Consider the following 56,235-nt stretch of genomic DNA (forward strand, 5'->3'; position numbering starts at 1 on the left):
TCTGATCTGGGGACCAAGGGTGGTCTCAAGACCGACGACCATGCGCGCGTCGTCCGGCCGGACGGCTCGGTGATCGCGGGCCTGTATGCATCAGGAAACACGATGGCTCCGGTTACCGGGCGAATCTACCCCGGTGCCGGTGGTCCGATCGGTTCGTCGATGGCATTCGCGTACATCGCCGCGCTCGACATAGCTCAAAAAGGCTGACAGAAATACTGCGGGCACCACCCGCGCGAACCGCCGAGCGTGCCGATCCAACCGTCGACCGTGCCGAAATCACCACCGACCGTGCCGAAAATCCTGGTGCGCAATCACTTTCGGCACGCTCAACGGCAACGACGGCACGCTCGGCGGTGGTGCTGTGACTGTGCCGTCACCTGATCAGCGGGGACCGTGACGCCTCTCAACCGTGCACGGATGTTTCGGGTCGATGGGTGACGACGGGGATTGATAGCGCGACAGTGAAACGCAACACCAGCCAAAAGCGCGAGCCGCGCAGCTGATTGAGATCTGCTGCGCGGCTCGAGGGTAGGGCTGTGTCTTATTTGAGCGTGCTGCCGCCGTCTACGGCGAGCGTGGTACCCGTGATGTACCGGGCTTCGTCGGATGCCAGGAACAGCACTGCGTTGCTGATGTCTTCGGCCTCGACCCAACCGATCGGCAGCACATGCATCGTTTGTGCGACGACCTTGAGGTCGTCGATTCCGGGGTTCTCGAGATCTGGCCGGAACCACTTCATTGTGTAGTCGTTCATGAACATCGGTGTGTTCACGTTGGTCGGATGAACTGAGTTGACGCGGATCGAGTATTCCCCGAGTTCGACGGCGAAGGCGCGCATGAGGCCGACGACACCGTGTTTGGATGCGATGTAGTGCCCGGTGTTCGCGTAGGCCTTGAGTCCGCCGACTGAGCTCGTCAAGATGATTGATCCACCCCGTCCGCCCGATTTCAGGTGTGGTACACCGGCTTTCACAGTCTTCCACACGCCCGACAAGTTCACGCCGATGATGTCGTCCCAGTCGCTCTCGCTGACGTTCTCCAGCGTTACGCCGCCCGTGCCGAAGCCGGCATTGGCCACGATCACGTCGAGCCGCCCCAGTTGCTCGACGCCACTGTCGACGGCCGATTTGAGGGCGGCATAGTCCCGCACATCGACCTCGGCTGTGACGATTCGGCGGTTCAGGCCTTTGACCAGGTCGGCGGTTTCGAGGAGATCCTCGGGTGTCGAATACGGCGTCGGGCTGTCGGCGATTACCGGCCCGCAGATGTCGACCGCAATGATGTCGGCACCTTCCTGCGCCATTCGCACTGCGTGGCTGCGTCCTTGTCCGCGTGCAGCTCCGGTGATGAAGGCAACTTTGCCGGCCATTCGTCCAGTCATCATTCACCTAAACCTTTCATTTCCAATTGTCCAGTGATGGGAGAGGTGATCGAGATGCTGCGGAGATGCTCAGTCCGTCAGCCCATGTCATTCGGTCGGGTGGGCCAGCGCTCCATGTCGGGGTAGTCGGCAGTGATGGTGTCCGGGAAGTTCGGGGCGCGCTTCTCCAGGAAGGACTCCACGCCCTCTCGCCCGTCAGCGCTCGCACCGAGATGACGCATCGCCCGCGAGTCGGCCCGATGCCCTGCCCACGGGGAGTCCTCACCGAGCATCGACCACAGCATCTGTTTGGCCACCCCGACAGAGACGGCCGAGGTGTTGTCCGCGATCTCGCGCGCAAGCGAATATGCGTGGGGGAGTAGGTCCTCTGGCGGAAGGATTTTCGAAATCAGGCGGCCGGCGAGGGCTTCTTCCGCGCCGAAGATTCTGCCCGTCGCCACCCACTCCATGGCCTGCGAGATTCCGACGATCCGCGGCAGGAACCAACTCGAAGCCGCCTCCGGGACCAGGCCCCGGCGAGCGAACACAAATCCGAACTTGGCTGATTCTGACGCCAGCCGGATATCCATCGGCAAAGTCATCGTGACGCCCACACCAATGGCAGGGCCGTTGATGGCCGCGATCACCGGTTTTCGGCAAGCAGCAGAGGTCAGAGCGGCCACCCCGCCACCGTCCCGCGGCGCGCCACCGATCGTTCCGATGCTCGCTCGCTCCACCGCTTTTGCGTTCGGGCCGAACACATTGGCCCCCGCGCTCAGGTCCGCCCCGGCACAGAAGGCCCGATCGCGGCCCGTCACGACAACCACACGCACATCGTCGTCGAGGTCGGCGGCCACGTAGGCGGAGGCCAGTTCGTGCATCATCGTTGTGGTGAACGCGTTCAACCGGTCAGGCCTGTCCAGGGTCACGGTCGCGACCCTGTCCACCACCTCATAGGAGATTTCGGTGAAGTTCATCGGACGTGGGTTCGGTGAGCGTAGTGGTCCGGTGCTGCCATCGTTGAAACATAGGCGAATTGGGTGGCATGCAGCAGTACCTCGTTCCGCTGAGTGAAATCGATCGGCACCCTACCGCGGGCGGCCATGGATGAGCCCATTCCGCTCTATAAGACGAGTCGTGGACGTCGCGTCAGGACGGGCTTAGGCTCCGAACGGAAACGATCGTGCAGGTCGCGGCGTCGTGCCTGAAATGTATTGAGGGATAGCCGATTATGGCCGGGTCGCACGACACCACTGGGTGAGTCACGATGCCGCGGTTGCGATGTGGGCGATTGAACCATCTGTCTTGTCGGGTAGCGGAACTATTTCCGAGAAAGAAGTCGAGAATGACCACATTGCTCAATGGACGGCGGGTGCTCGTCACCGGAGCGGCCACGGGAATCGGTGCGGCAACGGTCGACGTACTGACCCAAGCAGGCGCCCACGTCGCAGCGACTTTTCACAACACGAAACCGGCGGACACTGCGTCGGCATCGTGGGTTCACTGTGATGTGACCGACCCGGCGTCGGTCGATTCGGCGTTCGGTGAGGTCGTCGGCACGTTGGGAGGTCTCGATGTCCTGATCCATGCTGCTGGGTTGTGGGCACCGGGTGTACCCGGACACATCGACACCGCGAACATTCACAAGATGATCGACATCAACTTCACGTCGACTGTGCTGACCAACCAGGCCGCACACGCGGTCATGCGTGAAACCGGTGGCCAGATAATCAATTTCGGCTCGAGTGAAGGCGTATCGGGAAGCCCGATATCGGCTACGTACGCGGCATCAAAGGCGGCGGTCCACTCCTGGTCACGCTCAGTGGCCAAAGCTTGGGCTGCCGACAACGTCACCGTCAATACGATCGCACCTGCTGTCGAGACTCCGGGCGCCAACCGGTTGCGCGAATTCTTGGGCCCGGAAGCCGCCGCGCAGTTGACACAGCAGTTGAAGGCGGCGATACCGCTCGGTGGTGAACTCGGTGATCCGGCCACTGATGTGGGTCCCATGCTCGTGTTCCTGTCGGGCGAAGGCGCGAAGTTCATCACCGGCCAGTTCCTCGCTGTCAACGGTGGCCTGCTGATGGTCGGCGGATAGCCCGCCGGACGCAAGCGGGCCAGGCCTTACCGCATCGAACAAACAATCACGGATCCTCGAACACCCAGATCGCAAACAACAAGGAGAACTGTTTCATGACAACAGATTTGGCCAACAAGTATGGACCCTGGGGCATCGTGGCAGGTGGCTCTGATGGAGTCGGCGCGGCGTTCGCCGATACGATGGCCGCGCGCGGCATGAACGTCGTTCTTGTGGCGCGGCGAACGTCAGTGCTCGAGGAGGCCGCCGCCGATATTCGGGACCGCCACGGCGTGGAGGTGAGGACCATTGCGCTGGACCTCAGCGACACCTCTGCGATCGCGGACCTCGAGAAGGCAACGTCCGATCTGGAGATCGGCGTGTTTGTGTTCAACGCCGGCGGCGGCAACCACAGTGCCTCGTTCCTCGAGCAGAGCCTCGATACACACCTGGAGCTGGTCCAGCGCAACTGCGTCAGCGTTCTGGAGGCTGCCCATCGGTTCGGGGCACCGATGGTCGCCCGTGGTCGTGGTGCAATGGTTCTGTTGAGCTCGACGTCAGCATGGATCGGTGGCGCCAGTTACGCCTCGTACAGCGCGACCAAGGCATTCGATCTCATTCTGGCAGAGGGCTTGTGGGCGGAATGGCGCGACACCGGTGTCGATGTGCTGGCGCCGGTACTGGGGCTCACCGACACTCCCTCGATGCGTCGGGTGGTCGATGCCGCGACGTTGGAGCACGTGGAGGCTGCCGATCCGAACGAGGTCGCGGTGGAGATACTTGATCATCTCGCAGACGGCCCCACATGGATTCTCGGCAGCGACGATCCGCTCGGTGGATCGCCGTTCGGGGCGATGAGCCGACGCGACGGCGTGCTCACCATGCTTCGTATGGTGTCCGCCGGGGCCGATAGCTGACAGAGATTTCGGCAAACGAATCCGGCTGTGAAAGAGCTGGTTTCATGATGATCCACTTTTGAAATGACGAAGTCCCTGCCCTCGCTGAGGGCAGGGACTTCGCGTCGTCGTGAAGGGTGGAATCACTGCATCCCAATGAAACAACCCGCCCGCGCAACCTCTGGGGATGCACGTGCGGGTTGATCGATGAACTGGACCTGCTATTCGGCGAATGCCGAATGCAACTGTGGGCAGGCGATTGTCACCTGGCCGTTTCGATGTCTGCGGTTGTGTGGTGGGGTTCGTTGGTGCCGAGGTACGCATCTTCGATGAGATGGGGTGTCGCGGCGAGTTGTTGGGCGTTGCCTTGTAGGACGTTGGTGCCGTGGCGTAGGACCAGGGCGGTGTCGGCGACGGTGAGGGCGAGTTGGACGTGTTGTTCGACGAGGATGACGGCGGCGTTGGTGGTGTCGGCGACGGTGCGGACGATGGGCAGGAGTCGTTCGACGATGACGGGTGCCAGGCCCATGGATAGTTCGTCGATGAGCAGGACAGTGGGGTGCTGCACGAGCGCGCGGCCGATGGCGAGCATTTGTTGTTCGCCGCCGGACAGGGCGCCGGCGGGGATTTTGAGGCGTTCGGCGAGGCGGGGGAAGAGATCGAGGATGCGATCTTTTTCGGTGGGCCAGTCTTTTCGGTTGGTGACGGCGAGGCGGAGGTTCTCTTCGACGGTGAGGGTGGTGAACAGGGCGCGGTCGTCGGGGACCAGGACCAGACCGGCTTGGGAGGCGTGGCGGGCGTGGCCGGGTTTGACGGTGTGGCCGGCGATGTCGATGGTGCCGCCGAGGCTGGGTAGGAGGCCGGCAAGGGTCATCAGGACGGTGGTTTTGCCGGCGCCGTTGGGGCCGAGGAGGGCGAGGACTTCGCCGGCTTTGAGCTCGAGGTTGAAGTCGCGGACGCAGGGTCGTCCGGTGGAGTAGCCGGCGTCGAGGTTGGTGCAGTGCAGGACGGTGGCTTTGTCGGTGAGTGTGGTGGTCATGCGTTGAGCTCCTGTCCGGTCGGGGCGGTGTGGTGCGCGGCGGAGTCAGCCGGCATGGTGGGTTCGGCCGGCGCGGTGGGGTCGGGTGTGGCGGGGGTGCCGGTGGTGCCGAGGTAGGCGGTGGTGACGGTGGGGTCGTTGCGGATCTGATCGGGGGTTCCGATGGCGATCACTTTGCCGAGGTCCAGGACGACTATGCGGTCGCAGATTTCCAGGACGAGTTCCATGTCGTGGTCGACCATGACGATGGTGGTGCCGGAGTCGCGGATGGCGCGTAGGCGGTGGCCGAGCCACATGCTTTCGGTGCTGTCGAGTCCGGCGGCGGGTTCGTCGAGCAAGACCACGTCGGGTCGGCCGGCCAAAGCGCGTGCGACGGAGACGAGTTGGCGTTGTCCCTGGGAGAGTTCCTTGACGGGACGGTCCACGACCTTGCTCAGGTGCAGCAGCTCGAAAAGGTTGTCGAGTCCGGCGGCGTCCAGCGGTGGGTGGTCGGGACCGTGGTGGTGAGCGGCGGTGGTGCCGACCGAGACGTTTTCGTGGACGGAGAGGTCGTCGTAGAGTTCGATGCCCTGGAAGGTGCGGCCCAGTCCGTTGCGGCTGCGTCGGTAGGGTTTTTGGCCGTCGAGGACGGTGCCGTTGACAGTGACGGTGCCGGTGGCGGTGGCGAAGCCGCTGATGGCGTCGATGAAGGTGGTTTTGCCGGCGCCATTGGGGCCGATCAGGCCGATGATTTCGCCGTCGCGGACGTCGAAGGAGACGTCGTCGAGCGCGGTGACGCCGCCGTAGCGAACGCCGATTCCGTTGGCGGAGAGCACAACATCGCCGAGGGGCCGAGCGGCGCCGGGGTAGGTGGTGTTGTCGTCGCCGGTGACGTCGAGGTCGATGATGTCGTCGACCGGGGCGGTGCGGTGGAGTTTGGTGCGGGCCCAGGCGATGTTCTTGTGGATTTCGGAGATGATGCCTTCGGGGTTGGTGATGACCGTGATGACGAGCAGGACGCCGGTGATGACTGCGTAGTAGTCACCGATGTTGGCGACGCGGTCGAGGAAGATGAACATGATGCCGCCCGCGCCCATGATGCCGGCGAGGATGGCGCCGGATACGCAGGTGACGCCGGCGAGGTAGACCACGGCGAACATCGCGATTCCGCCGATGGCGGTGAAGGATTCGGGGACGGCCATGGTCTGTTGGTAAGCCATCAGGGTGCCGCCGATGCCGGCGATGAAGGCGCCGATGGCGAAGGCGATGAGTTTGGTGCGTGAGACGTTGATGCCGGAGGCGGCGGCCGAGCGTTCATTGGCGCGCACGGCGAGCATGGAGGCGCCCAGGCGGCTGGTGCGTAGTTTCGCGGTGGCCAGAGCGGCGGCGATCAGCACGATCAGGCACAGGACGCCGAAGGCGATGGTGGGGTAGGAGTCGCCGGAGCCGATGCCCAGGTTGATGCCGAACAGGGACGGGTCGTCGACTTTGGCGCCGTTGATGCCGCCGTTGAACTTGTTGTTGCGGAACCAGAACATTTCCAGGAATACCGCCAGGCTCAGGGTGACCACGGCCACCGGTAAGCCGCGGATCCGCAGTGCGGGGAGTCCGAAGACCACGCCGACGACGGTGGCGACGAGGGCGGCCAGGATCGGTGCGACGGGGAAGGGGACGTTCCAGACGGTGGTCAGGCGGGAGAGCATGAACGCCGCGACACCGGCAAGTGTTAACTGCGCCAGCGAGATTTGGCCGGCGAAGCCGGTGACGACGACCTGGGACAGGGCGATGATGGCCAGCGTGAAGGTGACGATGACCGCGCCGCGGTAGCTGCCGTCGGTCAACACCAGCGCGCCCAGGGCGACCAAGGTGCCGATGATGGTGGGGAGCAACAGGTTTTTGGGCCTGGGGGCGGCGCCCAACGTGTTGGCGATGAGGGCGCCACGGGACGGCAGTGGTTTGCCACGGAAGACCAGGAAGATCAGGATCAGGACCAGGGGGATGAGTTCGGCCATGCCGGCTTGGGGCATCCAGCTGACGGTGGATTGCAGGTGGGTCATTTCTGACTGCAGGACACCGATGCTCAGGCCGGCGGCCACGGCGGGGCCGATGGCACTGAAGTTGCCGACCAGGGCGGCGGCCAGGGCCGGGACGATGAACAGGGTGTAGGAGACCGGGATCAGCGGGACGATGGGGGCGATCAGGATGCCGGAGAGACCGGCGATCATCGTTGACAGGGCCCAGTTGGCGTAGGCGATGCGTTCGGGGGACAGGCCGGTGACGATGGCCCCTTTTTCGGTTTCGGCGGCGGCGCGGGTGGCCAAACCGAAGCGGGTCAGGCGGAACGCCAGGATCAGCAAGATGGTCAGCACGATGATGACGACGGCGAACCAGAGTCGGTCGGCGGGAATGCGGATCTCACCGATGGTGATGACGTTGGTCGGCAAGATGGCATCGACAGAGACCGGGGTGGTGCCGACGCGGGCGGCGAGCAGAGCCTGCACGGCGAGCATCAACGCGATGGACGCGACGGCTTTGGCTGTGGCCGGTGCGGTCCTGAGCAATCTGAAGACGGCGAAGTACATCAGGAGGCCCAGCCCCGCGGCGATCAGCAGTGCGATGGCCATGGCCGGTGCCAACGCCATCGGCCCACCGAGATCCACCGTTTTCGGTAGCCCGGGGATCGGGATCAGCAGTTCACCATCGCGCAGGTAGGCGTACGTGTAGGCCACGTACAGGGCGATGGCACCGGTGGCGAAGTTCACCACGCCCGAACTCCGGTACGTCATGACCAGGGCCAAGGCCAATGCCGCATACACCGCACCGTTGCCCAGCCCCAGGAACAAGAACTGCAGATCTTGAGTCATCACACTGTCTTTCGGTCGTAAAGAGGTTTGCCAACGCAGCAGTCATGGATTACTTAGATAACTAAGTCTGCGAACTACTATGGCACATACACATGATCTAAGTCACTTATCTGGCCAAATGTGTTCCACTGTTCCGCTGGGTGGAAGTGGTTCTGCGCGACGCGCCATGGCGGGGCAGGGGCACGGAGCAGGAGACGTCTGGCCGCATCGTGAGAACGGCATGATTCAGCCGGCGTAGAGCACGGAATCAAGCGGTCGAGATCCGTGCGGCGTCGCAAGGGGTGGAAAGTATTCGGCCACTTCGTGACGCGTCACGTTGTCCGGCCAAACGACTGCATTCAGTCGAGGATGTCGCGCACCTTGACGTCCAGATGGCTGGCCATGGCTGTCGAGCGCGCCACTGCCATGTGCTTCTGCCAGTGTGCCGTGGCACCCGCGCTGTCTCGAGCACGTAGGAGCTTGATCAACCGGCGCTGCGATCGCACGGACAGCTTGTAGGTGGCCTCCGAGACGGCAACGTCTCCGCGACCCACCTCGCGCGACACCGAGACCGTATGGCGTTCGAAGATCTCGTTCAGCATGCCTGCCACAAGGGCGAGAGTTGCATTGCCCGACAGTTGGACCATGAGGAGGTGAAAGCGCGCAGAGGCGTGCCCGAAGTCACCGGCCGCGTATGCCGCCGGTATGTCTTCGTCGACGAATCTTTCCAGTTCGTCGAATGCTTCTTCTGTTCCTTCTGCCGCGAGAATGCCGGCCGCTGCGGGCTCGAGGGATTCGCTGGCAACAAGGACGTCAGCGACTGTGGCACCGGATAATTCGAGTAGGAGCGATGCCGGGCGGGCGACTATTTCCGGTCCGGGCACGCAGATTCGCGCGCCGGTGCGGGAACCTCGACGGACCTCGACAAGTCGTTCGGCCTCGAGCACTCGCACGGCTTCGCGAAGAGTCGGCCGGCTGACGGAAAAGTGCTCCATGAGTTCGGCTTCGTGTGGGAGGTGATCACCGTCGACGAGTTGACCGTCGACGATCATCCGTCGCAATTTGCGTGCGACCAGCTCGGCAGTCTTCGGAGTGCGGAGCGGGCGTCCGGTGGTGTCAGTCAGACCGAAGGTCGGCGTACCAGCTACTTCGGCCACTGCTCTGCCTGCCTTCCGTCAAGGGCAACGTCGATTACGTCGATTACACAGTATTGCATCTGCCGATGTCGCATAACCTTGCAAAGCCCGACATAGGCAACTATGTTAGCTATGTGCGGGTTCAGTCGGTGTCCGAACTGACGATCTCTAGAACTACAAGCCGTCCCGCCCGGCGGACGCCAAGGAGTTTGCATGTTGAAGACTCGTTTTACTGAAGAGTTCGGTGTCGAGCACCCGGTTGTGCAGGGCGGGATGATGTTTGTCGGTCGCGCGGAGCTCGCAGCGGCGGTGTCCAATGGTGGTGGTCTCGGGATCATCACTGCGTTGACGCAGCCGACGCCGGATGACCTCGCAGCCGAGATCGAACGGTGTAAGGCGTTGACCGACAAGCCGTTCGGTGTCAACGTGACCCTGACGCTGTCGATCAATCCGCCGCCGTTCGCGGAGATCCGGCAGGTGATCATCGATTCCGGGGTGAAGATCGTCGAGACGGCGGGTTCGGATCCGACGGTGCATATCGAGCATTTCAAGGAGAACGGCCTCAAGGTCATCCACAAGTGCACCAGCGTCGCCCATGCGCTCAAGGCCGAGCGGATCGGTGCTGATGCGGTGAGCATCGACGGATTCGAATGTGCCGGGCACCCAGGCGAAGACGACGTCCCGGGTCTGGTCCTGATCCCGGCGGCGGCCGATGCCCTGACGATTCCCTTCATCGCTTCAGGCGGTTTCGCGGACGGACGCGGTCTGGCCGCCGCCCTCGCTCTGGGAGCCGACGGGATCAATATGGGTACCCGTTTCATGTGCACGCAGGAAAGCCCGATCCATCAGAACATCAAGGAGCAGATTGTCGGGGCGTCCTCGTTGGACACCCAGCTGATCATGCGCCAGTTGCGTAACAGCATGCGGGTGTCGAAGAACTCCGTCAGCGAAGAGGTCATCGACATCTTGAACAAGGGTGGCCGGTTCCGGGACATCAAGGATCTTGTCGCGGGTGTTCGTGGCCGAACGGTGTACGAGTTCGGTGATCCCGAACTCGGCATCTGGACCGTCGGACAGTCGCAGGGGCTGATCAACGACATCCCGGCCGCCGGTGATCTGGTGCAGCGGATCGCGGCCGACGCCGAAGAGACGTTGATGCGCCTGTCCCGCAGTGTTGTTGCCGACACTCGTGCGGCGGTCTGAGCCCGCCATGACCGAAAAGACCTCCGGATCCGGCTCTCCCGCGAACGATGAACTGCCACTGGTTGTCACGCGCGACGGTCATGTAGCGGTGTTCACACTCAACCGGCCCGATACCCGCAATGCGATCAACCGTGCGATGCGAAAGGCCCTGAAGAGGGAATTGTGGCGTGCCGACAACGACGAGGATGTGCGGGTCGTGGTCATCACCGGTGCGGGTACGGCGTTCTCGTCGGGTGTGGATCTGCCTGAAGCGCTGGCCGGTCCGGCGCCGTCGACCGAGGGACCGACACCTACGCAGGTGATGCGTGGCATTTCCAAGCCGGTTATAGCGGCGGTGAACGGCCCTTGTTACACAGGTGGTTTCGAGCTTGCGGTGAACTGCTCGTTCATCATTGCGTCGGATCGTGCGCGGTTCGCTGATACCCACGCTCAGATCGGCTTGCTCAATGGCTGGGGTGGTAGCGCATTGTTGCCGCGCACCGTCGGTTTGGCGGCGGCGATCCAGATCATCCTCAGTGGTGAGCCGGTGGATGCCGAGACCGCTGCGCGGATCGGTCTGGCCAATGAGGTTGTGCCGCATGATCAGTTGCTCGAACGGACGATGCAGGTTGCTCAGGCGATCGCCGCCGGCCATCCGGGCGCGATCCAGCGGATGTTGAGGCTGCTCAAGGAGGGAGCCGGTACGTCGGTGACCCATGCGCTCGGACTCGAGGCCGAGGCCGGGGCCACGTTCCGCCGCAACGGCGCCGATGTCGGAGCGCGGTTCGGTCGTCAGCGCGCGGCGACAACCGACTGATACATCAACTCTGAAGACAGGGAAGTCCAGTGCAAGAGAACTTCACCGTGGTGCTCGATGCTGCGCTCGATGCAGCAGGCGAGGACTGGCGACTCCGGTTGTCGGCTCTGCTCGACGACTACCGCAGGCGTCCGCGCCCGGGGACGTCGCAACAGCGTTTTGAAGCGGCAATCGCTTGGCAGTCCGAACTCGTCGATGCCGGTCTGGCCGCGCCCGGCTGGCCAAAGGTGGCGGGCGGGATGGAACTCGGGCTCGAGGATCAGTTGGACTACTACCGGCTGACCTCTGCAGCCGGTGCCCCAAAGCATCCGTGCAACCTGTCGTTCATCGTGGCGCCGACGTTGATCGTCCACGGCACCGAGGAACAGAAGTCGCGATTCCTCGAGCCGCTGCTGCGGGCTGATGAGTTTTGGTGCCAGGGCTTTTCGGAGCCGGGCGCCGGCAGTGATCTCGCATCATTGTCCACCCGCGCTGTGCGCGAGGGCGACGTCTATCGGATCACGGGGCAGAAGATCTGGACGTCGATGGCTGACAAGGCCGACTGGATTTTCGCACTGGTCCGTACCGGGCCGGTGGGCCGGGGAACCTCCGGGATCACCTATCTGCTGATCCCGATGAACTCGCCCGGCATCGAGGTCCGCCGGTTGCGGGATGCAGCCGGGGGCCACCGCTTCGCTGAGGTGTTCTTCGACGATGTCGAGGTACCCGTGGCGAATCGGGTCGGGGAGGAGGGGCAGGGATGGTCGATCATGCGTACATCGCTCGGCCATGAGCGGGCCACCGCTTTTCTCGCCGACGAATTCCGGTACCGCGCAACGGTCGACAAGGTCTTCCGGCTCGCGCTCGACCAGGGATATGAACACGACGCCCTCGTCCGACAGCAACTCGCCGGCATCGAAACCGATGTCCGGGTTATCGCCACGAACAGTGCCCGCGCACTCGATGCTGTTCTCCGTAACGAGGATCCGGGCGGCGTCGCGTCGGTCAACCGGCTCGTCAAGTCCGAATTCGAGCAGCGTCTGCACCGGCTGGCGTTGCGACTGACCGGCACCGGAGCGGTGCTGGGCAACCGGTCGGAAGGGGCGGTGGACAAGGGCCGCTGGAGTTATGGATACCTGATGTCGAAGGCCGCGACCATCGGTGCGGGTACCTCGGAGATCCAGCGGAACACCATCGCGGAGTCGGTACTGGGCCTGCCCTCGCATCGTGGTGAGGGCCGGCGAGCCGCGGCCGTTGCACCGGGACGGCCGCTGGCCGCCCCGGAATCCGATGAAGCCGCACTGCGTGAGGTCCTGGGATCGGCTGTGGCGTCGCACGTGGACACCGCATCGCTTCTGGCCCGTGCCGGTGAGCCCGTGCAGCTGGACTCCGCTCTGTGGCGCGAACTCGTGCAGTTCGGCCTGCCGGGCCTGGCCGCGCCCGAATCACTCGGTGGTGGTGGGGCACCGCTCCGACTGCTCTGCGCGGCCATTGAGGAAGCCGCCTACCATTTGGCCCCGGTCCCGTTGGTGCCCACGGTGATTGCGCTTGAACTGCAGCTTGCCGCCGGTGCGTTCGACACCGCCCGGGCCGTGATCGACGGTGCCACGGCCGCGGTTGCCATACCGATCGGTGACGGTGGCTGGACCACTGACCACGGCCTTCCGATTCTCGAGGCAGGTGCGCTCACCGGGTCGGTCGAGCGGGTGGCAGGCGCGCCCGTCGCCGAGATGTTCGTCGCGGCCGCCACCGATGCCCAGACCGGCGAGATCGTTCTCCTCACCGTCGATGCAACGTCCGCGACAGTGGTGGCCGGCGAGTCGATCGATCTCACCGCAACAGTGGGAACGGTGTCGTTCACCGGTGCTCCGGTCCGGGTGATTGCCACCGGTTCCGACGCCCGGGACATCCTTGTCAAGGTTCGTCGTGTCGCGCAACTGATGGTCGCGGCGGATGCGGTCGGAGTGGCGAACCGGGCACTGGCGTTGGCGGTGGAATGGGCCTGCATGCGTGAGCAGTTCGGTGTTGCCGTCGGTTCGTTCCAGGCCGTCTCGCATCGCCTCGCGAACATGCTCGTCGATGCCGAAGGTGCTCGTAATCAGGTGCTTTCGGCCGCCGACCGCGAAGCGGACGATCCTGATTCCGCGGTTGCCTCCGATCTCGCGACAGCGGCGGCTCTGGATGCTGCTGTCCGTGTGGCCGAGGGCTGCGTCCAGGTTCACGGTGGCATCGGCTTCACCTGGGAACATCCGGCGCACCTGCTGTTGCGTCGGGCCACCGCCGACGAGGCATGGATCGGCCGTCCGGAAGTTCTTCGCGACCGCGCCGTCAGCAACGTATTCGCGCGATTGTCGTGACAGTGGTCGTCACGACAGTACTGACACCACAAGCGTTCTTTATCGAAATGAAAGTCGAAGGAGTACAAGGATGAACATCGAGGGCAGTGTTGCACTGGTGGTCGGCGGCGGCGGCGGTTTCGGCGGGGCCACGGCCCGCCGTCTGGCCAAGGCCGGAGCGAAGATCGCAGTGCTGGATCTGGACGAGACCAAGGGTGCCGCCTCGGCAGCCGAGATCGGAAACGGGGCCATCTTCGTCAAGACCGACGTTACCGACGAGGACAGCATCCTCGAGGCGATCGCTCGTGCCGAAGAGCTTGGCCCGCTGCGTATTGCGGTTGTGGCACATGGCGGTGGCGGTGGTGACGGACGCGTTGTCCACCGTGATGGTCTGGCGCACAGCTACGAGGCGTTTCGCCGGGTCGTCGACGTGTTCCTCAATGCGACGTTCAACGTCACGCGGCTCGCTGCGGCGGCGATCGCCAAAACCGAACCGCTCGAAAGTGGTGAGCGCGGGGTCATCATCAACACCGCATCCATCGCAGCGTTCGACGGCAGCATCGGGCAGGCCGCGTACGCCGCAGCGAAGGCCGGCATCGTCGGCATGACGCTGCCGATCGCGCGTGATCTCGGACCACTGGGCATTCGCGTCATGACCATCGCGCCCGGTGTGTTCCTCACCGGCGCATATGGAGCCGCCGCTCCGGAGGACCTGCAGGCGCACTGGGGCCCGGCAGTTCCGTTCCCGGGCCGGATGGGTGAGCCCGACGAGTACGCGATGCTCGCGCAGCAAATCTGCGAAAACCCCTATCTCAACGGTGAAGTGGTGCGTCTCGACGGCGGGATCCGTTTCACCAAAAAGGGCGTCTGAGCGCCCACCTCTAACGAGCCACGACACAAAGGCGAGCCACCTGCAGGTGGCTCGCCTTTTGTCTTGGGCTCGGATGAGGAAGTGCTACATGGCGTTCTGGGTCATCGATGCATCCCGGAAACGTCGTGCGTCGTGGTCGGCGCGGACCGGCCGCGCATAGGGGGCGCCCGCCGATCGGAACAGCGGCGTCGGCGCAGTGTGTGGGGTTGCCGTCGCCATGAGCCGGCGGGAGATCTCGGCGGCGGTCCACATCGCGCGTTGTTTGAGCTCGGGCACATTGAGTCGCTGCTGCGGTCCGCAGACAGAGATGGCGGCCACCGCGCCACCGAACTCGAGGATGGGTGCGCCCACACATCCGACTCCGCGTAGTGCTTCGCCGGACTCGGTCGAATAGCCAACGTTGCGGATCTGGAGAATCGCGGCTTCGAGTGCCTCGGGCGACATGATGCTGGCACTGGTCTGGCGCCGCAGACCGCTCTCGAGGTACTCGTCGATGACGGCGCGGGAAGAGTAGGCAAGGAGGACCTTGCCGACCGCTGTGCAGTGTGCGGGAAGACGCCCACCGACTCGTGACGGCAAGCTGCTGGCGAACGCTCCGCCGACTTTCTCCAGGTAAACGACGTCTTGCTCGTCCAGGAGGGCGAGATGCACCACATGGCCGGTCGCCGCGCACAATTCCTGCATGAAGGGCCGGGCGACGTCGCTGATCCGCGTGCGCTGAACAACCTGGCTGCCGATCTCGAACATCCGAAGACCCAGCGTGTATTCACTGTCGTTGCGCTGCAACCACCGGGCGTTGACGAGCTGCTGCAGGATCCGGTGGACCGATGAGCGGGGCAGTTTGCTTCTCGAACTGATCTGGCCCAGCGTCAGCGTGCCCGACGACCGTTCGAAGACACTCAAGATGAGCACAACCCGATCGACCATGCTCGCCGGTGCATCAGACATTGGGGACCTCCTTGACGCCGGGGCGCCGAACCAGTGGAACTGTATTACTTGTTTCAACAAGCCTACCTCTTAGAGTATGACTCAGGACACGTGCCTGGTGGAAATGGGACGCCTTTTGAACTCTCGAAGGCGTGCGCATTGGGGCCTTAGGTCCTCAGCTGGATTGCCGTCTCACTCAGCGGAAGGACGACGCGGAACGGGCCGTCGCGACAGTCACACTTGACCTGCCCGGCCGAAGAGAGCTGGGTCACTAGCCCCTGGGATGATGGGCCACATCACCGCCGGTTTGCGTGAGGAGAGATTCTGTGGGCAATCAGCTGAGCCGGATCGGCGCGTGTGTGGTGCGGCAATGAGTGGTACCAACACCGTCGTCGAGACGCCGGTCGTGGCGTCCGAGCCCAAGAGACTTCCCGGCGAACCCGGGCTCTGGGTGTTCCTGTTCGGCGACATGGTTGTCTTCGGGATATTCTTCGTCTATTTCCTGGTCGAGCGGGGTAAAGCACCGGAAGTTTTCGAATCATCGCGCGAAGGCCTTGATCTGACGATCGGCCTGACGAACACGATGATCTTGCTCACCAGTTCGCTGCTGGTGGTCATCGGTCTGCAGGGTGTCCGCACCGGCCGGTTCACGAATGCGTCGAAGATGTTCGCCCTCGCGATGGGGTGTGGCGTCCTGTTCGCGATCTTCAAGGCCATCGAATACACCCACATGGTCACCAGCGACCACGGTCCCGGCGTCAATCCGTATTATCAGTGGTTCTTCATCCTCACCGGCACACATCTGTTCCACGTGTTCATCGGTATCGGGGCCTTGTCCCTGGTGCTCAAGAGGGCGCGTCGGAAGGTTGAGCCGACAGGTTCGGACCGGATGTTCTACGAGGGTTGTACCTGCTATTGGCACCTTGTGGATCTGCTCTGGATGGTGTTGTTCCCACTCGTGTATCTGGTGGCGTGATCATGACGCTCAAGGAAGTTCTCAGCGCTCGCTTCTTTCGGACCTGGGTTGTGCTGGTGGTTCTCGCGGTCATCGCGCCGATCGTCAGTCTTGAAGGTCATAACGGCACCGCGGCCGCAGTGGTGGTCTTTGCCCTCGCCTCGTGGAAGGTGCGACTCGTCGGGCTCGACTTCATGGAGTTGCGGCACGCGCCGTGGGCGGCTCGGGCGGCCTTCGAGGTGTACTGTGTCGCGCTCTTCGCTGTCCTCGCCGGTGGCTATGCATGGTTGTAAAGCCAAGCCGCACAACAGTTTTCTCAACTCCGACGGACCGCAACTGGTCTTTCGTGCGAATCGTGAATCAAATCTAGGAGGTAGTGATGACCACAAACGAAGAAACTTTTGACGTCATAGTCGTCGGGTCCGGCGGCGGACTGGTCGGTGCCTATGTGGCAGCGTCGCGCGGGCTGCGGACTCTCGTCATCGAGAAGACCGGACTGGTCGGCGGTACCACCGCCTATTCTGGTGCGGGACTGTGGTTCCCGGGAAGTGCTCCGCTGAAACGGGCCGGCATCGACGACGGCGATCTCGAAGAGGCCCGCACGTACCTGCGCGATCTCGTCGGGGACAGCTCACGCGAGGACCTGCAGAACGCCTACCTGAACGCCGGCGTCGCACTCATCGACGAACTCGAACAAAACCGGTGGTTCCAGTCGTTCGTGCACGGCCCGGTGCCCGACTACTACCCTTCGCAGCCCGGTGCCACCCTGCATGGGCGCACCATCTTCCCGCCGTCGGTGTTGGCCGCCGAACTCGGGGACAATGCACCGCTGATCCGCACCTCGATCCCGTCCGAACGCTTCGGCTATGACGAGGGGCCGGAAATCAACGGAGGGCGCGCTCTGATCGGTCGCGCGCTGATGGCCTTCCTGGAGACCGGAAACGGAGTGCTCCGACTGAACACGGCTCTGGAGAGTCTGGTAGTCGAAGACGGCAAAGTGGTCGGCGTCGATGCCGTCTCCGCGGGTCAGAACATCCGGCTCCGCGCGACGGGTGGCGTCATCCTGGCCGCAGGCGGCTATGAACGAAACGGTGAGCTCCGTACGAAGTTCAGCGCGGTCCCGATCACCGGTGAATACTCGAACGGAGTTGTGTCCAACACCGGCGATGCGCTCTCGGCCGGCATCACCATCGGTGCCGACACCGGCCTGCTCGACGAGGCCTGGTTCATTCCGGGTCTCATTCAGCCGGACGGCCTTCCGGTATTCCATACCGGCACGCGCGGTGGAATCTTCGTCAACGCGGCAGGCGAGCGCTTTGTGAACGAGACACAGCCCTACGATCAGACCGGTCACGCAATCTACAACGCGGAGGCCACAACTGGGGTATCTCATTCCCCCGGCACACTGGCTGTTCGATCAGATGCAGTTCGAGCGTGACGGAATCGGCCGCGATCCCGCTGCGGGGGTGGATCCGGAGTGGTTCACCTCGGGTGCGCTGAAGAAGGCCGACACCCTCGAAGAGTTGGCGCAGATCATCGGCGTGCCGTTCGAGGCCCTGAGCCGGTCGATCGAGGAGTTCAACGGATACGCCGAGTCAGGCGTCGACGAGAAGTTCCATCGAGGTGAGACTCCCTGGGATCAGATGTTCCACCACATGGTCGGTTTTGCTGCGCATCCGGAGCAGAACTACATTGTGCCGATCGAGACCGATTTGCCGAACCCGCTGGTTGTCCCGATCGGTGAGGGTCCGTACTACGCGGCGACAATTGTCTTGTCGGACATCGGCACCAAGGGTGGATTGAAGACCGATGCGCGGGCGCGGGTGTTGGGTCAGGACGGCTGGCCGATCGCCGGGCTGTACGCGTCCGGCAACACCATGGCCGCGATGTCGGGCAGTGTGTACCCGGGTGCCGGAACTCCGATCGGTTCAAGCCTTGCATTCTCATACCTTGCGGCGCTTGACATCGCCGGTGAAGGACAGGCCGGCGAGTAACGGCCACAAGCCGAGTCGGAATCGACAATCAACAATCGTGCCTCCCTGAGGCCTCAGCAATGGGTCGGGTCGCCAACAGGCGACGCCGACCCATCGTTGGATGAGTGGAAAGCAGTTCTGTTGTGACACAACGCATGGAAGGCAAAGTCGCCTTCATCACCGGCGCAGCGCGAGGCCAGGGGCGCGCACACGCCGTACGCCTGGCCGAGGAGGGCGCGGACATCATCGCGGTCGACATCTGCGCACAGATCGAATCGGCAACCTATCCGATGGCAACCGAGGCCGACCTCGCCGAGACCGCTCGGCTCGTGGAGGCGCTCGACCGCCGAGTGGTCACGCGAGTTGCCGATGTTCGCGAACGTTCGCAGCTGGTTGCCGCAATCGAGGCCGGGATTGCAGAGCTGGGGCATCTCGATGTCGTGGTGGCCAACGCGGCGATCTGCCCGATCGGTCCGGACGTGGCGCCCCTCGGGTTCTTCGATGCACTCTCGGTGGATCTGGTGGGTGTCATCAACACCGTGGAAGCAGCCTTCCCGCACCTGAAATCGGGTGCATCGATCGTCTGCACCGGCTCGATGGCTTCGATGCTGACCGGTCTGGTCGACAATCCGGCCGCCGGACCCGGCGCTGCCGGCTACGGACATGCCAAGCGGGCCGTTGCACGATTCGTCCACGAGGCCGCACTTCAGTTGGCGCACCTCAACATTCGGGTCAATGCGGTACATCCGGGAAATATCGACACCGACATGTTGCAGAACGAGCCCATGTTCCGGTTGTTCCGGCCCGATCTGGAGAACCCCACAAAAGAGGATGCGCAGCCGGCTTTCGGTAGTTCGCACCGGCTACCTGTGGTCACCATTCCGCCGCGCGACGTCAGCGAGGCGATCTTGTTCCTGGCCTCGGACGCGTCGCGCTACATCACCGGGCAGCAGCTGAAGGTCGACGCCGGAGCCCTGTTGCCCTCCACCACTTCCGGCGCTGCAAACGCCTGAGGATCGTGGACGAAAAAGCTCCCCGTGTCGCACGCGACACGGGGAGCTTCTTCATGAATTGCCAAGCGCGATCACGCCATGGACGGATCAACCTTTGTGACGTTCTCTTCGGACTCTTCGAACTCGCTCTTTGCGGCCTTGAGCAGCAGCAGCGGGGTCGAGATTTTCCAGACGAGGTAGGCGATCGACGGCAGCCAGAACGCGAACAGTCCGTTCCATGCCAGGGGGCCGTCCTTGACGAGGAAGATGAGGCAACCGGGTGCGAGAACAACTCCGAGCAGGAAGTTGATGTATGCGAACCATCGCGGGAAGACGGGATTTTCGCGCTTGTCCAGGAGTACTGCCCAGCCGATCACAAAGACCTGCAGGACGAAGACCAGAGCAAAGCCCACGTACATGAAGAAGAACAGATCCACGAGTACCGAGAGAATCTCCGGCGAGCGTTCCTCGGGCCGGTATGCGGCCGTGGCCAGAACGAATAGTGGGTACATGAACCCGATGGGGGCGACGACACCGGTCAGCACCTGGATCATCGACAGCGGACCCCAACCACCCTCGATCCGGCGCATCTGCCAGCTCGTGGTCACCACGAACAGGTACTCGAGTGGGACCACCAACGAGATGAGAACGATCGACCACATGATGCCGGTCTTGTTGTCGATCAGGAAATCTTTGATCCACTCAGGCGACTCGGTCGGCGACAGCGGTGGCTGGACCTTCGCGAACGAGAAAAAGCAGATCCCGACCACAATCATCACCAGGAAGCCGGAGTATGCCGACCATCGCTGGAAGGTATAGAGGGTCTTTCTGTCCATCACGGATCTCCTTTGATCAGTCTTTTGGCGTCGGCGAAGTAGTCGCCCGCTTGTGAAGTTGCCTCAGTGTGGCAACCCGCACACACGGCCTCATCCGGAGATTCCGGTGACCGGAACACATTTCGGTCATCGGAGGTGACTGACCGTCAGGTGAGCACTGTGTACGAGAGGTCAGTGGTGTCGCGGTGGCCCTGCGGCATCATGTCCGGGCCCGGGCCTGCCGGATTCTGGGCTTCGAGAATCATGTCGCCGACATAGGTCCGATGATCGATCGCCCAGACACCGTCGCGGAGGGACCACCGGTCGGCGTAGCGTCCACGGTGGAACTGGTCTCTCGCGATGCCGTCGGACGGGGCGGTCCGCAGCCAGACGGCCACATAGGTCTCGCTTGATGCGGTCCCGGCCTCGAGATCCACCCGGATGAGGATGTTGCTCACCATGTGTGAATGATTTGCGAATCCGGCGTGGTACTCCCAGACGAAGTCGAGGAAGCCCGAACCACTGCCCCGATATCCGGGACCGTAGTCCGCGGTACCGTCCTGATGCCATACGCTCTCGGCGAGAGTCCGCTCCATCCGGTCAAGGCCCCGGCAGTACGAATGAAGGGCCTCGGTGATCGCCTGCTTGGCAACCAATTCGGCGATGGCATCGGTTTCGGCAGTTGGCATGATAAACCTCCCGGGTCGGTGGCAATCACCGTAGAGTTGTGTGATCAGCTGCGGGCGTTGAGATTCCATACAGCGGAACGGTGTCCGGTGACCGGTCGTCGGTGTGGAACGCAGATCTGAGATCGGTTGTACTGTCGGTCGGCGACCACTGTGCCGGTCCACCGATCAGCGCCGGCGAAAGGATTCCTGTTCTCATGGACGACATCTCAGCGATCAAACAGGTCAAGTACCGCTATCTACGTGCCATCGACACCAAGGATTGGGATCTGCTGGCGAGCACCCTGACCGAGGACATCATCGGCAACTACGGTGAAGACGGTCACCAGGGCGGCAATCTCGTTCTCACCGGTCGGGACAACCTACTCGGGTTCATGCGAGATTCGCTGGGACCGAACATCATCACCGAACATCGCGTGGATCATCCGGAGATCACCGTCGCCGGCGATGAGGCCACCGGCAGCTGGTACATGCAGGACCGGGTGGTCATGATCGACCACGAGATGATGTTGACCGGAGCGGCGTTCTACACCGACCGATATCGGCGCACCGCAGATGGTTGGAAGGTGTGTGAGACGGGGTACGACCGCACGTATGAGCTCACGATCTCGCTCCACGACCTGCCCAGTTTCAACCTCAAAACCGGTGCATCACTGAATCTCTGACGACGGAATTCGTATCTGGTTTCAGTGAGCGGGACACCGGGGAGAGGGCGTCGAGGTTGCGGCGTAGCGTCCGCCGGTATGACTGAAAAACTGGATAATCTCGAGGACCTGTCGGCATTTAAACTTACGGCCGACGAGCGCGAAAAGCTGTTCGAACTCCAGGACGAATGCACTGTGTCGTGGACCAACAAAGACGGTTGGCCGGTATCGATGCCACATTCTTTTGTGCGCTCGGAGGGCAAGTTCTGGGTGCACACCGCATCGAACAGGAAACGGGTGCAGGCACTTCGGGCCCGCCCGCAGAGCTGCATCACCGTGTCGAGTCTCGGGACGGAGATGATCGGGGCGATGATCACCACCAAGACCTTGGCCACCGTCCACGACGGTGATCGAGACCTGGTGCGGTGGCTGCTCCCGTTGTTCTTGAAGCGCGTCGGGATGGCTGCAGACGATGAGGCCTTCGATCAGCAGATGGCGTTGCTGGACACACCGGCCCGCGTCGTGATCGAGTTCGATCCGGTGGACTTCTTCACCTACAACTCCGAGGCCCTGAGCCGCGCGGTTGCTTCCAGCGGCTACGACCGCTGGGATCGGACCTGAACCGGTTCCTTGACGTACCGCCTGACGATCGTTGTCGCCTGGGTGGTGCTTGTCGCCGCCGTCTACATGGGAGCGCGATGAGCTCGGGACCGCTTGACCACCGCCGGCTTTGACAGCCGGCGTACACCACTGGCGATAGGAACAAACATGGCGAAGAGCGGACCGCTGCGCGGTATCCGGGTTGTTGAGTTCGCAGGGATCGGGCCGGGCCCGCATGCTGCGATGATGCTGGGCGACCTGGGTGCCGAGGTGGTACGGGTGGAGCGGCCCGGCAAGTTGCCCGCCGAAGGTCAGGTGGCCGACCAGATGCTGCGCAATCGGACCGTGGTGGAGGCCAACCTCAAAGACGCCGTCGACAAAGCGGCAGTGATGGACCTCATTGCCAGGGCCGACGTTGTCATCGAAGGATTTCGGCCGGGGGTGACCGAGCGGCTCGGTTTCGGGCCGGAGGATGTCGCCGCGGTGAACCCGCGGATCGTCTACGGGCGGATGACCGGTTGGGGGCAGGATGGCCCCATGGCGCAGGTGGCCGGGCACGACATCAACTACATCGCCATGACCGGTTTGCTGCACGCGGTCGGGCGTGCCGACGAAAGGCCCACGCCGCCATTGAATCTCTTCGGTGATTTCGGTGGGGGATCGATGTTTTTGGTTCAGGGCATTCTTGCCGCGCTCATCGAGCGTGGAACGTCGGGTCGAGGTCAAACCGTCGATGCAGCGATGGTCGACGGGGTCTCGGTCCTCGGTCAGATGATGTGGTCGTGGCGCGGTGACGGGCGTTGGGAAGACCAACGCGGAGTCAACAAACTCGATACCGGGGCGCCGTTCTACGAGGTGTACGAGACCGCCGACGGCAGGTATTTTGCGGTCGGCGCCATTGAGCCGCAGTTCTATTCGCTGCTGCTTGAAGGTATGGGACTCGGCGCGGACGATGCCCTGCCCGACCAGCTCGACAAGTCTTCGTGGCCGGCGATGAAAGTTCGTTTTGCAGAGGTGTTCAAGTCCAAGACACGCGATGAGTGGACTGCGATCTTCGACGGCACAGATGCCTGCGCTTCACCGGTCCTGAATTGGGACGAGGCCACCCAGGACAAGCACCTGCTGAACCGTCAGACACTCATCGAGCTCGATGGTGTCACGCAACCGGCTGTGGCACCGCGCTTTTCGCGTTCGGTGCCGGATACGCCGATAGCACCTGCCCGAGCGGCCGCAGACCCGGCCACACTCTGGTTGGAGTGACGCCGAGCGCCCGTTTGCCGAATGGGCTACCAGTCCTGCATGACCCACAGCGGCAGCGTGGGGTTGTCTGGGAACACGCCGAACACCACGCGCCCGCTGGGATGGGAAGCGGCCTCCGCGATGACTTGCTGACCTGTCACTGTGTTCCATGACCGGGCCAGCACGGGGAGGTCGTCAGGGCCCCGATATTTGGAACCGTCCTCGAGGAGCACACCCCAGCGATTGTTGCCGAGCACGGCGTTGATCACGTTGCCGGCACCTATCTGGGCAGCGGCAACCGTCTCGGAGTGCGTCAGCTCGATGATGACCACTCGGTCGCGGAACATCGGGCTCAGATAGACCTGCGCCGCTGAGGCGTTCGATGTCGTGATCACGGAACCGCTGATCACACCCAGCGCGGCGACCACGGCGACGGTGAACCGGTTCATAATCTTCCGCATCGTGGTCCTTTCCGCCGGTATGTGTCTACCTAACGACGCTCATTACTTTAGCAAAGACCAGTCGTGGACCCGGATGCAATGTGGCGATTGATCCACGTCGTCAAACTCGTCGCGGTGAACTCCCAAGTGTCGCTGCCATGGTGCCCGTCGGAATCGGCAGTGACGGACCGAATGGAGTGGTCTGTGACCGGAATGTTTGGTGCACAACGATTTACCTACCCTGCCCCGGCGGATGTACGCGCACGCGGATTACGCGTTGACCTCCGTGACGTTGGCAAGCGCGGCCAGCGCGGTGGCGAGCGTGGGGTAAATGGTCATCGCCAGGTGCAGTCCGACGAGCTTCAGGGGCCTGCCCGTCGATGGGCCGTCGGCAACGACGCCGAAGTGTCCGGTGGGTGCGCTGGCGTGCGCAACGAGTAATGCACTCATCCCTGCTGATGCCAGGAAGGCAGTGTCTGTCAGATCAATGATCAGGCCTCGCGGCCGACCGGCCAGAGCTGCTGTCACCGACTCGGTCAATAGCGGTGCTGTGAGCACGTCAATAGTGCCCTCGACGGAGAGAACCACCAGGTCACGGTGCTGCACAGAGACCACATTGATGGCAGCGGTGGCCCGCGTTCGGGGACGGTCGTCAGGAAGAATTGGGTTTGTAGCGGTTGTTCGCATGATGCGTGTCTCCAGCTCGCCGAAACGATGCTGACTCGTCATCATGGGAGTGAGACTGTCAGTTGACGGCGATGGCTGTACCGCTTCTCATCATGTCACGGAATCATCCTTTACAGGCAATTACGCGGGACAACGTTTAGAAATGCGTTTGGCGGGCACACGTTTTCACGGTGGCCGCGGTAGCCGTGAGGGCCCCGAGGAGAGCACGGCACCAGCGGTTGAAAGGCGCCCGGCCCCGGCCCGTAATGCCGCGCATGGGTGGACCAATAGTGCTGGGCAGCAGTAGGTCCCGGTCGAAAACCGTTGCAGAAAAGGTCTTGCGATCGGTGGGGTGGGTGCCTAATATCTGTGACTGAGAATTGGTGGGTTCGACATGGAGGACGGCCATGAACGAGTACACATTCAATCTCCCCGAAGACCTCGCTGCAGTAGCGCGAGAGCTATCGATCGCACGCCATGACACTGCCCTGCTCGCTGCGACGATATCGAAGACAGCGACGCGCCTGGTGCCGGCCGCGGACTATGTCAGCGTCGTCGTGGTTGCCAAGGGAAAGATCGAGCGGGCGGGTGTGGCCGATGATCTTGCCGACACCTGCGACACCCTCCAGTCGGACCTGGGGGAGGGGCCGAGCTTCGATGCTTCCGTCAACGGCGACACTGTGGTGATCAACGATGTATCGCACGAGAAACGATGGCCCCAATTCATGAATGCGGCGGCTGCAGTAGGGGTGGGAGCAATGATGTGTGTGCCCTTCGATGCGGGTGAAAACAAGACGGGAACCGTCAACATGTACAGCTCCGCAGCGGACGTATTCACCGGTCGGTCCAGGAATGTGGGCGAACTGTTCACCGCGCACGCCGCGGTCGCGATTGCCGCCGGTCGCGAAAGCGAGCAACTCCATCAGGCAGTGCAGGGGCGAGACGTCATCGGGCAGGCCAAAGGCATGATCATGGAACGCTTCAGTGTCGACGCCGATCACGCGTTCGGCCTCTTGCGGAAGCTGTCCCAGGATTCCAACGTCAAACTTTCCGAGATCGCTCAGCGGCTCATCGAGACAGGTGCCGACAGCGCCGCACCGGAGACAACCCCCGGACGGACATCACATTCGAACGGCAGCAACGTAGATCTCGACGTGAAGAGAAGGTCTTTGGATGGCAGATGAGCCAGCCCAGCAAAGTGGCGGTGGCAATGCTGATGAGTTGTGCATGCCCCACACGAGGAACCTCGCGACCTCGAGTATGGAGGCGATCGAAGCCGACGGCGCCGCAGTGTCGATCTTGACCGACGACGCTCGGTCACGCGATCTTTTGTACGCGACCGATGCGGTCGCGGCACGGATCGACGAGTTGCAGTTCACGGTGGGAGAGGGGCCATGTCTGGAAGCCTTCAAGCAACGTGCGCCGATATCACTACCCGATATCAGCAGCCGAACGTTCCCGGCACGATGGCCGGCGTTCAGCTCTGAGGTATTCAACGAGCTCGGTGTGCACGGAATCTTCGCATTCCCCATACTCACCGGTGGGGCTCGACTAGGGGTACTGGAGTTCTATCGCCGACACTCGAAAGCCGACCTGACGTCGCCGCAATATACGACGGCACAAGGATTCTCGGAACGTCTGGGTCAGGCGGTGCTCGACGAACTCGTGGACTACCGGTGGACACTCGAACAATCGCATTACGAACATCGGCAAGGCAACTACCAGTTCGCACGCGCTGACGTGCACACCGCAATCGGTGTTCTGTCGGTCCGCTTGGACATATCGATTGCCGACGCCGGCGCTCGACTGCGGGCACGGGCGTACGTCGAGTCTCGGTCCATCTCCTCTCTGGCGCACGATATCGTCCACCGACGGGCGAACTTCACCGATGAACGTGCCTTGTGACGGGCCGACGACTTCGTTCGCGGGCGCACCGTTCCGGATATCGGAATGATCGGTTTCCTTGTGCCACTGCACCATCTAGCGTGACCGGTCAGGAGATCCGCCACAGGCGTGGTCTTGGCCAATGCCGATCATGCGGGAGATCTCGATGTCTGAAGTGAACAACAACCGGTGGGACGAAATCGTCGACGTGGTCGTCGTCGGTAGCGGTGGAGGTGCCCTGACGGCGGCATTGCGGGCCACCGACGGTGGCGCGAGCGTGCTCGTCGTCGAGAAGGACGAGTACATCGGCGGCACCACGGCGGTGTCCGGAGGGGACATGTGGATCCCGAACAACCACCACGTTGCCGACAAGGATTCCCGTGAGGACGCGATCGCGTACATCCACCGGCTGTCCGACGGCCGCGAAAGCGACCCATCGCTCGTCGAGGTGTACGTCGACACCGCGCCGGAGGCGATCCTCTATCTGGAGGAGCACACCGGATATCGGTCCGAGCCACACGTCATGCTCGATGACTACTACTCGGTGATCGGTGATCGCATCCCCGGCGTCCGCCCGTTTCCGAGATCGTTGTCCCCCAAGGCTTATCCGGCTGCGGCCGAATTGGGCGAGGAGCTGGCGAACAAGATCAACCGGGGCCCCTGGGTGCCGCCGGCCGAGGTGAGCTTCGCCGAGCAGCGGCGCGGTGACGTCAGCCCCGAGGAGCTCGAAAAGCGTCAGCGCGAGGGATGGCGGGCCAAAGGTGGCGGCCTGATCGCGCCGCTGCTCAAGGCGCTGGTCGACCAGGGTATCGAGGTGCGCACCGAATCCCCGGCAGTCGAGCTGGTCAAAGACGGATCGGCGGTTGTCGGTGTCGTGGTGGACGGACCGCAGGGCAAGACCAGGATCGGTGCACGCAAGGGCGTCGTGCTGGCTTGCGGTGGCTTCGAGTGGAATGCCGACATGGTGAAGGCCTACATCGGCTACGAGGTCAAACCGATGACACCGTGGGCGAATACCGGTGACGGCCACCTGATGGCGATGGAGATCGGGGCCAAGATGGGCTCGATGAGTACGTTCTTCAGCTACGGCGTCGTGTACGAGCCGTGGGAGACCGGACGCGACGGCAACCCGCTGCCGCAGATGATCATGGGCTTCGGCCCGGGCTCGATCATCGTGAATCAGCAGGGCGAACGGTTCATGCACGGCGGCTACACCTACAACGATTTCTCACATCCGTTCAACACCTTCGATCAGCGGGACCCCGGCTTCCCGAACAAACCTCCCGCGTGGATCATCTTCGGCGCTGCGCACTTCGAGCAGGGGATCATGGGCTCGAAACCGGGCATCGAACTGAACCTCACCGGACCCAACGGCGAAGAGCCACCGGAGTGGGTGGCGGTTGCCGGTTCGATCACCGAGCTCGCCGAGAAGATCGGCATCGACCCCGAGACGCTGTCGCAGACGGTGAACCGGTACAACGAACTCGCCGAAAAGGGCGAAGACCTGGACTGGGGCGACCCACAGCAGACGCACGCGCTCACCGGGCCCGACGTCGTTGACATCAAGCCGGTCGTCGGGCCGACATTCGGCGCGATCCAGCAATGGCCGGGCACCATCGGTACCAACGGTGGCTGCCGGGTCGATGCCGATGGGCGAGTTCTGGGCAACCGGGTACCGATCATCGACGGCCTCTACGCGGCCGGTAACACCTCCGCGTCGATCCTGGGGGCGACCTACCCCGGTGGCGGCGGCTGCATCGGGCCGAGCGTCACGATGGGCTACCGCGTGGGTCGGCATGTCGCTGCTCAGCCCAACCGTGACATCGGCGCCTGACCGTCGAACCCGCCCGGCGGAGCGAAGGTGGCAGCGCGGACGCATTCAGCGAATCTTTGGTGGTACCAATGAGCTCATGAGAGAGATGATCGGTCGAGTCGTCGTCGGACAACGCTGATGGCGGCGGTCATTGTCGAACGCGACGGTGAGATCACCACCGTGACCCTGAATCGCCCCGACGCGTTGAACACCGTCAACGTCGACCTGGTGCGGGAGTTGACGACCGCCCTCGATGACATCGACCGCGACCGCGGGTGCCGGGTTGTCATCCTGACGGGAGCCGGAAGGGCATTCAGTGCCGGACTCGACCTGAACGGGTACGGCGACGATGACTTCGCCGAGGAACGCGGCCCGATGGTCTCGGCATTCGAGCGCCAGAAAGATATCGCGGGTCTGGCTCAGCGTCTGCACGGATTGCGCCAGCCCGTCATCGCGGCGGTGAACGGACCGGCAGCCGGCGCTGGATTGGCGCTGCTCTGTGCCGGCGACATCCGGATCGGGTCGACCGCGAGCGTCTACGCGGTCGGGTTCATCAGGGCCGGTTTCTCTGCCTGCGATATCGGCCTTTCCTGGCTGCTGCCCCGTCTGGTCGGAACAGGCCGGGCACATGAGTTGATGCTGACCGGTCGGAAGTTCGATGCCACCCAAGCCGAAGAATACGGGCTGCTGGTGGATCTCGTCGAACCCGAAGCCCTGATGGAGACGGCGAGGTCGATCGCGCAATCGATTCTGGCGAACCCTCCGGTGTCGGTGGAGCTCACCAAGGTCGGGATGTGGGCTGCGGTCGAATCAGGTTCCTTCTCTGCCACAGTGGAATTCGAGAATCGGCAGCAGATGATCACAGCGATGACAGAGGATCGCGCCGAGGCAACCGCGGCATTCCTGGAAAAACGGTCGCCGGAGTATCGGCGACGATGATCATAGATCAGGCAGCGGTGGCCGACGACAGTCCTTTTCCGCTACCGTGACCCCATGAGTGGTGATTGGCGGGAATCCCGGGTAAGTGAGGTGCGGTCCTTGATCGTGCAGGCCGAGCCTGAGATCGTCGAAGAAGCGAAGTGGCGTAAGGCCTCGAATCCCGATGGCGTTCCGACGTTCTCGCTCGACGGCCTCATCTGCACACTCGAGACCTACAAGGACAAGATCAAGGTGACTTTTGCCCGGGGCGCCTCGCTCCCGGACCCGTCGAAATTGTTCAACGCAAGTCTCGATGCGGGTGTCCGGCGCGCGATCGACATCAAGGAGGCGGATGTCGTCGACGCCGATGCCTTCGTGGCACTGGTACAGGCCGCGGCCGCCCTGAATCGCGGGTAGCGATGATCAACCGCCGGAGATCGCTCAGCGCTCGGTAACCGGCGCTTCGCTCAACGTCCGGCGAGTGATGAACTTTCGTGGCAGTCCCGACAGTGGATCGGTGAATTCCAGTTCCCGCGCGAGCAATTGGAGTGGGAGGGAGTGGTCGTCTGGTTCTTCGGTGAGCAGGTCGGGATACCAACTGTCGCCGAGGATCCCGATTCCGAGTGCCGCAAGATGCACCCGTAGCTGGTGCTTGCGGCCGGTGTGCGGACGCAGGATCGTGTGCAGCACAGCGCGTCCGGACGCGCTGATGCCGCTGTCCTTCAGCTCGATGACGGTCTCCGCGTTGGGCTCCTGAGCATCGTCGACGACAACCCGCAACGTGCCGCGAGTCGCCGCTATGTGGTTGCGGTAGAGGACAGGAACGGCGCGCCCGGCAATCGCCGGTTCGTCGGAGTCCCACTCGAGCGGTCGCGCCGACACCGCCTCGTAGACCTTCACCACCCGTCGCTTTTCGAAGAGCGACTGGTATGCGCCACGCGTGGCGGGTCGGGCCGAGAACATCAGCAGACCGGCTGTCGCCCGGTCGAGGCGATGGATCGGCGTCAGATCCGGATTGTCGAGACGGGTCCGCAATCGGACGAGCGCGGACTCGCGCAGATATCGCCCGCCAGGGGTGGTCGGGAGGAAGTGCGGCTTGTCGATCACGACGAGGTCGTCGTCGGCGTGCAGGATCTCCTCCTGGAACGGCACGGGGTCCTCCGCCGGCAGATCGCGGTAGTACCAGACGAACGGGTCCGAACCGCCCAGCTCCGTGCCACGTCCGATCGGACGGCCGTCGCTGTCCACGATCTCACCGGCGTCGAACCGCCGGTACAGGTCGCCGGAGTCCAGGTGGTCGAACTTCGCGACGAAGTAGTCGGCGATCGTCGCCCACGGCCCGGATGCCGGGATACGCAGCCGCGTCGGTCCGACTCCATTTTTGACAGGCAGTGGTGAGGGCATCGGCACCGTGTCATCATCCCACCCGCTGCTGACTCGAGACATGGTTGCCTCGGGAATCCCGAGATCTTTGACGCCGATTCCCTCTGATCAAGTATCCCAAGCTCGTTCTGCGACAAACTGATCGACTGGCTGGGAGACTCTAGATGCACCGCGAGGCCGACCAGACGGGACCTGACGATGACCGAAGGCAAGACTGCTGGACCGGGCGCGCCGGTGGGCGAACTGGAGAAAAGGAAGATCTACGCCATCTTCGGTGGCCTGATGCTGGCGATGTTCCTGGCGGCGCTTGATCAGACGATCGTGTCGACGGCGTTGCCGACGATCGTCAATGATCTCGGGGGAGCCGACCATCTGACCTGGGTGGTCACCTCGTACATGCTGGCGACGACGGTGACCACTCCGCTCTGGGGCAAGCTCGGCGACCTGTTCGGGCGCAAGCCGCTGTTCATCGCGAGTGTGGTGATCTTCCTGGTCGGTTCGGCACTGTGTGGCCTCGCCGGGTCGATGGCGACATTGATCGCCTTCCGCGCGTTGCAGGGTGTGGGTGCCGGTGGCCTGATGGTGTTGGCGCAGGCCATCATCGGTGACGTGGTTCCCGCCCGTGAACGCGGCCGCTATCAGGGGCTTTTCGGTGCCGTGTTCGGACTGGCCAGTGTCGCAGGGCCATTGCTCGGTGGATTCTTGGTCGACAGTCTCAGCTGGCGGTGGGTCTTCTACGTCAACCTGCCGATCGGTGCGGTTGCCCTGGTCGCGGTGATTCTGGTGTTGCCGACGACCACGGCCCAGGTCAAACCCAAGATCGATTACGTAGGTGTGCTGCTACTCGCTTCTGCCGCCACGTCCATCGTGTTGGTGACCAGCTTTGGTGGACTGTGGGGGTGGACGTCGGTGCGCGTGCTCGGGCTGGCCGTCATCGGTCTGGTGTGCGTTGTTGCGTTCGTGATGGTGGAGCGGCGAGTTCCGGAACCGGTGATGCCACTGCGGTTGTTCACCAACCGGGTGTTCGCCGTTGCCGCGGCCGTCGGATTTGTTGTCGGCTTTGCGATGTTCGGTGCCATCACGTTCCTGCCGCTGTTCCTGCAGACGGTGGGCGGGGCGACGGCCACCGAGTCGGGTCTGAACATGATCCCGATGATGGCGGGTCTATTGATCACCTCGATCGGCAGTGGCCAGCTCATCAGCCGGACCGGACGCTACAAGGTGTTCCCGATCCTTGGCACCGCGATCTTCACCGTCGGGCTGTACCTGTTGTCGACGATGGATCGTTCAACCTCAGATGTGACCATCGGGCTGTATCTCTTCGTCCTGGGCATGGGGCTGGGGATGGTGATGCAGGTTCTGGTTCTCGCGGTCCAGAACGCCGTCGAGTTCCGCGACCTCGGAACCGGAACCAGCGGTGCGACATTCTTCCGCACGATCGGCGCATCGGTGGGGGTGGCCGTATTCGGTGCGGTGTTCAATTCTCAGCTGGAATCGAACCTGTCGGGCGCCGTGCCGGACGGGGCAGTGGGACGGTGTTCTTCTGAGATCCTGCAAGCCTCGTCGGACGGACTCCTGACCTGCCCACCGGTGGTGCAGGAGTGGTTCCTCAGCGGTTTCACCGACGCGTTCGGAGTCGTGTTCATCGTGGCAGTTCCCTTCGGAGCGCTGGCATTTGCACTCGCCTGGCTGTTGCCGGAGGTTCCACTGCGGGATGTCACGAAGATGCCCGATGTCGGGGCGTCGTTCGGCTTGGCCGGTGAGCGAACATCCTTGGAGGAGTTGCGGCTTCAGATCTGGCGAACCCTCGGCCGCGAAGATCGGCTCCGGATCTGGGAAGGGGTGGTCGATCAGGCAGGCAGCTCGCTGACGCGAGGCGAGGCGTGGATGGTCAGCCGAGTGGCCGAAGAGGGAACCCGCGAACTCCACCTGATGTCGGAGGCTTCCCAGACGCCGCTCTCGGTCGTCGAGGAGACCGCGCAGCAACTGCAGCAGCGCGGAATGATCGACATCGGCCATGGTCTGGCGGTCATCACCCCGGCCGGTCAGCAGGAAGCGGAACGTCTGTTGGTCGCTCAGCGGCAACGGCTCCAACATTTTGTCGACAATTATCCCGGCAGCGATGAAGCCGACGTCGATGAATTGCTCGACGAGATCGCGCGGCGGTTGCACGCCGAGTCCCCGGCCTGAATCGCGTCACCGCTTTCTGTGTACGAGTGACAAGATGGCACACCCTGGTAAAGAATGCTTCGCAGAGCCAAATCATCTGAGGGATCGCCAACCGCGTGGGGGATGGTTACGAATGTTTGAAGGGGACGGTCCACGGGGTCTTGACGCGTTGTCGCGCGTCGGCGGTGGCGGCGATCGGTGGCGACCGGAAACTGTCTATCTGGGTGGGGACGATCTGCGGACGAAGGCGCTGGTGTCGGTGATACGCCGCCTGGCTTCACCGGCGGCTGATCAGATCGCGTTTCTCGACCGTTTGGATGTGGGTGTCGAAGAGCTCGCGCTGCAATTCACCGACCTCACCACGTCGATGCCGCACGGGCTCAGCGAGACGTGTCGTGGTGACCTGCGGCGGCTCGATCAACTCCTGGCGGAGATCTCGGAGCCAGATAGGTCCGCGCTGCTGGTGTTCGACGCTCTCGAGTCTGCGCCCGAGTGGGCACGGGTACGCACACTCGCCCACACGTTCCTGGCCGACCTCGCAGCGCCGCCGGGAACGGGTCGTTGGTGATCAACCGATCCGGGTGAGGTCAATCGGCATGCCGTCGGTTGGATAGGGCAGTGAAATCCAGCTGAGCTCTGCCGGCCTGTTCGCGGGTACCGTCCAGCGGAAGTTGAGCAGATAGTGGTGCAGCACTGACCGCACCTCGAGGTCTGAGAACACCTGCCCAAGGCATCGATGTGCGCCGCCGCCGAATGGGTTCCACGAGAACTTGTGTACCTTGTCCTCCTGCCGTTCGTCTGAAAAGCGCTCGGGATCAAAGCGTTCCGGATCGGTCCACAGCTCGGGCAAGTGGTGGTTGTGATGCAACCCGAGCGCGACCGGTGTGCCTTTCGGGATGTGATGGCCGGCGATGGTCGTGTCTGCACGGGCCCGTCGGACGACCACCGGGACCGGTGTGATCAGCCGTTGGCACTCTTTGATCACCAGGGTGGCCGAAAACAGTTCGCCGAGTTGGTCCGGGTTGGGTGAGTCGGTCTTCAGCGCAATCGATTCCTGACGGCATCGCTCCTGCCACTCAGGATGCTTCCCGAGTTCGAAGAGAACGGTACTCAGGGTGCTGGTGGAGGTGTCGTGGGCAGCCATCATCAGGAAGATCATGTGATTGATGACGTCCCGTTCCGACAGACGTTCGCCGTCGGCTTCGACCCGGCATAAGACGCTGAACACGTCGTCGCCCAATCGTTCTCGTCGCGACGGCAGATAGCGCTCGAAAAACTCCTCGAGCGTGGCCCGCCCGCGGACGCCGCGACGCCAGCGCGTGAAGGGAAGTGGGTATCGCACAATCGAGGTCGCGGCCTGAACGCATCCGATGAACGACCGGTTGACTCGGTCGATTTCACCGGGCTGGAGTCCCTCGGCCCCGCCCATGAACAGTTCCGTGGCGATGTCGAGGGTGAGTTTCTTGAGCGCCGGGTAGGCGAGATGATTTTCCGACGCAGCCAACGTGCGAACATGTTCGGCGATGGTCGGCTGCATCAGTTCCGTGTAGGCGGCCAGTCGTGCCCGGGTGAACGCCTTGGCCAGGATGCGTCGATGGCTGCGGTGTTCGTCGCCGTCGAGCAGCATCAGGCCCCGATCGAAAAACGGGCCGATCAGCGTGCGCCAGCCATCGCCGCTCACCAAGGCACCGTCGCGGTTGATCAGGGCTTCGCCCAGGGCGTCAGGTCCGAGGACCAGCGCCCACTTCTGGCCCAGGAACGACAGCTCAGAGACCTGGCCGTGCAACCGGTATTGCTTCTCCATCAACTCCAATGGCTTGCGGAAATAGGCGTACGAGTGTCCGAGAAACGGCACCGAGCGACCACCGCTGACAGGTGTGGTGCCGGCCGGTGCGAGGGATGTCTTATGGGCCATGCGAGCGAATTCCTATCTGACAGGACTTCCTTCCTGATTAGGTAGCGTGCATCACGTGAGGGCTGGTGTCAACATGGTGCGGTGGCCGGATCAGAGCGAAAGTACGGTGGCGCAAGCGCTCATGAGCGGGTGAGTCGTCGGCGTCGGCAATTGCTCGACGCGGCCTTGGAGGTTGTGTCGTCCATGGGAGCCGAACGCGCGACCATGACGGCCGTGTGCCGCTGCGCCGGATTGAGTGAGCGGTACTTCTACGAGAGCTTCCCGGGACTGGACGCGCTGATGGGGGATCTGCTCGACGAACTTGCGCATGAGGTGCGGGCCGCGGTCCTCGCGGCGTTGTCGCACGACATGAACGCCGCGCCAGAGGAGCAGATCCGTTCGGCCATAAGCGCTTTTATCGCCATCATGACCGAGGACCAGCGCAAGGGGCAGGTCGTGCTCACCGAGTCGCTGGGTCTGAGGGCGACACGCGAGCATCGCCGCGCCATCGTCAACGAGTTCGCCGACCTGTTGGCCGCTCGGATTCCAGAGTTGTTCGGCGACGACGCGGTGCCGGTCGAAGACCGCCGGCCACTGGCATTGTTGCTGGTCGGAGGTATCGCCGAGTTGACTGCCGAGTGGGTTTCGGGCGGACTGGTGGCAACACCGGACCGGATCGTCGACGTGGTGACGAGGCAACTCGCCCTCAACCGGATCTAATTCTGGGAAACTGTTACCGACGCAGATGTCGGGAGGGGAGTGCGCTGATGAGAGACAGCTACTTCCACTGGAATCTGCATGCGATGCCGGATCAGAGTGGTCGGCGGATCATTGTCACCGGCGCCAGCAGTGGGCTCGGCGCGATCATGGCCCGGGAGTTGGCGAAACGCGGCGCCGAGGTGGTCCTGGCGGTACGCGACGTCGTCAAAGGACAACGGGTGGCCGAGAAGATCCGGGCCTCGCGCCCGGACGCCCGGGTGCAGGTCGGGGCGATCGAATTGACCAACCTGAAGTCGGTGCGGGCCTTTGCGAGCCGAATGACTGCTCTGGACAAGCCGATTGATGCTTTGATCCTCAATGCCGGAGTCGGCAATCAGCCCTACGTCGTGACCGCGGACGGTATCGAGAGCACCTTCGCCGCCAATGTGGTCGGACATTTTGAACTGACCGGCAAACTGTTGCCGCTTCTCGAACGTGGTGACGCGGCCCGGGTGGTCAGCGTAGGCTCCAACCTCTACCGTCGGGTCAAGGTGGATGTCGACTTCAGTGACCTGAGTTTCGAGCACGACCATTCACCGCACGGCGCCTACGTCGTCTCGAAGGTGGCGACCGTGCTGTTCGCCCTTGAACTCGAGAATCGGCTACGTGAAAGCGGTTCCTCGGTAAGAAGTTTCATCGCTCATCCCGGGTTGAGCAAGACTCCCATGCACAACGCGGTGAACGGTATTGTGGCGAAATCGGTGATGGCGGTGGCACATGCGACGGTGTCCCGCAACCCGGAAGAGGGTGTCCTGCCGCTTCTCTTCGTCGCCACCAGTGCGCACGCGGAGACCGGCAGATTCATCGGGTGGCATCTGCGGCGGAGCGACAAACGGATCTGGAGCGATGAGATCAGGGGTGTGGGTCTCAATCATGATCTGGCGCAGCAGATGTGGGAAGCGATCGAATCGGTGACCGCAGCCTCGGAACAGGACAGGTGAGTCGGTCCTCACAGATCGGGGATGTCGCGCCCTGTGCGCTGTGAAGTCGACCGTTAGGCTTGCGCAGTGAACACCAAAGAACCTGCGGCCGCGCCTCGGATCACCGGTCGCCATCTCTCATACATCGCCTTTGCCATCGTTGTCATCGTGTACCTGGTGATCATCCAGTTCGGGGGTCGCCTCATCGACGGGTGGGCCGACGAAGACGAAACCTTCACCACCCGCGGTGTCGTCTTCACGATGGTGATTCCCCTTGGCCTGGCCTTTGTGTTCACCTACTTGGTCATCTCGGCGCTGGGCTGGTGGCGGCCGGTGATCAAGGACGACAGACCGGTCAACCGCTGGGTGTGGGTCGTGCCCATCGTTCTGATTGTCGCCATCCTGCTGGGTATCGACTACAGCGCGCTTGCCGACAAGGGATGGCTGTTCATCGTCGCTCTTCTCGTTGCCACCCAGTTCGTCGGATGGGGTGAGGAAGGCATGTTCCGCGGCATCGGCGTGACCGTGCTGCGCAACCATGGCCTCAGCGAGGGCCGGGTTGCGCTGTGGTCCAGCGTCATCTTCGGTGCAGTCCACCTGACGAACGCATTCGGGCATGGTGCGTCCGCGATCCCCCAGGCGATCATGGTGAGTTTGGCCGGGTACTTCTTCTATCTCACCCGCCGGGTCTCGGGCGGCAATGCGCTCAATTCGATATTGCACGGACTCTTCGACTTCGCGCTGCTGAGCAGCACTGCGATCGTGCTGGATCAGGCGGTTTACGCCGGCGCCTTCGCTCCCATCCTCGTCTACCCGATCCTGGCCATCATCCTGTTGGTCAAACGGCACGACATCGAACCGTCCCGCGAGACCGGCGACCCGATCCCGTCCGCCGCGTAACAGCGACCTTTTCCACTGCAGGGGCGATCAGCAGCAACGGCCCTGTGGGTTGTTGTCCTGCGCGGCGTAGCGATTGCGCCAGTAGTCACTTTCGGTCAACGGCGGTGTATCCGGATGCCGCGCAGTGTGATGCGTGACATAGCGCCGATAATCGTTGTCGCCCATGACCGACCGGATATACCAGTGCACCGCCCGGATACCGCGCCGCATCAGTGATGCAGCTGTCGTGGATTCTCCTTCAGATACTCGTCCCATTCCCGCTGCACCTCCTTTTCGGTCGGTGTCGGGAACATTCCGCTGGGCGCGAAGTATGTGGATTCGGTGGGTTCATCCTCAGCGGTCGGTAGTCCGCCCATGCGAATCGCTTTGACGGAGACGAAGACTGCGGCGATGACGACGATCAGGACGAGCACCGCAAACACGATCGAGAGCGTGCCCTGGATGAACGTATTGCGGATCACCGCGTCGATCTCGCTGGATGTCTTCGCGGATTTGAAGGCGGTGAGGCCGGAATCCTTCGCATCGACAAAGTCTTGATGCTGTTGCCAATAGCCGATGGCGGGGTTGTTCGAGAAGATCTTCTCCCACGACGCCGTCATGGTCACCGCCAGATCCCAGACCAGCGGAACCCCGGGTATCCAGGCCCATTTGACGAGTCCGCGCTTGAGCACGACCACCAACACCACGGTCAGTGCGATCGCGGCCAGCAACTGATTGGCGATGCCGAAGAGGGGGAACAGGGTGTTGATACCGCCGAGGGGGTCGGTCACACCCATCAGCAGGATCGATCCCCACAGTGCGACCACGATCAGCGTGCACAACCAGGCACCGGGGCGCCACGAAGGATTCTTGAAACGCTTGCCGCCCTTCACATTGCTCAAGCCGTCGGAGAGCATGAACCGGGCTACGCGGGTTCCGGCGTCGACGGTTGTCAGGATGAACAGCGCCTCGAACATGATCGCGAAGTGATACCAGAAGGATCGCATCGATTCACCGCCGAATGCTTCCTGCATCGTGTCGGCCATACCCATGGCCAGTGTTGGTGCACCACCGGTCCTGGAGATGACCGATTCTTCACCGACCGCTCTGGCCGCCTCCTCCAACTGCGCGGCCGTGGCCGGATCCCCGCTCAGGCCAAGTCCGTTGACGTATTCCGCAGCGGTTTCCGGCGTACCACCGGTGACGGCTTTCGGTGCGTTCATCGCGAAGTACAAGTGCTGGTTGAGGATACAGGCGGTGACCAGGGCCATGATCGCGACAAACGATTCGGTCAGCATGCCGCCGTATCCGATGATCCGGGCCTGGCTCTCCTTCTCGAGCATCTTCGGCGTTGTCCCGGAAGCGATCAGGGAATGAAAACCGGAGAGGGCGCCGCACGCAATGGTGATGAACAGGAATGGGAACAGCGAACCGGCAAAGGCGGGTCCCTGGCCGTTGTGGGCGAACTCGCTGACCGCGGGTGCCTGCATGACCGGGCGGGCGATCACGATGCCCACTGCCAGCAGCAGGATCGTGCCGACCTTCATGAAGGTGGACAGGTAGTCGCGCGGTGCCAGCAGTAGCCAGACAGGCAATACGGCCGCGGCGAACCCGTAGATGATGATGCACCAACTCAGGAAAACCGGTGAGAGACTGAACAGGTCTTTGCCCCAGGCTGATTCACCGACCCACCGCCCGGAGATGATGGCGAGCATCAGCAGGACGAAACCGATAAGCGAGACCTCGGAGACGTTTCCTGGGCGCAGGTAGCGCAAATAGACACCCATGAACAGGGCGATCGGGATCGTCATCGCCAGAGAGAAGACACCCCAGGGGCTTTCGGCCAGTGCGTTGACAACCACGAGTGCCAGTACCGCGATCAGGATGATCATGATCACGAACACCGCGATCAATGCCGCGAAGCCACCGACATCGCCGAGTTCGTCGCGGGCCATCTGACCGAGGCTGCGGCCCCGTCGCCGAGTGGAAATGGACAACACCAGATAGTCCTGGACGCAACCGGCGAACACCGCGCCGATGATGATCCAGATCGTTCCGGGCAGATAGCCCATCTGTGCGGCCAGCACCGGGCCCACCAGCGGTCCGGCGCCGGCGATGGCGGCGAAATGGTGTCCGAACAGCACCCGCCGGTCGGTGGGCATGTAATCCTGCGCGTTGTCGAGGACTTCGGCAGGCGTCGCGTGGTCGTCGCGGGGGCGCACGATCTTCATCTCGATCAGCCGCGCGTAGAACCGGTAGCCGATGATGTAGGTACAGATCGCAGCGATGACAAACCAGACGGCGTTGACGTTTTCGCCACGCACAAACGCGATGATCGCCCAGGCGAACGCGCCGATAATGGCGATCACCGCGAAGGTGACTCGTTTTCCGACCGTCATCGGACTGCGATCGATGATCGCGACCGGCGGTAGATCGGGGTCGGTGCGGATCAGGTCGATATGCGGATTTGGTCGGCGTTCCTGCGTGTCGGTCACCGGGACTCCTGGGTGCGTTGTGGGCGATAGGAGAGTGCTTCACCATTGTGGCGCGGGTCACTCTACGCCCGGACCGGATCCGCGATCTTCACCCCCTCCGTCGTTGATTTGCAACCTCATCGGGTAATGGTGCTCTTGCCCAATGCCAGTCCGGCGAAGGCGACCTCATGCCGCGAGGCCTCGACAACGCCGCCATCGCGCGACGACTGTTCCTGTCGGAGCACACGGTCCGGAGCCGGGTGAGTCAGCGGTTCCGGACCTTCGCAAGGCTCTGCGTCCAGGCGAGTTTGGTGATCGCCGACAGGTGGGCCGGGTTGACGCTCTCCTTCGTGAGCAGGACGAGGGCCAGGGCTTTCGCCGAGGTGGTTGACTTGCTGAGGTGTCCGGCATCAAACGGCGGTTGAGGGTCGTACTCGATCGCCAGCTGAATCGCCTCGGCCCGCGTGGTCCCACCGACCTTCCCGGCGATCCACAAGGCCAGATCGATCCCCGCCGATACCCCGGCACTGGTTACCACGCGGCCGGAGAACACGATTCGCTCATCGCCGACGGGCGTCACGCCGAACAGGCGCAGCGAGGGCAGCACCTGCCAGTGACTGGTGGCACGCTGATCGGTCAAGAGGCCGGCCGCAGCAAGGATGACCGAACCGGCACACACCGACGACGTCCACGCCGTGGTCTCATGCACCTGGCCGAGCCAGGCCAGCAGGTGCTTGTCCCGGGCATGGATCCCCACGGACGAGCTACCGCCCGGCACCACAACGATGTCGGGGCGCGGGGTTTCGGCCAGGGTGTGTGTGGCCCCGAGTATTGCGACCCCGGAATCGGCGGTGATGGGTCCGGCCTCGTGCCAGACGAACCGGACCTCTGCGTCCGGAAGAAATCTGAGAACCTCGTACGGGCCGATCACGTCGAGTGCGGTGAATCCGGGGTATAGAACGATCGCTATCTGGGTCATGTCAACGCTCCGAAGATTCGAGTTCGGCGGCGGCGAGTGCCGCGGCTCTAATAGGGGAGTTGGTCTGCGCAAAGGACTGCCGGTAGGTGTCGGGGGGTATCCCGATGCTGCGCAAGAAGGCGCGGCGCATCACTTCGGCGGAGCGGAAGCCGCACCGCGTCGCAATGGAAGCGTTTGTGTCGCTGGATGTTTCAAGGTGCGCCCGGGCGATGTCAACCCGGATCTTCTCGACGTAGCGGCCCGGCGGTATTCCCACCTCCGCGGTGAACAGGCGGGTGAAATGCCGCTCACTCATTCCGGCCCGGCCGGCGAGATCGGGGACGCCGCACGGCCGAGAGGGATCTGCCTCGATGTATTCCTGTGCCGCGCGGACAGGTGTGGAGCGGGCTCGTGGCGTCCACACCGGGGGCGCGAACTGGGATTGAAAGCCGGACCTACGCCGATACAGCACAAGCCACTGGGCCACCGACTGCGCGATGTCCTGATCGTGGTCGTCCTCGACGAGGGCGAGTGCGAGATCGATCCCCGAAGAGACACCGGCCGAGGTCCAGATCTTTTCGGAGCTGCGACAGAAAATCGACGACGGATCGACCTCGACGGCCGGATATCGACGCCGGAGTTCGTCGGCCAGTGCCCAGTGTGTGGTCGCGGGCAGGCCGTCGAGCAGGCCGGCTTCGGCCGCGAGAAACGCCCCCGTGCACACCGTGGCAATCCGGGTCGATCGGAAGCGTTCGTCGGCCAGCCATGCACTGCAGTCAGGCCCGGTGCTGTGGTCGATCGCGCCGGCGCCGCCCGGGATGATCAACGTGTCGATGTGGGATCCGGGTTCGGGCAGCGGGCAGGTGTGGAAGGTGAGGGCACCGCTCGTCCGCAACGGTTGCCCGGTCGGTGAGGCCACGACGACGTCGTAGCCGTCTCCTTCCGGAAGTAGGAGCGTGGCGGTGTCGAACACCTCTGCCGGTCCGACCAGGTCCAGCGCCTGGACACCCTCATATGCAAGCACGACGACGGTTCTGGTCACCACAACAGCATCTTCCACCGACGCCGTGGCGTCCAGGACGGGTATCCCACGATTTCAGACATCGCAATGATTCGGGACATCGCCGCGCAAGGAATCCGGTGCCTCGACGTGGGTTGCTTAGGTAGGTTCACCACATGGAGCGAATGGCGCCGGTCGACGCCCAGATGTACTGGATGTCGGACAAGATCCCGAATGACCAGTTCCTCCTCTATGCCTTTGGCGGTGCACCGGAACAGCTGGATAGCGCAATCGACGACGTCCTCGAACGGGTCCGGGCCGTGCCGGATCTGAGCCTGCGGATCGCTGCCGTCGACTGCGCCCTGGACTACCCGTACTGGGTTCGCGGCGACGTCGACCGCGATCAGGTCGTCGTGCACAGCGAGGGGACCACCCAGTGGCCCGATTGCCTGCGCCTGGTGGCCGGTCTGGCCGATGACCAGCTCGATCCGCGGGAGTCCACGTGGCGGCTGCATCTGTTCGGAGCCGTTGAAGGCGCGCCGAATTGTGCGGCCGCGGCCACCGTGGCGGTCTTCCAGGTCAGCCATGCGCTGGGAGACGGAATCCGGTCGTCCGCTCTGGCCCGCGCAATATTCTCGCCGCAGCCGCCGACGGACCCGGTGACTGCCGAAGCCCAGACGCCGTACTCCGTCGTGCACGCAGCCGCGCTCGCAGCCATCCGGTTTCCCAAGCAGATCGGATCGCTGGGCTGGCGGGCGATCGAAGCCACCCGCACTCATCGGCAGCTGGTCGACGACGTCGCCACCGGCGCAGTGCCTCCGGCGTCAGCAGGCCGGCCACTGCTGTCCACCAACAGCCGCCCCGAAGGGGAACGGGCGATTCGAACCCTGGTGTTCCGCCGCGACGACTTCCCCGGGCCGACGGTGACCATCAGTGCGCTCACCGCGATCTCGCTGGCTTTGTCCGATCACTTACGGTCAACCGGCGAGGACCCTGAGACACTCGGTGCCGAGGTATCGATGGAGAAGTTCGGAAAACCAATGGGGCGTAACCATTTCCGAAATGTCGGAATCGGCCTGTACTCGGGGACGGCCGCATTGGAGGTCCGGACCGGACAGATCGCCGAAGCGTTGGGGGAGCGGCAGTTACGGAACAGCCACCCGGCACTGCGGGCGTCCGACGAAGCATTCGCGGCGATCCCGGCGCCGTTGTTGCGATGGGGCGTCTCACAATTCGACCCGACCGTCGTTCCGGCTTCGGTGTCCGGCAACACCGTGGTGTCGAGTGTGAACCGGGGCGCGGCGGACCTGAGGTTCGGAGACCGGCCGGTGGCCTTCACCGCGGGCTATCCGGCGCTGTCGCCGGTGATGAGTGTGACGCACGGTGTCCACGGCATCGGCGACACCGTGGCGATCAGCGTCCATGCATCGCACTCGGCGATCGAAGACATCGACAGCTACATGGACATGCTGCGGGCCTCGGTCGCATGGAACCAGATCGTCAGGGCATCCGGCCGTTAGCCCGGACTGAGCCGGGTTCGCGCACCTACTCGATCAGTCCCTCGCTCTTGAGCCAGTCGTAGGCCACATCGGCGGGATCCTCGCCGTCGATATCGACACGACCGTTGAGTTCCTGCATCAGATCATCGGTGAGGCGCTCGGAGATCGTGCCGATCAGATCCCGCAATTGCGGGTAGCGCTCGATGATTTCGCCTCGAACGACTGCCGAGCCGCTGTATGGCAGGAAGAACTCTTTGTCGTCGTCGAGGACGACAAGGTTCAGGTTCTTGATCCGACCGTCGGTGGTGTAGACCATGCCGAAATTGCACGGATCGCTGTTCGCTGTCGAGGTGTAGACCACGCCGGCATCCATGCGGGTCACGTTGCCGGTGGGAACCCCGTTTTCGGTGTTGTACGGAATGCCGTACTTCTCGAGCATCGGCAGGAAACCGTCGGAGCGACTGAAGAATTCGTCATCGACGCAGAACGTCCGGTCATCAACGGGGAGTGCGGCGACGTCGGACAGCGTTTTCACCTGGAGGCGTTCGGCCGTCGGCGTGGAGGCGCCGAACGCGTAGGTGTTGTTGAAGTTGGCCGGCGGCAACCACTCCAGGTTGTACTCGCTCTTCTCGATATCGTGCACCCGCTGCCACAACTCTTGCGGGTCCGAGATCGTCTCGGTCTGGTTGTGGTAGTTGACCCAACCGGTGCCGGTGTATTCCCAGAGTATGTCGGCGTCGCCGTTGAGCTGGGCCTGTCGCGACGACGCGGAACCCGGCGCCCCGGTCAGGTCGGTGACATCCGCGCCCGCTGCGGCCAGGTAAGTGGCGGTGATCTTGCCGAGCAGTACGCCCTCGGTGAAGCTCTTGGACGTGACCACCAGGTCAGCACCGTCCAACGGCTTGTCTCCGCCTGGCAAGCTCGCGTCGTGAAAGGTTCCTGACGAGCTCACCAAGCCGCAGCTGGACAGCATCGCCACCGCAGCGACAAGTGTGAAAAGGGCGGTGGCCAGCCGTGCCCGCGACGACCTCATGCGATGCCTCGTGGGGTCGCGGCGAGCTCAACCAGTCTGCCGAGCCAGTCGATGATCATCGCCAGCAGCGCGACCAGGATCGCACCCGAGAGGAGCAGCTTGGGCAGGAACAGGGTGACCCCGGTTGTGATCAGCGTGCCGAGACTGGTCGCGCCGATGAAGGTGCTCAGCGTTGCGGTGCCCACCAGGATGACGAGGGCGGTTCGTACACCGTTGAGGATCACCGGCACCGCGAGCGGCAGCTCTACCTGAAACAGCGTCCGAGCGGCCGAGTAGCCGATGCCGCGCGATGCCTCGATCGTGCGCTGATCCACTTGCCGGAGTCCGGTGATGGTGTTCTGCAGGATCGGCAGTGTCGCGTATACGACGAGACCGACGACCGCGGTGCGGAATCCGGTGCCCAACCAGAAGGTGAACAGGACGAGTAGACCGACGGCAGGCGCGGCTTGGCCGACGTTGGCGATATTGATCACGATGGACTCGTAGCGCTTCAGCGAGCGGCGGGTCAGCGCGATGCCCAAGGGAATCGCGATGACGATCACGATCGCGGCGGCCGTCAGTGCGAGCCTGATGTGGTCGAGAATCGTGATTCGCAGGTTGTCCCAGCCCAGCGATGCCGACTCCGTGGGGGTCAATGTCGTTGATTGGTACCAGAGGATGTACCCGACGCCGACGACGACAATGATGATCGGTTCGAACCACACATCCATCGGCAGGCGGCGCAGACGAGTCATGGCTGCGTGCCCGATCCGTTGTCGTCGGAGACGACTTGCGATTCGGCTTCGACGACCACGTGCGGTTCCTCGTCGGCTGCCACCACCGGCGTCGGCGACGTATCCGATCCGTCGACGTAGTTCTCGTACGAGGTGCCGTACTCTTCGGCGCGCACATCGGCGAGCTTGGTTTGAATCGTCTGGGTTACGGTACCGATGCCGAGCGAACCGATGACCGCGCCGCGGCCGTCGGTCACGAGCGCAGCACCCTGGCTCGCGGCAAGCATGGCATCGAGCGCATCGTTGAGAGTCGAGGATTGAGCGATGACGGGCAGCCGACGATCGAGATAGTCGGATACGGCCGGTTTGCTCGCCAACTGCGACAACGACGGCCACGACCGCGGCCGTCCGCTCTCGTCGACGACGACCACCCACGTCTGCCCGGCCGCCCGCGCACGGTTGATCACGCCCTGCGACGCCTCGCCGATCCGCGCGGTGACTATCTCGTCGTACTCGACGTCGCGAACCCGGGTGACGGTCAGATACGCCAGCTTGGCCCCCGACCCGACGAACTCCTCCACGAACGGCGTCGCCGGGTCTGTGAGGATCTCTTCCGGTGACGCGTACTGCTCAACGTGTCCGCCCTCGGACAGAATGAGGACCTTGTCGCCGAGTTTGGTGGCTTCCTCGAAATCGTGCGTGACGAACACGATGGTCTTGCCCAGTTCGTGTTGAATCGCGATCAAGCTGTCCTGCAAGCGAACCCGAGTGATGGGATCGACCGCACCGAACGGCTCGTCCATGAGCAGGACCGGCGGATCGGCTGCGAGCGCACGGGCCACCCCGATGCGTTGCTGCTGCCCGCCGGACATGTCCTTGGGCAGCCGATCGGAGAAGACATCCGGGTCGAGACCGACGAGATCGAGCAGGTACTCGGTGCGTGCGGCGATCCGCTTTTTGTCCCAGCCGAGCACCCGGGGGATGGCACCGACGTTCTTGGCAACCGACCAGTGCGGGAACAGTCCACCGGACTGGATGACGTAGCCGATCGACTGCCGCAGCGTGTTCGGATTCTCCCTGGTGACGTCGCGTCCACCGATGAAGATCCGGCCCTCGGTCGGCTCGATCAGCCGGTTGATCATCTTGAGGGTGGTCGTCTTGCCGCAGCCGGACGGACCGACGAACGCGACGACATCGCCTGCCTCGATCTCGAGGTCGAGTCGTGCGACCGCCGGCTTGTCCTGGCCCTTGAAGCGTTTGACGACCGCGTCCAGCGTGATTGCAGCGCCGGTGACGTTGCGATCCGGTGCTGCCGGGGCGGGCCGGCTGGTCACGTCGTCGGTCATGAGAGTCCCTTTGCGATGGTGAAGCGGCCGAGTAGGACGAGGAGAGCGTCGAACACCAGCGCGATGATGACGATGAGAATCGTTCCGGTCAGGGTCATTTCGAGCGCATTCGCGCCACCGAGCCGGGACAGTCCGTTGAAGATCAGCGAGCCGAGGCCCGGTCCGAGCACGTAGGCGACGATGGCGGCGACCCCGACGATCATCTGAGTGGAGATCCGGATCCCGATGAGAATCACCGGCCAGGCTATCGGGAATTCGACGGTCAGCAGAATTCGCCAGCGCGACAGGCCGATGCCTTGGGCGGATTCGATGACTGACGCGGGCACGGACCGCAACCCGACGATCGTGTTGCCGATCACCGGCATCGTCGCGAAGAACGCCAGCATGATGAACGACGGGACCACTCCCAGCCCGAACGGTACGAGCAGAATCGCCAGCAGTGCCAGCGAGGGAATCGTCAATGCAACACGACTCGACGTCAGGGTCAGCGCAGACAGGAACGGGAGCCGATAAACCGCCACCGAGATGAGAATTGCCGCGATGGTGCCGACCAACACGGTTTGAAATGCCAGGGACGCGTGTTGATATGTCAGGAATGCGAGAGTCTCACCTCGCCCTTGGAGGTAATTCCACAAGTCCACTGGATTCCCATCACCAGCCATCACGACCGTTGGGTTGATTGCACGAGGTCACCAATCAAGTTGGCGATAACGATATCCCACACTGCGTGCTCGGCCGGGGAAGCACACAGTCGGCGATTTGCGGCCAGGACACCGCAGTCAGGGTGCCACCGGTGGAGTACGACTCGGCATTGCCTGCGATGGCCGTGCTCGGCACGCCGTCGACGCCGACCGGGATGGGCCCGGCCAGGGTGATGCGGGTGAGCTTGCGGCGCTCGTCGGCGTCGTAGTCGTCGACGGCATAGTGCTGTGTGGCGAGGTTGTCCCATATGGCGACGTCGCCGAGCTCCCAATTCCAGCGGGTGGTGTTCTCCAGCCGGGTCACCCGGTCCTGGAACAGCCGGAACAGCGCGCGTGACTCGCTGCTGGGCAGGCCGACGATCTCTTTGACGAAGCAGCCGAGCAGCAGCGCACGTTCGCCGGTATCCGGGTGAACGTGCACGACGGGGTGTTCGGTTTCGAAGTAGGTTGACTCGAACTCGCGGCGATACGCCACGGTGCCGGCGTCCGGGTGTTCCACAGAGTCATCGACGTAGTCGTAGGTGTTGCTGTGCCGGGCACGCAGATTCTCCGCCAGCAACTTGAGCGGCGCCGGAAGCGCGTTATAGGCCTCGACTGTCGAGGCCCAGGTGGTTGAGCCACCGTAGCTGGGCAGCGTGACCGCGCGCAGAATCGATGCCCGCGGGACGCGATCGACGAAGGTGACGTCGGTGTGCCAGACGTTGGATCGGCCGCCGTAGCGGGAATCGATGTCCAAACTCTTTGCACCCGCGGACGTCAGGGTCGGGTGCGGGGTGGTCGGGCTGCCGAGCAGCTGCGCGAACTCGTACTGCCCGTCCTCGCTCAGGTGCTGCTGGTCGCGGAAGAAGATCACCTTGTGCTCGTTGAGCGCGGCGCGGATGGTCGCGACCGTCGCCTTGTCCAGGTCACCGCCGAGGCGAACCCCACTGATTTGTGCTCCGATATGGTTACCGAGCTTGACCACCCGCACCGTGGTGGTGGGGTCAGCGGCAGCGTAAGCGAGGGACATGGAGGGCCTTTCGTTCGGAGAACGATCGGCTCAGATGCAACCAGCCGTTGCCCGGCCTCGCCAGGATTACATTCAGCCGGATCGAAAGGCGTCACCGGTCATCAACGGGGGCGGCTGCCGGCGGCTCGATGAGCTCACCGACTATTGGTGGACCGCGAAGGACCGAAAGAGGAGTCGACGTGATCGGAGACGATGAGCAGTTGCTCGCCTCGCCGCACCTCTATATCGACGGGACCTGGGTGGCACCGGTCGGCGGCGGAACGCGGCAGATCCGCAATCCGGCCGACGGCACGGTCATCGCCGTGGTCGACGAGGCAGGTTCGGCAGATGTATCTGCCGCGGTCGCCGCCGCCCGGCGTGCCTTCGATGCCGGTAGCTGGTCGACGCGTCCGCCGACCGAGCGGGCCGAGTTGTTGCTGCGGGTGGCCGAACTGCTCGACACACACCGCGACGCCCTCGCCCGGATCGAAACACTCGATACCGGGAAGACGCTGCACGAGAGCCACATCGATATCGACGACGTGATCGCGGTGTTCCGGTATTACGCGGATCTGGTGACGACGGACTCCGATCGGTTCGTCGATACCGGGAACCCGGCAGTGGTGAGCCGCGTGGTGCACGAACCTGTCGGGGTGTGTGCGCTCATCGCGCCGTGGAACTATCCGCTCCTGCAGATGTCGTGGAAGGTCGCGCCGGCGCTGGCCGCCGGCGCCACGATGGTGGTCAAGCCGAGCGAGGTCACGCCGCTGAGCACGATCGCCCTGATGCGGTTGATCGCACAGGCTGGGGTGCCGGCGGGAGTCGTGAATCTGGTGCAGGGTGACGGATCGGTGGTGGGCGCCGCGCTGACCGGCACACCGGACGTCGACCTGATCTCCTTCACCGGCGGCGCGTCGACCGGTGTCGCGATCGCACGAGCGGCCGCCGAACACATCACGCGTGTCGCCCTGGAACTCGGTGGGAAGAATCCGCACATCGTGTTCGCGGACGCCGACCACGCCATTGCCGTTGATGCCGTGCTGACCGGTGCCTTCCTGCACTCGGGGCAGGTGTGCTCGGCCGGGACCCGGTTGATCGTGCACGAATCCATCGCCGACGGTTTCGTCGCCGAGCTCGTTCGCCGTGCGGCCGGGATCCGGGTCGGACCCGGCATGGACCCGCCCAGCCAGACCGGTCCGCTGGTGTCGGCGGAGCACCGATCCAAGGTGGAAGCGTATGTGGCGCTGGGTATTTCGGAGGGAGCGGAACTGGTCGCGGGCGGAAAGCGTCCGGACGATCCCCGGCTCGCGAACGGAAGCTACTACCTGCCCACCATTTTCGACCGTTGCCACCGAAGTATGAGGATCGTCCAGGAAGAGACGTTCGGACCGATTCTCACCGTGGAACGGTTCAGTACCGAGACCGAGGCCATCGAACTGGGCAACGACACGTCGTATGGGCTGGCGGCGGGAGTCCAAACCAGCGACCGGGACCGCGGTGAACGTGTGGTCCGTGCGCTACGGCACGGAACCGTGTGGCTCAACGACTTCGGCACCTACACCCCGGCAGCGGAATGGGGTGGATTCGGACGGTCCGGTACCGGACGCGAACTCGGCCCGAGCGGATTGGCCGAATACCGGGAGAGCAAACACATCTGGCACAACACTGCGCCGGCCGTGGGCGGATGGTTCGACTGACCACGTACCGGCGCGTCTGATGCGGAACTAGTGCTCGTGGCCGTTCCTGCCGCGTACCAGGCGTTTCGGTAGCCGGCCGACGAGTTCACCGACCGGTGCGACCGCATCGTTGAGCGCCCCGGCGGCGTCGTTGAGTTCCACGACAGTCTCTTGGAGCTTGTCGATGCTCGGCGCCAATTGGCCGATCATCTCGACGAGTTCGGAGAGCCGGTCGATCGGTCCGCCGGGTGCGATCGTTCGTTCGAGCGCGCCGCCCTCGCCGACAAGTTGTTCCAGCAGACCCTCTTCGACAGTCAATCGATCGAGGAAACCCTCGTCTTCGGAGATGCGATCGAGCAGACCGCCCTGCTTCGTGAGCTTGGCGAGGACCCCCTCCTCGGACAGCAGGCGATCCACCGGGCCACCCCGCGAGAGCAGTCGGTCGAGCGGACCGCCTGCCTCCGTCATCTGGTCGAGCACACCGTCTTCGGCCAGTACCCGTTCGACCAGGCCGTCCTGGGCCAACAGTCGTTCGAGGGGTCCGCCGCGCGCGAGTATTTTTCCGAGTGAACGGTCTTCTTCGAGCAGTTCGCCGAGCTGATTGAGCAGCTGCAACGGGCTGCGAAACGCGGGTGTTTCCCGCATGCCCAGGGTGGAGGCGATCTCGTGGTGCGCGTTCTCGACGGCGATCCGGCTCAGTGCCACGGTGGCTTCGACGGCGCTGAGCGCTGCGCCTGCCACTGCAAAACCCAGCCGTGTCGGGATCTCGATCACCAATTTGGCATCCATGACTTCACCCTAAGGGTTTGACGTAACTCTCGGACACATTCATCGGCTTTGACCCGCTCAGCCGGTCTTGGCGGCCTTGGCGGCGGCTTTCGCCTGTTTCTTGAAATCGCGGACCTCTTGCAGGCTCACGCTGTCGACGACGTCGGCCACCGACCGGCGTTCGCCCTCGTTTCCGTAATCCCCGGCGGCCTGGCGCCAGCCGTCCGGCTCCACTCCGAGCTGCTTGCCGAGCAGGGCGAGGAAGATGCGGGCCTTCATGTCGCCCCAGCCGGGGAGCGATTTGAGGCGTTTGAGCACTGTCTTGCCGTCGGGATCACCCTCGGTCCAGATGGCGGAAGGGGAGCCGTCGTAGTTGTCGGAGATGAAAACCGCCAGGTCATGGATGCGTTTTGCCATCGAACCGGGGAACCGGTGGATGGCCGGGGTCTGCGAGCACAGCGCCACGAACTCATCCGGATCGGAGGCGGCGATCTTCTGCAGATCAAAGCCGTCCATCCGCTCGGCGATTTTCTGCGGGCCCTTGAACGCCGCTTCCATCGGGAACTGCTGATCCAGGGTCATGCCGACAACCAGTGCGAAGTCATCGACGGACAGGAGCTTGTCGGCTTCTGGCTCTTGCGCGATACAGATCTGGCGGGTCATGCGGACCTCCGGTCGCCGGGTGATTTCTGCCAACCCAGCTTATCGGCAGTGACGGAAAATGCCGCAGAGCATCCCGGTGAGCTGGTTCAATGCAAAAGGGTCGGGTCACGTGCACAGCTGGAGGCGATGCATCATGACCAGGTTTTCGTTGCTGCAACGAATAGCGGCGGTCGCGGTGGCCGCGGGTTCTGGAATCGTGCTCGGGGTGGTGGCTGCACCGGCGGCTGCCGAACCGCAGCTCATCGACACCATCAGCTGCAACAGTCCCGATCCGTGGTCGTCAGTTCCGTTACGCATCGCCGTCGACGTCTACAACAACGTCGAACTCCCGAAAGACGGTGCCAGACCGCCGGTACTGTACCTCAGCGCCAACACCCTGCGGTCGGCGTCGCTGTTCGAGTACACCGTGGAGACAACCGTGCGCTGGACCAACACGAGCACCGGTGCCGTCGGGACGGTGATCCTCCCGTCGCGCGGACATTCGGTGAACTGGGAAGGATCGCTCCAAACAGGCCGGGGCAACATCTCTTTCATCGTGCATCAGAAGATCGGGGCACTGGCGTTTGTTCCGATGGTCAATCCGCAGTACTCATCGTGCTCCGGCTCTGCGACGGTCTGAATCCCGGTTCGTACTTCGATGGTGACCGAGTTGTGATCGATCTTCTTCCGCCAACCTAAAGACTTCGGCAGCATCAGCGGCGTAGCGTCACCTGGTGGTGAATCTGTCGGAGCTGACAGGCGGCCGCCGCCTGGGAAGGTAGGTCAGATCTATGTCCACTGGCGCAGCCAACAAACCCAAGTCGCAGCAAGGCCGAGATACCCACGTTGCCAAGGTCATAGGTGTCACCGTGGCCGCCGCCGTGGGTGGCTTCCTCTTCGGCTTCGACAGTTCCGTGGTCAACGGCGCTGTCGATTCCATCGGTGATCACTTTGAGCTGAACCACTTCATGAAGGGTTTTTCGGTCGCGATCGCACTCCTCGGGTGTGCGCTCGGCGCCTGGTTTGCCGGCCGCCTGGCAGACATCTGGGGTCGCAAGAAGGTGATGTTGCTGGGCTCGGCGCTGTTCACGGTGTCCTCGATCGGCACCGGACTGGCCTTCTCGGTCCCAGATCTGTTGTTCTGGCGTGTGATCGGCGGCCTCGGCATCGGTATCGCCTCGGTGATCGCGCCCGCGTACATCGCCGAGATCGCACCGGCGACGTACCGCGGCGCGCTGGGCTCGTTGCAGCAATTGGCCATCACCATGGGTATATTCGTGGCTTTGCTCTCCGATGCCCTTCTCGCCGACAGTGCAGGCAGCGCGAACAACGATCTGTGGTTCGGCATCGAGGCCTGGCGCTGGATGTTCATCGTGGGCGTCGTTCCGGCCCTCGTCTATGGAGTCTGCGCGTTGACGATCCCCGAGTCGCCGCGGTATCTGGTGGGCACCAACCTCGACGAAGAAGCTGCGCGCATTCTCACCGAGGTGACGGGGGAGGCCGACCCGCTGGCGCGTGTCAAAGAGATCCGGCTGACCCTCAAGCGGGAATCCACCGTGTCCATCAAGGACATTCGCGGTCCGTCGTTTGGTTTGCATCCGCTGGTGTGGGTGGGTATCTGGATCGCGGTACTGCAGCAGTTCGTTGGTATCAATGCGATTTTCTACTACTCCACCACGCTGTGGCAGTCGGTCGGATTCAGCGAGAGTCAATCGTTCAAGACCTCCGTCATCACCGCGTTGATCAACGTGGTCATGACATTTGGGGCGATCTTGTTCGTCGACCGGATAGGCCGGCGAAAACTGTTGCTGATCGGCTCGGTGGGCATGTTCTTCGGACTGGTGATGGCGTGTATCGCGTTCACCCAGCAGATCGGATCGGGCGACGACATCACCCTGCCCGACGAGTGGGGTGTGGTCGCGTTGATCGGCGCCAACCTCTTTGTGGTGGCGTTCGCCGCCACCTGGGGTCCGGTGATGTGGGTGATGCTCGGTGAGATGTTCCCCAACCGCATCCGCGGTGTTGCACTCGGCATCTGCACCGCTGTCAACTGGCTGGCCAACTTCACGATCTCGTTGCTCTTCCCCGAACTCAACGACGTTCTCGGTCTGGCCTGGATCTACGGGTTCTTTGCCTTCTGCGCGTTCATCTCCTGGTTCTACGTGCATTACAAGGTGCCCGAGACCAAGGGTATGGAACTCGAGGACATGGACTCGCTCGGTGAGGTCGAAGCTGTGCTCAAGGAGCACGGAAAGCTCTGACCTCAGGTCACCGGCGCCCGGATGAGCGACTGACGCTGTCCATTCCGTCGAGCAACAGCATCTGGGCCACGAAATACGTTGACAGCACAGCGGCTTCGGTGACCGCGCGTGAACCCGTGCCGCGCAGCAGGTATCGGCGATTCATCAGCAGTGCATCCGAGGCCATGAACGTGATCCCGCCGAGAGGAAGCCTACGGGTGGGGTCGCCCGGGTCACCAGCGGTGAGTACCGGATCGCCGGCCGTGGCCGCCATGGTCGCCAATGTCGCTCCGTAGGTTCCCAGGACCGGAAGCAGTCTCGGCGCGTTGACCACCAGCAGTGCGGTGACCTCGTTCATCACTCCGAAGCGGGACAGCAATCGCGCTCTGGTGGGCCGGGCTCCGTGCCTCGTCAGCAGGCCGAGATAGGACAGGTGCGCCAGACCGAACATCGTTGCACCCGTTTGGATCTGTCGGTCCTTCTCGGCACCGGTGGCGAACTCCTCGCGGTACATGAAGTAGTCGCCGGCGGCCGAAGCAGTGATCGCGGCCGTCAGCAGTGCGTTGTCGATGCCGGAACGTTGCCGTGCACCGCGCGCAACGCCCACGGCCAGTGCGGCCAGCGCCGCGGGTTTGGCGACGGCCACGCCGGGCCGCCACCGCGCGGCGCCGGCGGCCGAAACCGCCAGCGTCGCAGCGAGGAAGACCTTTCGCTCGGGCAACTCCCAGTGGGGCAGACGCATACCGCCGCTACCGGGCGAACAGCGCGGCGACAAACGACGAGGCGTCCGGGAATGCTGCTGCTGCAGTTCCCTGTCCGTCCACCGGGTAGGTGAGGATGGTTGTCGATTGGCTCGATGCCTCGACGCGGCCGAGGAACTCGAGCGTGTAGGGCAGGATCACGGTGGTGTCGAGCAGGCCCTGGCCGAAGAAGACCGGCTTGACGTACCCGGTGTCGGGAACCCCGAGATAGGCCTGCACGATGGGGCGGAGATTCGGAATCGATGCCACCGGACGGCTGAACAGTTGGTTCAAACTGGTCGACGCCACCGAGCTCTGCAGTTCGGCCGAGCACATCGTGACCGCCTTGTCCGCCAACGCTTTGCCCTCGGTGGTCAGGTACGAGTCGAGGTTCAGCTCGGGATGCGATCCGCGGATACCGGAGACGGCGTACAGAACCTCGGCGGTCAGGTCCGACGACAATGGCACCGGGATGAATTCGGGACCGGCATTGAGGACGAGTTCTCCGAGGTTGTCCGGCACGCTGGTGACCGTTGCGCCGCGGAAGTCCAGTCCGGGACCCTGGATCTGCGAGGCACTGCGCGCAGTGGCCAGCGCTGCCGTTGCGCCGCTGCCGTTTCCGTTCACAACCCATCGGTCGGAGAGTTCTCCGGTGATGTCGTGTGCGGCCTTGACGGCGTCAACGATGTTGTGGGCCTTGATGTTCGTCTGGAGGTCGGGGAGTGCGCCCTCGACGCCGAGGCCGGCGTAGTCGGAGGCGACAACCGCGTAGCCCTTCCGGAGCCACGGTGTGATGTCGTTCCAATGCGCGGCCGATTCGGTCTTGCCCGACCACGACGGTGCGCACTTGTCGGCCAATCCGACGGTGTCGTGGGCCCAGGCCACCACCGGCCATCCACCCTCCGGTGCTTCCCCGCGGGGGAGATAGACAGCCGCGCTGCTCAGTTCGGTGCGATCGGTGGCGGCGTCGGTCCAGTACGTGAAGCGATCGGCGGATCCGGCACCGCTCACCCAACGATCATCGGGCAGACCGATGTTCGCGAACACCTTGCCCGCCGTTCCACCCGTCGGAACGGGCTCGGCGGACGCGATACCGGCGGCACCGAGACCACCGGCGACCACTGCCGCAATCGCGGTGGCGGTGAGGCCGCGGGCCCCGACACGTCGTAGTGCTTGCTTGTGAACACTCTTCATGACCACTTCTCCTACAAAGGTCCGCGTCGGCGGACTAAACCTGAGTGATCCCGATCATCGGGAGGAAGAAACAACTGCGGTCACCGTTCTGCACGGTGCCGAAGACGGCCGACAGCACGGTGCCGTTACCGGTCGCGACCGGTGCGAGACGGGCGCCGGGCAGGTCAAATGCCTTTGCCAGGGGGCTGATGACGGCGCGAGCAGTGGCTTCTTCGGTGGGGCTGAGATTCCTGATCTTCTTCACCTGCTTGATCAGCTGGTCGGTGATCGTGGTGCCGACCGGCGCCATGTCGACAAAACCACCCTTGAAGGTGTCGATGTTGAACCAGGCGACCTGCATGCCGGTGCCCCCACCGTCTGCGGTGATCCCTGCCGGGACGAATCCGAACAGGGTTTCACCGTCGCCGACCAGCTCGGGCGAGAAACCCGCGGGGAGAAAGGGCTTCAGAAATTCCGGAACCTTCAGCCCCGGGATGACATACGGACCCGGTGCGGCACCGCCGACGGCCGGAACGAGTCCAAAAGGGTTGTCCTCGGTGGGCGCGACGCAGTTGAAGGCGACGGAGGGGTTGATGAAGGATTGGATGCCCAGCTTCTCCAGCGCAGCATCGGCTGCGGCGAGTGACGCCGCAAAGTCGGTGGCGTCGGCCGCCGGCGTGGCAGTGATCTCTGCGGCCGGTGTGGACTCGATCTGCGGTGTGCCGCTCAGGAGTGCCTTCGCGGCGGCGAGGGCAGCAGGATCGACTGCCGACTTGGTGAGCGCGGCGATCGCGGCCTTGAGTGCGTCGTTGCCCGGGGTCTGCGCCGGTGCGGTCACGGTGACCGCGTCGGGTGCGACCGGTGCAGCCAGTGCCATGGCCGGGGTCAGCAGGGCGGCAGACAAACCGACCGCCAGGACTGCGGCGCTGCGGCGGATCATCATTGAGCTGGGCATGGATCTCCTTGGACAGACGCTGTGGTCCCATCTGTTACAAATGTGACAGATGTGGCCAATGTTGCTCTTGGTACACAAGACCACGGCGCCGGAGGCGTATGCAAGTTGTGAGTTCAACCTGTGACGCAACCGCGACCGTTTCGCTGTTCGACTGTGCATCAACGGATCTGGGGCGATCCGAAGTGTGCTCTGGACAACACAAAACAGGCGCCGACCGGAGGGTCGACGCCTGCTGTGGAGTGCGCGGTGGCTAGATGA

General features: G+C 63.4%; 56 protein-coding genes (2 of these 56 cut by a window edge). 29 read left to right on the plus strand and 27 right to left on the minus strand.

The window, feature by feature from the left end; all coding sequences use genetic code 11:
* A protein-coding gene (locus H290_RS0103510; protein ID WP_020105381.1) for an FAD-dependent oxidoreductase crosses the window boundary here: on the plus strand, nt 1-207 show its 3' portion. 1,380 nt of this gene lie to the left of the window's left edge; the window shows 207 of its 1,587 coding nt (coding positions 1,381-1,587); its start codon lies beyond the left edge, outside the window; it ends in the stop codon at nt 205-207.
* Between the two features lie 334 nt (nt 208-541).
* On the opposite strand, the gene H290_RS0103515 is transcribed toward H290_RS0103510, so the two are convergent.
* Together H290_RS0103515 and H290_RS0103520 are read right to left on the minus strand one after the other, a co-directional pair.
* Nucleotides 542-1,381, minus strand: coding sequence for a mycofactocin-coupled SDR family oxidoreductase (locus tag H290_RS0103515; RefSeq protein WP_028462723.1), 840 nt, complete (start codon nt 1,379-1,381; stop codon nt 542-544).
* A gap of 77 nt (nt 1,382-1,458) precedes the next feature.
* Nucleotides 1,459-2,337: an enoyl-CoA hydratase-related protein gene (locus tag H290_RS0103520; protein ID WP_020105383.1), complete on the minus strand. Its 879-nt coding sequence runs from the start codon at nt 2,335-2,337 to the stop codon at nt 1,459-1,461.
* A gap of 368 nt (nt 2,338-2,705) precedes the next feature.
* Between H290_RS0103520 and H290_RS0103525 the strand changes: the two genes are divergently transcribed.
* Both H290_RS0103525 and H290_RS0103530 read left to right on the plus strand, forming a co-directional pair.
* Nucleotides 2,706-3,458, plus strand: coding sequence for an SDR family NAD(P)-dependent oxidoreductase (locus H290_RS0103525; protein WP_020105384.1), 753 nt, complete (start codon nt 2,706-2,708; stop codon nt 3,456-3,458).
* Between the two features lie 95 nt (nt 3,459-3,553).
* Entirely contained in the window at nt 3,554-4,354 is an 801-nt protein-coding gene (locus tag H290_RS0103530; RefSeq protein ID WP_020105385.1) for an SDR family oxidoreductase, read from the plus strand.
* A 241-nt stretch (nt 4,355-4,595) separates the two neighbouring features.
* On the opposite strand, the gene H290_RS0103535 is transcribed toward H290_RS0103530, so the two are convergent.
* The 3 genes from H290_RS0103535 to H290_RS0103545 form a co-directional block, all read right to left on the minus strand.
* On the minus strand, nt 4,596-5,372 hold the full coding sequence (locus H290_RS0103535) for an ABC transporter ATP-binding protein (RefSeq protein ID WP_020105386.1): 777 nt from the start codon (nt 5,370-5,372) through the stop codon (nt 4,596-4,598).
* Nucleotides 5,369-8,215 (minus strand): branched-chain amino acid ABC transporter permease/ATP-binding protein, encoded by a 2,847-nt coding sequence (locus H290_RS0103540; protein WP_020105387.1) that lies wholly within the window; start codon nt 8,213-8,215, stop codon nt 5,369-5,371. Before H290_RS0103540 ends, H290_RS0103535 begins: the two co-directional genes overlap by 4 nt.
* 338 nt (nt 8,216-8,553) lie before the next feature.
* A complete protein-coding gene (locus H290_RS0103545) occupies nt 8,554-9,351 on the minus strand; it encodes a FadR/GntR family transcriptional regulator (protein ID WP_020105388.1) in 798 nt (265 codons plus the stop codon).
* Nucleotides 9,352-9,543: 192 nt separating this feature from the next.
* On the opposite strand from H290_RS0103545, the gene H290_RS0103550 reads away from it, so the two are divergent.
* The 4 genes from H290_RS0103550 (at nt 9,544) to H290_RS0103565 (ending at nt 14,515) form a co-directional block, all read left to right on the plus strand.
* The gene (locus tag H290_RS0103550) at nt 9,544-10,533 is read left to right on the plus strand and encodes a nitronate monooxygenase family protein (protein ID WP_028462725.1); all 990 of its coding nucleotides are present in this window, start codon (nt 9,544-9,546) and stop codon (nt 10,531-10,533) included.
* A gap of 7 nt (nt 10,534-10,540) precedes the next feature.
* Nucleotides 10,541-11,329 (plus strand): enoyl-CoA hydratase-related protein, encoded by a 789-nt coding sequence (locus tag H290_RS0103555; protein ID WP_036518071.1) that lies wholly within the window; start codon nt 10,541-10,543, stop codon nt 11,327-11,329.
* A gap of 29 nt (nt 11,330-11,358) precedes the next feature.
* A complete protein-coding gene (locus tag H290_RS0103560; RefSeq protein ID WP_020105391.1) occupies nt 11,359-13,665 on the plus strand; it encodes an acyl-CoA dehydrogenase family protein in 2,307 nt (768 codons plus the stop codon).
* Nucleotides 13,666-13,735: 70 nt separating this feature from the next.
* Nucleotides 13,736-14,515 (plus strand): SDR family NAD(P)-dependent oxidoreductase, encoded by a 780-nt coding sequence (locus H290_RS0103565; protein WP_020105392.1) that lies wholly within the window; start codon nt 13,736-13,738, stop codon nt 14,513-14,515.
* An 84-nt stretch (nt 14,516-14,599) separates the two neighbouring features.
* Here H290_RS0103565 and H290_RS27700 read toward each other — a convergent pair whose 3' ends face one another.
* Entirely contained in the window at nt 14,600-15,463 is an 864-nt protein-coding gene (locus H290_RS27700; protein ID WP_020105393.1) for an IclR family transcriptional regulator, read from the minus strand.
* A gap of 349 nt (nt 15,464-15,812) precedes the next feature.
* Here H290_RS27700 and H290_RS0103575 point away from each other — a divergent pair, with 349 nt between their 5' ends.
* The 5 genes from H290_RS0103575 (at nt 15,813) to H290_RS0103590 (ending at nt 19,383) form a co-directional block, all read left to right on the plus strand.
* Nucleotides 15,813-16,418, plus strand: a complete 606-nt coding sequence (locus tag H290_RS0103575; protein ID WP_020105394.1) for a cytochrome c oxidase subunit 3 — start codon at nt 15,813-15,815, stop codon at nt 16,416-16,418.
* 2 nt (nt 16,419-16,420) lie between these two features.
* A complete protein-coding gene (locus H290_RS0103580; RefSeq protein WP_028462728.1) occupies nt 16,421-16,690 on the plus strand; it encodes a cytochrome C oxidase subunit IV family protein in 270 nt (89 codons plus the stop codon).
* A gap of 86 nt (nt 16,691-16,776) precedes the next feature.
* A complete protein-coding gene (locus H290_RS30075; protein WP_255327719.1) occupies nt 16,777-17,835 on the plus strand; it encodes an FAD-dependent oxidoreductase in 1,059 nt (352 codons plus the stop codon).
* Nucleotides 17,819-18,391, plus strand: coding sequence for an FAD-binding protein (locus tag H290_RS31915; protein ID WP_036517967.1), 573 nt, complete (start codon nt 17,819-17,821; stop codon nt 18,389-18,391). The genes H290_RS30075 and H290_RS31915 overlap by 17 nt, the downstream gene beginning before the upstream one ends.
* A gap of 134 nt (nt 18,392-18,525) precedes the next feature.
* Nucleotides 18,526-19,383, plus strand: coding sequence for a mycofactocin-coupled SDR family oxidoreductase (locus H290_RS0103590; protein WP_020105396.1), 858 nt, complete (start codon nt 18,526-18,528; stop codon nt 19,381-19,383).
* Nucleotides 19,384-19,454: 71 nt separating this feature from the next.
* Here H290_RS0103590 and H290_RS0103595 read toward each other — a convergent pair whose 3' ends face one another.
* Nucleotides 19,455-20,198 (minus strand): hypothetical protein, encoded by a 744-nt coding sequence (locus H290_RS0103595; RefSeq protein WP_020105397.1) that lies wholly within the window; start codon nt 20,196-20,198, stop codon nt 19,455-19,457.
* A gap of 146 nt (nt 20,199-20,344) precedes the next feature.
* Complete coding sequence (locus tag H290_RS27715; RefSeq protein WP_020105398.1) at nt 20,345-20,866, minus strand: nuclear transport factor 2 family protein; 522 nt, start codon at nt 20,864-20,866, stop codon at nt 20,345-20,347.
* Nucleotides 20,867-21,060: 194 nt separating this feature from the next.
* Here H290_RS27715 and H290_RS0103605 point away from each other — a divergent pair, with 194 nt between their 5' ends.
* The 3 genes from H290_RS0103605 (at nt 21,061) to H290_RS0103615 (ending at nt 23,367) form a co-directional block, all read left to right on the plus strand.
* Nucleotides 21,061-21,528: a nuclear transport factor 2 family protein gene (locus H290_RS0103605; protein ID WP_028462730.1), complete on the plus strand. Its 468-nt coding sequence runs from the start codon at nt 21,061-21,063 to the stop codon at nt 21,526-21,528.
* A gap of 78 nt (nt 21,529-21,606) precedes the next feature.
* Nucleotides 21,607-22,128 carry a pyridoxamine 5'-phosphate oxidase family protein gene (locus H290_RS0103610; protein WP_020105400.1) on the plus strand — a complete coding sequence of 174 codons (522 nt, stop codon included), beginning with the start codon at nt 21,607-21,609 and terminating at the stop codon, nt 22,126-22,128.
* Nucleotides 22,129-22,275: 147 nt separating this feature from the next.
* Nucleotides 22,276-23,367 (plus strand): CaiB/BaiF CoA-transferase family protein, encoded by a 1,092-nt coding sequence (locus tag H290_RS0103615; protein ID WP_020105401.1) that lies wholly within the window; start codon nt 22,276-22,278, stop codon nt 23,365-23,367.
* Nucleotides 23,368-23,393: 26 nt separating this feature from the next.
* Here H290_RS0103615 and H290_RS0103620 read toward each other — a convergent pair whose 3' ends face one another.
* Together H290_RS0103620 and H290_RS0103625 are read right to left on the minus strand one after the other, a co-directional pair.
* A complete protein-coding gene (locus H290_RS0103620; RefSeq protein WP_155976683.1) occupies nt 23,394-23,807 on the minus strand; it encodes a hypothetical protein in 414 nt (137 codons plus the stop codon).
* A 249-nt stretch (nt 23,808-24,056) separates the two neighbouring features.
* Nucleotides 24,057-24,473 (minus strand): STAS domain-containing protein, encoded by a 417-nt coding sequence (locus tag H290_RS0103625; protein WP_036518079.1) that lies wholly within the window; start codon nt 24,471-24,473, stop codon nt 24,057-24,059.
* A 386-nt stretch (nt 24,474-24,859) separates the two neighbouring features.
* Here H290_RS0103625 and H290_RS27720 point away from each other — a divergent pair, with 386 nt between their 5' ends.
* The 5 genes from H290_RS27720 to H290_RS0103655 all read left to right on the plus strand — a co-directional run bounded on the left by H290_RS27720 (nt 24,860) and on the right by H290_RS0103655 (nt 29,484).
* Nucleotides 24,860-25,636 (plus strand): ANTAR domain-containing protein, encoded by a 777-nt coding sequence (locus H290_RS27720; RefSeq protein ID WP_020105405.1) that lies wholly within the window; start codon nt 24,860-24,862, stop codon nt 25,634-25,636.
* Nucleotides 25,626-26,357, plus strand: coding sequence for a GAF and ANTAR domain-containing protein (locus tag H290_RS0103640; protein WP_081631479.1), 732 nt, complete (start codon nt 25,626-25,628; stop codon nt 26,355-26,357). Before H290_RS27720 ends, H290_RS0103640 begins: the two co-directional genes overlap by 11 nt.
* Before the next feature lie 145 nt (nt 26,358-26,502).
* A complete protein-coding gene (locus H290_RS0103645; protein ID WP_196809492.1) occupies nt 26,503-28,170 on the plus strand; it encodes an FAD-dependent oxidoreductase in 1,668 nt (555 codons plus the stop codon).
* 117 nt (nt 28,171-28,287) lie between these two features.
* Nucleotides 28,288-29,088: an enoyl-CoA hydratase/isomerase family protein gene (locus H290_RS0103650; protein WP_020105408.1), complete on the plus strand. Its 801-nt coding sequence runs from the start codon at nt 28,288-28,290 to the stop codon at nt 29,086-29,088.
* A gap of 54 nt (nt 29,089-29,142) precedes the next feature.
* Nucleotides 29,143-29,484, plus strand: coding sequence for a DUF1801 domain-containing protein (locus tag H290_RS0103655; protein WP_028462732.1), 342 nt, complete (start codon nt 29,143-29,145; stop codon nt 29,482-29,484).
* A 24-nt stretch (nt 29,485-29,508) separates the two neighbouring features.
* Here the strand turns inward: H290_RS0103655 and H290_RS0103660 are convergent, their stop codons facing one another.
* Nucleotides 29,509-30,471 (minus strand): pseudouridine synthase, encoded by a 963-nt coding sequence (locus H290_RS0103660; protein ID WP_036518085.1) that lies wholly within the window; start codon nt 30,469-30,471, stop codon nt 29,509-29,511.
* Nucleotides 30,472-30,648: 177 nt separating this feature from the next.
* Here H290_RS0103660 and H290_RS27725 point away from each other — a divergent pair, with 177 nt between their 5' ends.
* Together H290_RS27725 and H290_RS0103670 are read left to right on the plus strand one after the other, a co-directional pair.
* Complete coding sequence (locus H290_RS27725) at nt 30,649-32,640, plus strand: MDR family MFS transporter (protein WP_020105411.1); 1,992 nt, start codon at nt 30,649-30,651, stop codon at nt 32,638-32,640.
* 112 nt (nt 32,641-32,752) lie between these two features.
* A complete protein-coding gene (locus H290_RS0103670) occupies nt 32,753-33,187 on the plus strand; it encodes a hypothetical protein (protein ID WP_020105412.1) in 435 nt (144 codons plus the stop codon).
* Here H290_RS0103670 and H290_RS0103675 read toward each other — a convergent pair whose 3' ends face one another.
* Nucleotides 33,188-34,534, minus strand: a complete 1,347-nt coding sequence (locus tag H290_RS0103675; protein WP_020105413.1) for a cytochrome P450 — start codon at nt 34,532-34,534, stop codon at nt 33,188-33,190.
* Nucleotides 34,535-34,615: 81 nt separating this feature from the next.
* On the opposite strand from H290_RS0103675, the gene H290_RS0103680 reads away from it, so the two are divergent.
* The 3 genes from H290_RS0103680 to H290_RS0103690 all read left to right on the plus strand — a co-directional run bounded on the left by H290_RS0103680 (nt 34,616) and on the right by H290_RS0103690 (nt 37,092).
* Entirely contained in the window at nt 34,616-35,233 is a 618-nt protein-coding gene (locus tag H290_RS0103680; protein WP_028462735.1) for a TetR/AcrR family transcriptional regulator, read from the plus strand.
* Between the two features lie 47 nt (nt 35,234-35,280).
* Nucleotides 35,281-36,213, plus strand: coding sequence for an SDR family NAD(P)-dependent oxidoreductase (locus H290_RS0103685; protein ID WP_020105415.1), 933 nt, complete (start codon nt 35,281-35,283; stop codon nt 36,211-36,213).
* Between the two features lie 66 nt (nt 36,214-36,279).
* The gene (locus H290_RS0103690) at nt 36,280-37,092 is read left to right on the plus strand and encodes a CPBP family intramembrane glutamic endopeptidase (protein WP_020105416.1); all 813 of its coding nucleotides are present in this window, start codon (nt 36,280-36,282) and stop codon (nt 37,090-37,092) included.
* A 27-nt stretch (nt 37,093-37,119) separates the two neighbouring features.
* Here the strand turns inward: H290_RS0103690 and H290_RS0103695 are convergent, their stop codons facing one another.
* The 4 genes from H290_RS0103695 to H290_RS0103710 form a co-directional block, all read right to left on the minus strand.
* Nucleotides 37,120-37,347: a YbdD/YjiX family protein gene (locus tag H290_RS0103695; protein WP_369758740.1), complete on the minus strand. Its 228-nt coding sequence runs from the start codon at nt 37,345-37,347 to the stop codon at nt 37,120-37,122.
* Nucleotides 37,302-39,566 carry a carbon starvation CstA family protein gene (locus H290_RS0103700; protein ID WP_020105418.1) on the minus strand — a complete coding sequence of 755 codons (2,265 nt, stop codon included), beginning with the start codon at nt 39,564-39,566 and terminating at the stop codon, nt 37,302-37,304. The genes H290_RS0103695 and H290_RS0103700 overlap by 46 nt, the downstream gene beginning before the upstream one ends.
* A gap of 244 nt (nt 39,567-39,810) precedes the next feature.
* Nucleotides 39,811-40,524, minus strand: coding sequence for a DJ-1/PfpI family protein (locus H290_RS0103705; protein ID WP_020105419.1), 714 nt, complete (start codon nt 40,522-40,524; stop codon nt 39,811-39,813).
* Between the two features lies 1 nt (nt 40,525).
* A complete protein-coding gene (locus H290_RS0103710; protein WP_051121884.1) occupies nt 40,526-41,545 on the minus strand; it encodes a GlxA family transcriptional regulator in 1,020 nt (339 codons plus the stop codon).
* A gap of 134 nt (nt 41,546-41,679) precedes the next feature.
* Here H290_RS0103710 and H290_RS0103715 point away from each other — a divergent pair, with 134 nt between their 5' ends.
* Nucleotides 41,680-43,023, plus strand: coding sequence for a wax ester/triacylglycerol synthase domain-containing protein (locus H290_RS0103715; RefSeq protein WP_020105421.1), 1,344 nt, complete (start codon nt 41,680-41,682; stop codon nt 43,021-43,023).
* 25 nt (nt 43,024-43,048) lie between these two features.
* Here H290_RS0103715 and H290_RS0103720 read toward each other — a convergent pair whose 3' ends face one another.
* Genes H290_RS0103720 through H290_RS0103740 form a run of 5 tightly spaced genes read right to left on the minus strand, consistent with a single transcriptional unit; the run spans nt 43,049 to nt 47,804 of the window.
* Complete coding sequence (locus H290_RS0103720) at nt 43,049-44,035, minus strand: glycine betaine ABC transporter substrate-binding protein (protein WP_020105422.1); 987 nt, start codon at nt 44,033-44,035, stop codon at nt 43,049-43,051.
* A complete protein-coding gene (locus tag H290_RS0103725; protein ID WP_020105423.1) occupies nt 44,032-44,769 on the minus strand; it encodes an ABC transporter permease in 738 nt (245 codons plus the stop codon). Before H290_RS0103725 ends, H290_RS0103720 begins: the two co-directional genes overlap by 4 nt.
* The gene (locus H290_RS0103730) at nt 44,766-46,094 is read right to left on the minus strand and encodes an ABC transporter ATP-binding protein (RefSeq protein WP_020105424.1); all 1,329 of its coding nucleotides are present in this window, start codon (nt 46,092-46,094) and stop codon (nt 44,766-44,768) included. The genes H290_RS0103725 and H290_RS0103730 overlap by 4 nt, the downstream gene beginning before the upstream one ends.
* Entirely contained in the window at nt 46,091-46,735 is a 645-nt protein-coding gene (locus H290_RS0103735; protein WP_028462736.1) for an ABC transporter permease, read from the minus strand. Before H290_RS0103735 ends, H290_RS0103730 begins: the two co-directional genes overlap by 4 nt.
* Nucleotides 46,736-46,790: 55 nt before the next feature.
* Nucleotides 46,791-47,804, minus strand: coding sequence for a TauD/TfdA family dioxygenase (locus H290_RS0103740; RefSeq protein ID WP_020105426.1), 1,014 nt, complete (start codon nt 47,802-47,804; stop codon nt 46,791-46,793).
* 179 nt (nt 47,805-47,983) lie between these two features.
* Between H290_RS0103740 and H290_RS0103745 the strand changes: the two genes are divergently transcribed.
* The gene (locus H290_RS0103745; protein ID WP_020105427.1) at nt 47,984-49,480 is read left to right on the plus strand and encodes an aldehyde dehydrogenase family protein; all 1,497 of its coding nucleotides are present in this window, start codon (nt 47,984-47,986) and stop codon (nt 49,478-49,480) included.
* 27 nt (nt 49,481-49,507) lie between these two features.
* Here H290_RS0103745 and H290_RS0103750 read toward each other — a convergent pair whose 3' ends face one another.
* The gene (locus H290_RS0103750) at nt 49,508-50,248 is read right to left on the minus strand and encodes a hypothetical protein (protein WP_020105428.1); all 741 of its coding nucleotides are present in this window, start codon (nt 50,246-50,248) and stop codon (nt 49,508-49,510) included.
* 57 nt (nt 50,249-50,305) lie between these two features.
* Nucleotides 50,306-50,890 carry an HhH-GPD-type base excision DNA repair protein gene (locus tag H290_RS0103755; RefSeq protein ID WP_020105429.1) on the minus strand — a complete coding sequence of 195 codons (585 nt, stop codon included), beginning with the start codon at nt 50,888-50,890 and terminating at the stop codon, nt 50,306-50,308.
* Between the two features lie 133 nt (nt 50,891-51,023).
* Here H290_RS0103755 and H290_RS0103760 point away from each other — a divergent pair, with 133 nt between their 5' ends.
* Together H290_RS0103760 and H290_RS0103765 are read left to right on the plus strand one after the other, a co-directional pair.
* Nucleotides 51,024-51,509 (plus strand): hypothetical protein, encoded by a 486-nt coding sequence (locus H290_RS0103760; protein ID WP_155976685.1) that lies wholly within the window; start codon nt 51,024-51,026, stop codon nt 51,507-51,509.
* A gap of 151 nt (nt 51,510-51,660) precedes the next feature.
* Nucleotides 51,661-53,130: a sugar porter family MFS transporter gene (locus H290_RS0103765; RefSeq protein ID WP_020105431.1), complete on the plus strand. Its 1,470-nt coding sequence runs from the start codon at nt 51,661-51,663 to the stop codon at nt 53,128-53,130.
* A gap of 7 nt (nt 53,131-53,137) precedes the next feature.
* Here the strand turns inward: H290_RS0103765 and H290_RS27730 are convergent, their stop codons facing one another.
* The 4 genes from H290_RS27730 to H290_RS0103785 all read right to left on the minus strand — a co-directional run.
* A complete protein-coding gene (locus H290_RS27730) occupies nt 53,138-53,851 on the minus strand; it encodes a lysoplasmalogenase family protein (protein ID WP_020105432.1) in 714 nt (237 codons plus the stop codon).
* 7 nt (nt 53,852-53,858) lie between these two features.
* Nucleotides 53,859-55,043: a lipase family protein gene (locus tag H290_RS27735; protein ID WP_020105433.1), complete on the minus strand. Its 1,185-nt coding sequence runs from the start codon at nt 55,041-55,043 to the stop codon at nt 53,859-53,861.
* 34 nt (nt 55,044-55,077) lie between these two features.
* A complete protein-coding gene (locus H290_RS0103780) occupies nt 55,078-55,977 on the minus strand; it encodes a hypothetical protein (RefSeq protein ID WP_028462738.1) in 900 nt (299 codons plus the stop codon).
* A gap of 250 nt (nt 55,978-56,227) precedes the next feature.
* Nucleotides 56,228-56,235, minus strand: the end of a protein-coding gene (locus H290_RS0103785) for a hypothetical protein (protein ID WP_020105435.1). Its footprint extends 814 nt past the window's final position; only the last 8 of its 822 coding nucleotides appear in the window; its start codon lies beyond the right edge, outside the window; its stop codon occupies nt 56,228-56,230.

This window comes from Nocardia sp. 348MFTsu5.1 (assembly GCF_000383535.1).
In the GTDB taxonomy this organism is placed as follows: Bacteria; Actinomycetota; Actinomycetes; order Mycobacteriales; family Mycobacteriaceae; genus Williamsia; species Williamsia faeni.

Excerpts from the sequence above, each read along its gene's own strand:
- H290_RS27715 (WP_020105398.1), bottom strand. The coding sequence starts at position 20,866 with ATGCCAACTGCCGAAACCGATGCCATCGCCGAATTGGTTGCCAAGCAG.
- H290_RS0103670 (WP_020105412.1), top strand. The coding sequence starts at position 32,753 with ATGTTTGAAGGGGACGGTCCACGGGGTCTTGACGCGTTGTCGCGCGTC.
- H290_RS0103625 (WP_036518079.1), bottom strand. The coding sequence starts at position 24,473 with ATGCGAACAACCGCTACAAACCCAATTCTTCCTGACGACCGTCCCCGA.
- H290_RS0103610 (WP_020105400.1), top strand. The coding sequence starts at position 21,607 with ATGACTGAAAAACTGGATAATCTCGAGGACCTGTCGGCATTTAAACTT.
- H290_RS0103720 (WP_020105422.1), bottom strand. The coding sequence starts at position 44,035 with ATGAGGTCGTCGCGGGCACGGCTGGCCACCGCCCTTTTCACACTTGTC.
- H290_RS0103595 (WP_020105397.1), bottom strand. The coding sequence starts at position 20,198 with ATGGACAGAAAGACCCTCTATACCTTCCAGCGATGGTCGGCATACTCC.
- H290_RS0103675 (WP_020105413.1), bottom strand. The coding sequence starts at position 34,534 with ATGGCCCATAAGACATCCCTCGCACCGGCCGGCACCACACCTGTCAGC.
- H290_RS0103705 (WP_020105419.1), bottom strand. The coding sequence starts at position 40,524 with ATGACCCAGATAGCGATCGTTCTATACCCCGGATTCACCGCACTCGAC.
- H290_RS0103765 (WP_020105431.1), top strand. The coding sequence starts at position 51,661 with ATGTCCACTGGCGCAGCCAACAAACCCAAGTCGCAGCAAGGCCGAGAT.
- H290_RS0103550 (WP_028462725.1), top strand. The coding sequence starts at position 9,544 with ATGTTGAAGACTCGTTTTACTGAAGAGTTCGGTGTCGAGCACCCGGTT.
- H290_RS0103695 (WP_369758740.1), bottom strand. The coding sequence starts at position 37,347 with ATGGGACGAGTATCTGAAGGAGAATCCACGACAGCTGCATCACTGATG.
- H290_RS0103565 (WP_020105392.1), top strand. The coding sequence starts at position 13,736 with ATGAACATCGAGGGCAGTGTTGCACTGGTGGTCGGCGGCGGCGGCGGT.
- H290_RS30075 (WP_255327719.1), top strand. The coding sequence starts at position 16,777 with ATGACCACAAACGAAGAAACTTTTGACGTCATAGTCGTCGGGTCCGGC.
- H290_RS27725 (WP_020105411.1), top strand. The coding sequence starts at position 30,649 with ATGACCGAAGGCAAGACTGCTGGACCGGGCGCGCCGGTGGGCGAACTG.
- H290_RS0103660 (WP_036518085.1), bottom strand. The coding sequence starts at position 30,471 with ATGCCCTCACCACTGCCTGTCAAAAATGGAGTCGGACCGACGCGGCTG.
- H290_RS0103515 (WP_028462723.1), bottom strand. The coding sequence starts at position 1,381 with ATGACTGGACGAATGGCCGGCAAAGTTGCCTTCATCACCGGAGCTGCA.
- H290_RS0103685 (WP_020105415.1), top strand. The coding sequence starts at position 35,281 with ATGAGAGACAGCTACTTCCACTGGAATCTGCATGCGATGCCGGATCAG.
- H290_RS0103640 (WP_081631479.1), top strand. The coding sequence starts at position 25,626 with ATGGCAGATGAGCCAGCCCAGCAAAGTGGCGGTGGCAATGCTGATGAG.
- H290_RS0103620 (WP_155976683.1), bottom strand. The coding sequence starts at position 23,807 with ATGCGGAAGATTATGAACCGGTTCACCGTCGCCGTGGTCGCCGCGCTG.
- H290_RS0103740 (WP_020105426.1), bottom strand. The coding sequence starts at position 47,804 with ATGTCCCTCGCTTACGCTGCCGCTGACCCCACCACCACGGTGCGGGTG.
- H290_RS0103605 (WP_028462730.1), top strand. The coding sequence starts at position 21,061 with ATGGACGACATCTCAGCGATCAAACAGGTCAAGTACCGCTATCTACGT.
- H290_RS0103650 (WP_020105408.1), top strand. The coding sequence starts at position 28,288 with ATGGCGGCGGTCATTGTCGAACGCGACGGTGAGATCACCACCGTGACC.
- H290_RS0103780 (WP_028462738.1), bottom strand. The coding sequence starts at position 55,977 with ATGCCCAGCTCAATGATGATCCGCCGCAGCGCCGCAGTCCTGGCGGTC.
- H290_RS0103540 (WP_020105387.1), bottom strand. The coding sequence starts at position 8,215 with ATGACTCAAGATCTGCAGTTCTTGTTCCTGGGGCTGGGCAACGGTGCG.
- H290_RS0103715 (WP_020105421.1), top strand. The coding sequence starts at position 41,680 with ATGGAGCGAATGGCGCCGGTCGACGCCCAGATGTACTGGATGTCGGAC.
- H290_RS27730 (WP_020105432.1), bottom strand. The coding sequence starts at position 53,851 with ATGCGTCTGCCCCACTGGGAGTTGCCCGAGCGAAAGGTCTTCCTCGCT.
- H290_RS0103520 (WP_020105383.1), bottom strand. The coding sequence starts at position 2,337 with ATGAACTTCACCGAAATCTCCTATGAGGTGGTGGACAGGGTCGCGACC.
- H290_RS0103755 (WP_020105429.1), bottom strand. The coding sequence starts at position 50,890 with ATGACCCGCCAGATCTGTATCGCGCAAGAGCCAGAAGCCGACAAGCTC.
- H290_RS0103750 (WP_020105428.1), bottom strand. The coding sequence starts at position 50,248 with ATGGATGCCAAATTGGTGATCGAGATCCCGACACGGCTGGGTTTTGCA.
- H290_RS0103725 (WP_020105423.1), bottom strand. The coding sequence starts at position 44,769 with ATGACTCGTCTGCGCCGCCTGCCGATGGATGTGTGGTTCGAACCGATC.
- H290_RS0103760 (WP_155976685.1), top strand. The coding sequence starts at position 51,024 with ATGACCAGGTTTTCGTTGCTGCAACGAATAGCGGCGGTCGCGGTGGCC.
- H290_RS0103525 (WP_020105384.1), top strand. The coding sequence starts at position 2,706 with ATGACCACATTGCTCAATGGACGGCGGGTGCTCGTCACCGGAGCGGCC.
- H290_RS31915 (WP_036517967.1), top strand. The coding sequence starts at position 17,819 with ATGCAGTTCGAGCGTGACGGAATCGGCCGCGATCCCGCTGCGGGGGTG.
- H290_RS27735 (WP_020105433.1), bottom strand. The coding sequence starts at position 55,043 with ATGAAGAGTGTTCACAAGCAAGCACTACGACGTGTCGGGGCCCGCGGC.
- H290_RS0103530 (WP_020105385.1), top strand. The coding sequence starts at position 3,554 with ATGACAACAGATTTGGCCAACAAGTATGGACCCTGGGGCATCGTGGCA.
- H290_RS27720 (WP_020105405.1), top strand. The coding sequence starts at position 24,860 with ATGAACGAGTACACATTCAATCTCCCCGAAGACCTCGCTGCAGTAGCG.
- H290_RS0103645 (WP_196809492.1), top strand. The coding sequence starts at position 26,503 with ATGTCTGAAGTGAACAACAACCGGTGGGACGAAATCGTCGACGTGGTC.
- H290_RS0103575 (WP_020105394.1), top strand. The coding sequence starts at position 15,813 with ATGAGTGGTACCAACACCGTCGTCGAGACGCCGGTCGTGGCGTCCGAG.
- H290_RS0103590 (WP_020105396.1), top strand. The coding sequence starts at position 18,526 with ATGGAAGGCAAAGTCGCCTTCATCACCGGCGCAGCGCGAGGCCAGGGG.
- H290_RS0103730 (WP_020105424.1), bottom strand. The coding sequence starts at position 46,094 with ATGACCGACGACGTGACCAGCCGGCCCGCCCCGGCAGCACCGGATCGC.
- H290_RS0103555 (WP_036518071.1), top strand. The coding sequence starts at position 10,541 with ATGACCGAAAAGACCTCCGGATCCGGCTCTCCCGCGAACGATGAACTG.
- H290_RS27700 (WP_020105393.1), bottom strand. The coding sequence starts at position 15,463 with ATGTCTGATGCACCGGCGAGCATGGTCGATCGGGTTGTGCTCATCTTG.
- H290_RS0103535 (WP_020105386.1), bottom strand. The coding sequence starts at position 5,372 with ATGACCACCACACTCACCGACAAAGCCACCGTCCTGCACTGCACCAAC.
- H290_RS0103615 (WP_020105401.1), top strand. The coding sequence starts at position 22,276 with ATGGCGAAGAGCGGACCGCTGCGCGGTATCCGGGTTGTTGAGTTCGCA.
- H290_RS0103655 (WP_028462732.1), top strand. The coding sequence starts at position 29,143 with ATGAGTGGTGATTGGCGGGAATCCCGGGTAAGTGAGGTGCGGTCCTTG.
- H290_RS0103580 (WP_028462728.1), top strand. The coding sequence starts at position 16,421 with ATGACGCTCAAGGAAGTTCTCAGCGCTCGCTTCTTTCGGACCTGGGTT.